The sequence below is a fragment of the Cellvibrio polysaccharolyticus genome (genome assembly GCF_015182315.1).
Lineage (GTDB): Bacteria > Pseudomonadota > Gammaproteobacteria > Pseudomonadales > Cellvibrionaceae > Cellvibrio > Cellvibrio polysaccharolyticus.
Genome location: NZ_PRDL01000001.1, coordinates 1,668,966 through 1,726,636 on the forward strand (window position 1 = coordinate 1,668,966; position 57,671 = coordinate 1,726,636).

The 57,671-nt window shown below is 52.0% G+C and carries 44 protein-coding genes and 1 tRNA gene (2 of these 45 cut by a window edge); 30 read left to right on the forward strand and 15 right to left on the reverse strand.

From position 1 onward, the window contains the following. The 3 genes from C4F51_RS07190 to C4F51_RS07200 form a co-directional block, all read left to right on the forward strand. Positions 1–50, forward strand: the final stretch of a protein-coding gene (locus C4F51_RS07190; protein WP_193908497.1) for an amino acid deaminase. The gene continues 1,180 nt to the left of window position 1, outside the view; only the last 50 of its 1,230 coding nucleotides appear in the window; its start codon lies off the left edge, out of view; its stop codon occupies positions 48–50. A 92-nt stretch (positions 51–142) separates the two neighbouring features. Further along, on the forward strand, positions 143–2,560 hold the full coding sequence (locus tag C4F51_RS07195; protein WP_193908499.1) for a beta-N-acetylhexosaminidase: 2,418 nt from the start codon (positions 143–145) through the stop codon (positions 2,558–2,560). A gap of 36 nt (positions 2,561–2,596) precedes the next feature. Then, positions 2,597–2,944 (forward strand): RidA family protein, encoded by a 348-nt coding sequence (locus C4F51_RS07200; RefSeq protein ID WP_193908500.1) that lies wholly within the window; start codon positions 2,597–2,599, stop codon positions 2,942–2,944. Between the two features lie 312 nt (positions 2,945–3,256). Here the strand turns inward: C4F51_RS07200 and C4F51_RS07205 are convergent, their stop codons facing one another. The 4 genes from C4F51_RS07205 to C4F51_RS07220 form a co-directional block, all read right to left on the reverse strand. Beyond that, the gene (locus tag C4F51_RS07205; protein ID WP_193908502.1) at positions 3,257–3,886 is read right to left on the reverse strand and encodes a hypothetical protein; all 630 of its coding nucleotides are present in this window, start codon (positions 3,884–3,886) and stop codon (positions 3,257–3,259) included. A gap of 15 nt (positions 3,887–3,901) precedes the next feature. Continuing rightward, on the reverse strand, positions 3,902–8,191 hold the full coding sequence (locus C4F51_RS07210) for an RCC1 domain-containing protein (RefSeq protein WP_193908504.1): 4,290 nt from the start codon (positions 8,189–8,191) through the stop codon (positions 3,902–3,904). 216 nt (positions 8,192–8,407) lie between these two features. Then, positions 8,408–10,438: a methionine--tRNA ligase gene (gene metG / locus C4F51_RS07215; protein ID WP_193908511.1), complete on the reverse strand. Its 2,031-nt coding sequence runs from the start codon at positions 10,436–10,438 to the stop codon at positions 8,408–8,410. Positions 10,439–10,557: 119 nt separating this feature from the next. Further along, entirely contained in the window at positions 10,558–11,151 is a 594-nt protein-coding gene (locus C4F51_RS07220) for a TetR/AcrR family transcriptional regulator (RefSeq protein ID WP_193908512.1), read from the reverse strand. Between the two features lie 304 nt (positions 11,152–11,455). Between C4F51_RS07220 and C4F51_RS07225 the strand changes: the two genes are divergently transcribed. Beyond that, on the forward strand, positions 11,456–12,583 hold the full coding sequence (locus C4F51_RS07225) for an efflux RND transporter periplasmic adaptor subunit (protein WP_193908513.1): 1,128 nt from the start codon (positions 11,456–11,458) through the stop codon (positions 12,581–12,583). Between the two features lie 80 nt (positions 12,584–12,663). Further along, the gene (locus tag C4F51_RS07230; RefSeq protein ID WP_193908515.1) at positions 12,664–15,744 is read left to right on the forward strand and encodes an efflux RND transporter permease subunit; all 3,081 of its coding nucleotides are present in this window, start codon (positions 12,664–12,666) and stop codon (positions 15,742–15,744) included. A gap of 284 nt (positions 15,745–16,028) precedes the next feature. On the opposite strand, the gene C4F51_RS07235 is transcribed toward C4F51_RS07230, so the two are convergent. Continuing rightward, positions 16,029–16,469, reverse strand: coding sequence for an NUDIX hydrolase (locus C4F51_RS07235; protein ID WP_193908517.1), 441 nt, complete (start codon positions 16,467–16,469; stop codon positions 16,029–16,031). A 48-nt stretch (positions 16,470–16,517) separates the two neighbouring features. Then, a complete protein-coding gene (locus C4F51_RS07240; protein WP_328701321.1) occupies positions 16,518–17,303 on the reverse strand; it encodes a pseudouridine synthase in 786 nt (261 codons plus the stop codon). Between the two features lie 199 nt (positions 17,304–17,502). On the opposite strand from C4F51_RS07240, the gene C4F51_RS07245 reads away from it, so the two are divergent. After that, positions 17,503–19,728 (forward strand): NADP-dependent isocitrate dehydrogenase, encoded by a 2,226-nt coding sequence (locus C4F51_RS07245; protein ID WP_193908519.1) that lies wholly within the window; start codon positions 17,503–17,505, stop codon positions 19,726–19,728. Between the two features lie 170 nt (positions 19,729–19,898). Here the strand turns inward: C4F51_RS07245 and cspD are convergent, their stop codons facing one another. Continuing rightward, on the reverse strand, positions 19,899–20,150 hold the full coding sequence (cspD, locus tag C4F51_RS07250; RefSeq protein WP_193908520.1) for a cold shock domain-containing protein CspD: 252 nt from the start codon (positions 20,148–20,150) through the stop codon (positions 19,899–19,901). 292 nt (positions 20,151–20,442) lie between these two features. On the opposite strand from cspD, the gene clpS reads away from it, so the two are divergent. Beyond that, positions 20,443–20,817, forward strand: coding sequence for an ATP-dependent Clp protease adapter ClpS (gene clpS / locus C4F51_RS07255; RefSeq protein ID WP_193912436.1), 375 nt, complete (start codon positions 20,443–20,445; stop codon positions 20,815–20,817). Between the two features lie 53 nt (positions 20,818–20,870). Then, positions 20,871–23,165 (forward strand): ATP-dependent Clp protease ATP-binding subunit ClpA, encoded by a 2,295-nt coding sequence (gene clpA / locus C4F51_RS07260; protein ID WP_193908522.1) that lies wholly within the window; start codon positions 20,871–20,873, stop codon positions 23,163–23,165. A gap of 91 nt (positions 23,166–23,256) precedes the next feature. Here the strand turns inward: clpA and infA are convergent, their stop codons facing one another. From infA to trxB, 4 genes are all read right to left on the reverse strand, one after another. Beyond that, positions 23,257–23,475, reverse strand: coding sequence for a translation initiation factor IF-1 (infA, locus tag C4F51_RS07265; RefSeq protein ID WP_193908524.1), 219 nt, complete (start codon positions 23,473–23,475; stop codon positions 23,257–23,259). Positions 23,476–23,658: 183 nt separating this feature from the next. Next, positions 23,659–24,366: an arginyltransferase gene (locus C4F51_RS07270; RefSeq protein WP_193908527.1), complete on the reverse strand. Its 708-nt coding sequence runs from the start codon at positions 24,364–24,366 to the stop codon at positions 23,659–23,661. Between the two features lie 127 nt (positions 24,367–24,493). Beyond that, entirely contained in the window at positions 24,494–25,201 is a 708-nt protein-coding gene (gene aat / locus C4F51_RS07275) for a leucyl/phenylalanyl-tRNA--protein transferase (RefSeq protein WP_193908529.1), read from the reverse strand. Positions 25,202–25,411: 210 nt separating this feature from the next. Further along, positions 25,412–26,356 (reverse strand): thioredoxin-disulfide reductase, encoded by a 945-nt coding sequence (gene trxB, locus C4F51_RS07280; protein WP_193908531.1) that lies wholly within the window; start codon positions 26,354–26,356, stop codon positions 25,412–25,414. A gap of 426 nt (positions 26,357–26,782) precedes the next feature. Here trxB and C4F51_RS07285 point away from each other — a divergent pair, with 426 nt between their 5' ends. The 7 genes from C4F51_RS07285 (at position 26,783) to C4F51_RS07315 (ending at position 35,137) form a co-directional block, all read left to right on the forward strand. Next, positions 26,783–29,095 carry a DNA translocase FtsK gene (locus C4F51_RS07285; protein ID WP_328701426.1) on the forward strand — a complete coding sequence of 771 codons (2,313 nt, stop codon included), beginning with the start codon at positions 26,783–26,785 and terminating at the stop codon, positions 29,093–29,095. 40 nt (positions 29,096–29,135) lie between these two features. Further along, positions 29,136–29,783 carry an outer membrane lipoprotein chaperone LolA gene (lolA, locus tag C4F51_RS07290; RefSeq protein ID WP_193908541.1) on the forward strand — a complete coding sequence of 216 codons (648 nt, stop codon included), beginning with the start codon at positions 29,136–29,138 and terminating at the stop codon, positions 29,781–29,783. Then, positions 29,783–31,126 carry a replication-associated recombination protein A gene (locus C4F51_RS07295; RefSeq protein WP_193908543.1) on the forward strand — a complete coding sequence of 448 codons (1,344 nt, stop codon included), beginning with the start codon at positions 29,783–29,785 and terminating at the stop codon, positions 31,124–31,126. Before lolA ends, C4F51_RS07295 begins: the two co-directional genes overlap by 1 nt. Beyond that, the gene (crcB, locus tag C4F51_RS07300) at positions 31,123–31,497 is read left to right on the forward strand and encodes a fluoride efflux transporter CrcB (RefSeq protein WP_193908545.1); all 375 of its coding nucleotides are present in this window, start codon (positions 31,123–31,125) and stop codon (positions 31,495–31,497) included. Before C4F51_RS07295 ends, crcB begins: the two co-directional genes overlap by 4 nt. A gap of 125 nt (positions 31,498–31,622) precedes the next feature. Then, positions 31,623–32,909 (forward strand): serine--tRNA ligase, encoded by a 1,287-nt coding sequence (gene serS, locus C4F51_RS07305; RefSeq protein WP_193908547.1) that lies wholly within the window; start codon positions 31,623–31,625, stop codon positions 32,907–32,909. A gap of 437 nt (positions 32,910–33,346) precedes the next feature. Further along, positions 33,347–34,747: a siroheme synthase CysG gene (cysG, locus tag C4F51_RS07310; RefSeq protein WP_193908549.1), complete on the forward strand. Its 1,401-nt coding sequence runs from the start codon at positions 33,347–33,349 to the stop codon at positions 34,745–34,747. A 141-nt stretch (positions 34,748–34,888) separates the two neighbouring features. Next, positions 34,889–35,137, forward strand: a complete 249-nt coding sequence (locus C4F51_RS07315) for a hypothetical protein (RefSeq protein WP_193908551.1) — start codon at positions 34,889–34,891, stop codon at positions 35,135–35,137. A gap of 3 nt (positions 35,138–35,140) precedes the next feature. Here C4F51_RS07315 and C4F51_RS07320 read toward each other — a convergent pair whose 3' ends face one another. Continuing rightward, entirely contained in the window at positions 35,141–36,247 is a 1,107-nt protein-coding gene (locus C4F51_RS07320) for a beta-N-acetylglucosaminidase domain-containing protein (RefSeq protein ID WP_193908553.1), read from the reverse strand. 21 nt (positions 36,248–36,268) lie between these two features. Between C4F51_RS07320 and C4F51_RS07325 the strand changes: the two genes are divergently transcribed. The 14 genes from C4F51_RS07325 (at position 36,269) to C4F51_RS07390 (ending at position 52,132) form a co-directional block, all read left to right on the forward strand. Next, complete coding sequence (locus tag C4F51_RS07325) at positions 36,269–36,607, forward strand: hypothetical protein (protein WP_193908555.1); 339 nt, start codon at positions 36,269–36,271, stop codon at positions 36,605–36,607. Between the two features lie 36 nt (positions 36,608–36,643). After that, positions 36,644–38,299 carry a glucose-6-phosphate isomerase gene (pgi, locus tag C4F51_RS07330; RefSeq protein ID WP_193908558.1) on the forward strand — a complete coding sequence of 552 codons (1,656 nt, stop codon included), beginning with the start codon at positions 36,644–36,646 and terminating at the stop codon, positions 38,297–38,299. Between the two features lie 318 nt (positions 38,300–38,617). Next, entirely contained in the window at positions 38,618–40,435 is a 1,818-nt protein-coding gene (gene edd, locus C4F51_RS07335; protein ID WP_193908559.1) for a phosphogluconate dehydratase, read from the forward strand. 163 nt (positions 40,436–40,598) lie between these two features. Next, positions 40,599–42,089: a glucose-6-phosphate dehydrogenase gene (zwf, locus tag C4F51_RS07340; RefSeq protein WP_193908561.1), complete on the forward strand. Its 1,491-nt coding sequence runs from the start codon at positions 40,599–40,601 to the stop codon at positions 42,087–42,089. Next, positions 42,079–42,789, forward strand: coding sequence for a 6-phosphogluconolactonase (pgl, locus tag C4F51_RS07345; protein WP_193908562.1), 711 nt, complete (start codon positions 42,079–42,081; stop codon positions 42,787–42,789). The genes zwf and pgl overlap by 11 nt, the downstream gene beginning before the upstream one ends. 32 nt (positions 42,790–42,821) lie before the next feature. Further along, entirely contained in the window at positions 42,822–43,454 is a 633-nt protein-coding gene (locus C4F51_RS07350) for a bifunctional 4-hydroxy-2-oxoglutarate aldolase/2-dehydro-3-deoxy-phosphogluconate aldolase (RefSeq protein WP_193908563.1), read from the forward strand. 58 nt (positions 43,455–43,512) lie between these two features. Next, positions 43,513–44,520: a type I glyceraldehyde-3-phosphate dehydrogenase gene (gene gap, locus C4F51_RS07355; RefSeq protein WP_193908569.1), complete on the forward strand. Its 1,008-nt coding sequence runs from the start codon at positions 43,513–43,515 to the stop codon at positions 44,518–44,520. A 20-nt stretch (positions 44,521–44,540) separates the two neighbouring features. Next, positions 44,541–45,983 carry a pyruvate kinase gene (pyk, locus tag C4F51_RS07360; protein ID WP_193908570.1) on the forward strand — a complete coding sequence of 481 codons (1,443 nt, stop codon included), beginning with the start codon at positions 44,541–44,543 and terminating at the stop codon, positions 45,981–45,983. Positions 45,984–46,074: 91 nt separating this feature from the next. Continuing rightward, positions 46,075–46,887, forward strand: coding sequence for a M23 family metallopeptidase (locus C4F51_RS07365; protein WP_193908571.1), 813 nt, complete (start codon positions 46,075–46,077; stop codon positions 46,885–46,887). Positions 46,888–47,034: 147 nt separating this feature from the next. Next, positions 47,035–47,226 (forward strand): Trm112 family protein, encoded by a 192-nt coding sequence (locus C4F51_RS07370; protein WP_193908572.1) that lies wholly within the window; start codon positions 47,035–47,037, stop codon positions 47,224–47,226. 31 nt (positions 47,227–47,257) lie between these two features. After that, complete coding sequence (gene alaS, locus C4F51_RS07375; protein WP_193908573.1) at positions 47,258–49,885, forward strand: alanine--tRNA ligase; 2,628 nt, start codon at positions 47,258–47,260, stop codon at positions 49,883–49,885. A gap of 232 nt (positions 49,886–50,117) precedes the next feature. Continuing rightward, positions 50,118–51,365 (forward strand): aspartate kinase, encoded by a 1,248-nt coding sequence (locus C4F51_RS07380; protein WP_193908575.1) that lies wholly within the window; start codon positions 50,118–50,120, stop codon positions 51,363–51,365. 211 nt (positions 51,366–51,576) lie between these two features. Beyond that, positions 51,577–51,765: a carbon storage regulator CsrA gene (csrA, locus tag C4F51_RS07385; protein ID WP_193908577.1), complete on the forward strand. Its 189-nt coding sequence runs from the start codon at positions 51,577–51,579 to the stop codon at positions 51,763–51,765. A gap of 275 nt (positions 51,766–52,040) precedes the next feature. After that, a tRNA-Ser gene (locus tag C4F51_RS07390) sits at positions 52,041–52,132 on the forward strand. Positions 52,133–52,670: 538 nt separating this feature from the next. On the opposite strand, the gene C4F51_RS07395 is transcribed toward C4F51_RS07390, so the two are convergent. The 3 genes from C4F51_RS07395 to C4F51_RS07405 form a co-directional block, all read right to left on the reverse strand. Beyond that, positions 52,671–55,523 (reverse strand): valine--tRNA ligase, encoded by a 2,853-nt coding sequence (locus C4F51_RS07395; RefSeq protein ID WP_193908586.1) that lies wholly within the window; start codon positions 55,521–55,523, stop codon positions 52,671–52,673. Positions 55,524–55,768: 245 nt separating this feature from the next. Continuing rightward, complete coding sequence (gene waaC, locus C4F51_RS07400) at positions 55,769–56,815, reverse strand: lipopolysaccharide heptosyltransferase I (protein WP_193908588.1); 1,047 nt, start codon at positions 56,813–56,815, stop codon at positions 55,769–55,771. Between the two features lie 76 nt (positions 56,816–56,891). Next, positions 56,892–57,287 (reverse strand): DUF6165 family protein, encoded by a 396-nt coding sequence (locus C4F51_RS07405; RefSeq protein WP_193908590.1) that lies wholly within the window; start codon positions 57,285–57,287, stop codon positions 56,892–56,894. Between the two features lie 239 nt (positions 57,288–57,526). Here C4F51_RS07405 and C4F51_RS07410 point away from each other — a divergent pair, with 239 nt between their 5' ends. After that, positions 57,527–57,671, forward strand: the beginning of a protein-coding gene (locus tag C4F51_RS07410) for an exo-rhamnogalacturonan lyase family protein (RefSeq protein WP_193908592.1). Its footprint extends 2,558 nt past the window's final position; the window shows 145 of its 2,703 coding nt (coding positions 1–145); its start codon is at positions 57,527–57,529; the stop codon falls past the right edge of the window.

Below are 57,671 nucleotides of genomic sequence, written 5' to 3' on the forward strand. Positions count from 1 at the left end.
TTTCTGACCGTTATGATGTGGTTGAAGAAATTGAAACTTTTTTTCAATAATTTTTTGCACACAGTTTTTTGAATAAAAAATTGTATAAAAATCGGCTTTGAAATCATGGTTGGCCGCGAGCCGGCATGAGCAGGAAATCACTATGAAACTGATGACATGGATCACCGCTTGTGTGCTCTGGTGCGGCGCAACCAGCGCCTCAGCGCTTGAAGACAAACTCTTGCCGTTAATGCCATGGCCTCAATCTGTTGAACAGCAGGAGGGCTTTTTTGCGTTGGATGCAGAATGGCATTATCAGGTTGAAGGTATTGCTTCGCTACGCATGGACAAAGCTTTGCAACGGTTTTCCGAGCGGGTTTCGCGTATTACCGGAAACCCATTTACCGTGCAGGCATTGCCATCATCCCGCCGTAAATCATCACCGCAACTGACCGTGCAGCTGGTATCCGACGATGCCGATAACAGGGTCACCTCACCGGGCATTGACGAATCCTACGCGCTTACCGTTACCACTACCGGCATTGTGCTTCACGCTGAGACGGTTCAGGGGGCGATGCACGGGCTGGAAACGCTGTCCCAACTGGTGCAGCAAAATAATGGTGGCTGGGGCATTCCGGCGGTGACCATTCAGGACGCCCCGCGGTTTATCTGGCGCGGCGCCTTGCTGGATGTGTCGCGGCATTTTATGTCGCTGGAGGCGTTGAAGCGCCAGATTGATGGCATGGCAGCGGCAAAGCTGAATATCTTTCACTGGCATATCACCGATGACCAGGGTTGGCGAATGGAATCCCGCCGCTATCCCCGTTTGCACCAGCAGGCATCCGGTGGGCAATATTTTACTCAGGAACAAATACGCGAGTTGGTGGCTTACGCCTGGGATCGTGGTATTCATGTGCTGCCGGAAATTGATATGCCGGGTCACGTCAGTGCGCTGGCCATCGCCTATCCCGAGCTGATGTCGGCTCCCGGCCCTTATGCGCCGGAAGATCGTTGGGGCGTGTTGAAGCCATTGCTGAACCCGGCGAATGATGAGGTGTATACCTTTATTGAAAATTTGTTGGGCGAGGTTAAAACACTTTTCCCGTTTGACTACATCCATATTGGCGGTGATGAAGTTGACCCTGAGCATTGGCAAAACAATACCGCCATTCGCGATTTTATGCAGCAAAAGCAACTGGCCGATACGCACGCCCTGCAGGCATATTTCAATCGCCGTGTGTCCGACATTCTTACCGGCTTGCAAAAAAAGATGATCGGTTGGGATGAAATTTTGCACCAGGATTTGCCGCGCGATATCGTTATTCAATCCTGGCAAGGGCAGGACGCGTTGGGCAATGCGGTAAACCAGGGCTTTCAGGGAATTCTCTCAACCGGCTTTTATCTCGATCAACCGCAAACGTCTGCTTACCATTATCGCAATGAACCGGTGCCGCAGGCCTTGATTCTGGATCAGAATATTCACCCCGGTGAAAACTGGCAAAGTTGGCAGTTTTTCTTGCCGCGCAAACGCGGGTCTGCCATCCAGGGTTCTTTCACGCTTATTGAAAGTGAAAAAGGCGAGTGGCGTGGCTACATGGATTTTGCCGGCAAAGCCCGCCGCGAATTAAAAAACCCGCGTTTTGTGCATGGCGTATTGCGCTTCGAGCTGGATACCTGGATGGGGCCCATCAGCTCGCGGTTATTGCTGCAAAACAAAACACTGGGCGGTGCCGTCATCGTTGGTAATGCTCCTTATGTGGCGTCCGGCAAACAAATCGCCGGTTCTACGCTGGATGCAACCACGCCGCCGGCGGGCATCTTGCCGGTGGTGGTTGAAGAAGAGCAGGTCGTCAATATTCTGGGGGGTGAGCTGGCGTTGTGGGCGGAAATGATTAATGAGTCAGTGCTCGATTTGCGTTTGTGGCCGCGCGGTTTTGTGGTTGGCGAGCGCTTATGGTCGGCGCAGGAAAAACGCGATGAAGATCATTTGTACCACCGCTTGAATAGAATTTCCGATTGGTCTGCTATCGCTATCGGTTTGCAGCATTTGCAACAACAGGAGCAGGGGTTGAAAAATCTCGGCATCGAAGAAATACAACCCACCCGGATCTTATCGCAAGCCATAGAGCAGGCGCAGTATTACCATCGCCATCATGAAAAATCGGCGCATGCCACTTACTCCCGTAAAGATCCGTTGAATCTTTTTGTAGATACGCTGCCGGCAGAAAGCCTGACCCTGTATCAACTGCAACGTGCCATTGATTACTGGCTGCCGCGCCGTGACGATGCGGAGGCACTGCGGGTGATTCGTAGTCTGCTGGAATCCTGGGTAGCCAATTACCCGGCAGTACTGGCAACCGCCGGTGAAAAACAGCCGCTGATAAAAGAGCTGGCACAACAGGTACAAATGGTAAGCCGTTTGGGTTTGCATTTGCTGGATCGTATTGCGCAACAACAGCCGCTCACCGAAGGCGAGGTGCGTGAAGCTCAGGCAATCCTTACCGACGCCATGCGCATGCGCGAGGAGGTGGTGGTGTCGGTGGCTTTCCCGGTGGAATCCCTGCTTGATGCAGCCAGGTAATCCGTTCATCATTCCGCCTTTTGCGAGAAGAGCCTTATGACCATTCAACGAATCAACCCGGAGCCGCGCTGGTCCGATGTCACTATCTACAAGGGCATCGCGCATTTTGTCGAGGTGCCGGAAGACACCAGAGTGGGTGCCGAAGGCCAAATCAAACAGGTATTAGCCTTGGCCGAACAGCGCCTTGCGCTAATGGGCAGCGATAAAACCCGTTTGCTCTCCACCACAATTTACCTCACCGACCGCCAAAACGTTGAAGTCATGAACCGTTTGTGGGAAGCCTGGCTGCCCGCAGGTTGTGCGCCTTCACGTGCTTGTGTAAAAGTTGAGTTGTTGAATCCGGATATGCTGATTGAAATGGCTTTCGTGGCGGTGTGTGAATAACTTTTTTACGGTTTAACGCATTGCGGTTATTTATCACGTGCCTTCGTCTGCAAACGATGGTGCACGTGAATTCCCCTGTTTTCAGATTGTTGTCCAACCCGATCTTTCCATTCTCTTTCCCTTGCGGTTCTTGCCACGATGATGGTTGCGGCAGGTTTTCATATGATCAATCTCAGTGTGATCAACGAGAAGAAAGAACAAACCCTGCCGTTTCTTATGAGCCTGCCAATTCGGCCTGTTGATTACGCCATGGTGATTGTCAATTTGATTTTGAAGAAGGAAGGTAAATTTTCCTGGGAAGTGGGGGGCCGGTCAATCAACCGAAACCCCCAGTTCGCGAAGGTATAAAGATGCCCTTATCATGCCACCTCGTTCAAAAACTGCGTTCATCGCGGGAGAGCGGGTTAGTTGCTCAATGCTTGCCAGCTGCGTGTCGTGAAATTGGCGATCCTTGAGAAATTCGTTCTTATCGTCCTCATTCCAGAGCACGGAATAGTAGTCCGTGCTCTCATGGTCTCTTTTTATCGCGCCAGTGAGTTGGCGTTGAAAATTGAGGCCGTAGGTATCACGCGGTTCACCTTTAAAAATCACTTCTTCAAAAGTGCTGCACCCTTGTGTCTCCGCCGCTGCCGTTACGTCGATCAAAGCATCCAGCCGCTTGAGGTTGCAGGGTAAATTTTCCAGCGACACCGGATGCCCCGCAGGTAGCTTCAGTTGGCGCAACTTCAGAAACTGATGCCAATTAACGCGCGACACAAACGGGTCTTCTGAAGCGGTTACCTGCAAACTTATAAGAGAGGATGGCTCAATTTGTGAGATGTCGATCTTGTTAAAGCCGCCGATATCCAGATGTTCCAGAGCCTCCAATTTGGGTAGACGGAACACAAATTCCGGGTCGTTTTCCTTATGAGAGCGAAGGCGCAGGTTTTTAAGCGCTGGCATCTTCCCGATAACCTCTCAAATTGGTGTGCGGCCGTATACCTCTACATCCAACTTCTCAACTTTCTCCAGATCCAGGGCGCGGTAACCGCGGCTTGCGGTGAACAGCTTTGGTAAGGCGTCATTATTATAAAGTTTGGCGGTCAGGCTGCTGTTGGTCTGGTTCATTGAGTCGCCAGTCACCGCTCTGGTTAACCGGAATTCTGCCGTGATGCGAGGTTTGAAATCGCGTTGTTCCCCGTACATCAGGCAGCGCAGCGTCAAGTTATCAGTAGCGGTGAGCAGGCTGTCATCCGGGCAAAGGCTGTTACCCATATCGAGAAATTTTACCTGCGCTCCAATAGGCGTTGATAAGTAGCTGGTGGTGAGATGAGTCACCGAGGGTAATTTCTCGAAAGCTTGTTTATCAAAGCAAGTCAGTTGCAGGTTGGTCAACTTTTCAAAGCCGTCTCCTTTGAACAATTCTTTTCCGCAATCGTAAATGTTGCCAGCACTCTTGCTCCGAAACTCTCGAAGATCAGCATAACAAGATGCCTGTAATGGCATGGGTGATCCCGCCAGTTCCAGGACTTCAATCGTTGTTGAAGCCGGGCATTCCTCATTGATGATCTTAAATAGCCTGGCCTTCTTCAACTTCGGAAAATACCTGAGTAGCGGAACGTCGCTATAGCCCTGGTGGATCAATTCTTCCAGGTCAGCAAATTTGTGTTCAAGGAGCGTTTCATTCGTGACTGGCAGCAGTAGTGAATGATCGAGATCCAGCTTTTGCAGCGATTGAATATCACTCAGGGCGTTAAGGGACACGCCGTTGCTCTTAATGTACATATGGCCAATATGGCTACCCGCCAATTGCAAGAGGTCAACATTTTCTCCGGTGAGGGATAGCTCTTCCAGCGGATTATCTGCCAACCAGGCCAGGTCAATATCCTCGCCTTGAAGAGACACACGCTTTAAGTTGGGCAGCGCCGCCAATAGCTGAAGCGAAGCGCTCTTTTCCAGAGGCAGCTTCACGGAGACAAGTTGTTGAAGCGCCTCTATACCCTCTAATTGGATAATCTGCCAGTCACAGGCGAGCGACTTGATATCCTCAAGCGTGGCTTTGGGGTTGAAGACGATTGCTTTCACCATTGCCAAGGAAACACATTTTCCGAGGTTCGGATCTCTAAAGCGGATACCCGTCAGTGGCTCGGTAAAAACGTTACTCCGGAATTGGATCGGTTGCTCTCCGATGGGAGATACGGTGTAGAGATTAAGACGGTTTTCAGGGAAATAGGTGGCGTCAATAAAAGAGTAGGCGTCGGTATCCCCTTCAGTAAATATCCTGATGAGATCCGTCAGATTGCCAGCAGCGGATACCCATTGATAGCTCCCGGGATCAAACACCAAATATTCAGATCCCGTAAAAATAATGACTTGTTTCGTGTCCAATTGGTAGGCGGAGAAATTTTCCGGTTGTGGGGCATCCTCGTCATCACAATAACGATAACAATAATCGAAATAAGGGTAGGGGCTGGTGCTGCGCAGTACATTTCCATCCGCGTCGTAATCAATAACCGACACATTTTCATTACCGGGATGGCCTGGTTCGTAAAAAAATACAAATGCGCGAAGGCTATCGTCAGTGAGGGTATAGAAAATTTTTCTGATATCGTGGGTTGATACCAGTTGTGCTATTTCTTCCGGTTGCAAGCTAAGCAGACGATGCTGTTGCAACCACTGTTCATCGGGTGCGGACGCAGTATAGGGCGTGAAGCGTTGCGTATCGGGTGCTGCCAGGTAGAGGTCTCCTTCGACCAGAACCGCATGCGAGAAGCTGCCATTGACGAGGCTGCGCGGCAAGATTTCATCACCCCAACCGGCCATCAGTCGGGCGGAAAGCGGAGAAAACCCATACCAGCCATTTTTGGCGGTGATGTGGCGCGGGTCCAGGGTTATTGGATTATCCCGGTTGGAGCTGCTTCGTAATTGCAATTGCAGCGCCGTACCGCCGTGAATGCTGCGTAGGGGAAATGCCGCCGTATCGACAGTAAGATGATAATGAACCTTGCCGCTAACGGTTTTTTCACTTTGCACTGCGACCACACCCGATGCGAGAGTATCTACAACATCCTGGCTCAACCCTGATTCAAGCAGAGCGTTGCTATCTTCAAGCGCGACCTTCAGCGGAGTGCCGGAGACGGTAAAGCCCACTTCCCAGTACGCTTGCTTGCCTCTTATGCGGGTCTGGCTGGTGTCAGCTGCGTCTATCAGTGCTACCTGCAAAGCCAGGCGTATGCCATCAATAGCTGCCTCGTTGTTGACTTCAAATTGCAGGTGGAGCACGCCGAACTCAATCCAGCCATCGAACTGGCCGACGATGGACGGCGCATCATGTTGCTCGTCTTCAGGTTGTTGTACTAAAGGTATCGGCCACTGGTATTGAATGTCTATCGGGGTGAGTGTTAATTGATGGTTATCAATGTTGTAGAAGTAACGTCCGGCGGTTTGAAGACGTTGACCGGATACTGAAACGAAATCAGCCGGTTTAAAGAGTTCCTCAATGTAACTTTCCGCATCACCGCCATCGTTTTTTGCGTAGTCGCTGTAGGTTAGCTGGATCTCGTAGGGGGCTATAAATTTGCCTTGATGTGTGTGAGGCCTTCCTGCATTGCAAGCCATGTAGGAATCTGTTTGCGAGTGCAGTCTGTCTCTGACAAACGACAGCGATGCAGCTCCGCAGGCGCTGCCTTGCCAGCCCTCGATAGGCCGGCTTATCCATGTTTCAGGATCAAACGAGGATAATTCGCCAAACGCGTATTCGCCATTCCCGGAATAAGAAAAGAGGAATTTATTTTGGTAGGTCAAAATTTGTGGGGAGCGGGCAGCGTTGGGCGTCGCGATGCGATAGGTCTTTTGCTTCTGCAAATCCAGTAGCAGAAACTCGGATGCGTAGTGGATTGTTGACTCGCCCGAACCCGTGGGAGTGAAGGCGATAAAACGCTCTGATTGCGTAATTTGGGGTGAAGAAATGCTCAGAGAACCGCTTTCATTCAAATAGTTGCCTACTGTTTTTTTGTCATTGATGGTGATGACAATACCCGCATCGCTTTGTTGAATTTGAACAGCGGCAGAAACATCGTTTGCATAAAAGCCATGGCGGGGATTGCTGCAATCCGTGTCCAGGTCAGCAGCCATGCGGTAAATTTGAGGGAGCACCACGTCTTCTGCCTTGGCCGACATCTTGTGCTCCACGATACAACCGGTGTCGGCAAGGTTAAGCAATTGCGACGACTGATCTTCATCTGGCAGCCGCACAAAGGTGGCTGACGGGTGGCCGTATTCTCTTTTCTTTTCCCAAAGTGCAGTGCCCCGCTGGTCGGGAAAAGTGATGCTAAGGCGGTTCGGATGCGGGGTTGGCTCAATGCGAATGTCGCGTGGTTGAAGCTGTTGGCCGGGCTTCACTGAATGATCAAGCTGCCCCAGATTATTCTCGCCCCGGCAGGCAACTTGCTCGTCCGAGGCGAGGCACAGGTGGTGGGCGCCAAGAGCTACCGCTTTGGCCCCCGTCAACATGACATGAAGTGAGCCTTCCGGCCAGCAAGTCAGATAATCCGGCTTGCTTAGACCGCAGCCATTTCCGTTCACATCCAGCGAAAAGGTAGTGGTTTTTAGCGGCCGGAAAACGTAATTTGAGTCGCCCAGGTACTGACATTGGGTACTGTATGCGCCTTGCGCGCAGATCTGCCCGTCACCTACGACAACTTTCTGCGGCTTGACGACAGTCAGAGCATGGGACAAGGGAGTCGGGTGTGGCAGAAGGTGAAGCGTGTTTTCTTCTGCAAAGCGGACACAGCTGACTTGCTCTGCACCGATTGCGCACAGAACGTCCTTGCCGATTGAAAAGTCGGTCAGATTGGATAATGCGAGTGACTCTTTCTGAAAGAATGTTTCCCGGATAGCACCCCAGCAAACCGGTCGCCCCTGGTCGAGGGCACAGGCACTGTCACCCCGGTGGCTGATAGCAATATGAACAGGATCAATCAGCGGCGGCGGAGTTAATGGTATTGAATCGGTACCGCCCCAACAGATAACCGCCTTTTGATCAATGGCACAGCTCAAGTTGCCACCGGCAGCGATGTACGTAGGGTGCCCAAGCTTCGGCGCTTGCGCCTGTCCAAAAGTATTGTCGCCCCAGCAATGCACCTCGTCGTTACGTAACAGACAGGTGTGGTAATACCCCGCTGCCAACTGCGGGAGAGAGTCTGACTCGGCATGAGCAGGCATGGTGACGCTTGGGTAGCAGAGAAGAAACAACAGTAATGCACGCATTAAAATTCCTTTTCGCGTGAAAGATTAAATAACACTCGTCTGAGGCGTGGGCCGCTCATAGTATGGCGGAGTGCTCGCATTCGATGCAGCTTTATGACGCCTGGAACTCAGGCAATATGAAAAATTTTATAATTATCATCGGCCATTTCAAGTGCCATGGCTGGCGGCAAAACGGCGCGAAATCCCGAACGCTCGGGGATTTCGCGCGGGATTGCTTTAAAGCACCCGTTGCCCCGGTTTTGCGCCGTCGTGGGGTTCCAGCAAGTAAATTTCCTTATCGCCCGGGCCGGCGGCCAGCACCATGCCTTCGCTGACGCCGAATTTCATTTTGCGGGGTTTGAGGTTGGCAACCATGACGGTGAGTTTGCCGACCAGTTGTTCCGGTTGATACGCACTTTTAATGCCTGAAAATACATTGCGGGTTTCGCTGCCGATATCCAGGGTCAAGCGCAACAATTTGTCGGAACCTTCGACATGTTCGGCATTAACAATTTTGGCAATGCGTAAATCCACTTTGGCGAAATCGTTGAAATCAATTTCTGCCGCAATCGGTTCTTCCTGGCTGGTTGCTTCCGATGGCGCCGCTGCTGCTGGTGCCAATGCCGCCAGTGCTTCTTTGCCGGCTTCAATCATCGCATCGACCTTGTCTTTTTCCACGCGTGACAGCAGCGGGGTGAAGGCATTAATGCTTTCGCCACCGCGGAAGGTCAGCGGTTGGCTCCATTGCAGGGTTTCACCGAGGAAGGCTTCGGCATCGGCAGTCAGCTGCGGCAGCACCGGCTTTAACCAGGTGAGCAGCGCACGGAACATATTGATGCCCAGTGTGCATACATCTTGCGTTTGTTGTTCCTGACCTGGTTGCTTCGCCAGCTTCCAGGGTTCCTGGGTAGCAATGTATTCGTTAGCGGCATCCGCCAGCGCCATAATTTCGCGGATCGCTTTACCAAAATCCCGCGCTTCGTAATGCGCGGCAATCGTTTCGCTGCTATCAACAAAACGCTGCCACAGCGCGCTGTCCGCTACGGTTGTGGAAAGCACACCGCCGGCATTGTTAATAAATTTGGCGGTGCGGCTGGCGATGTTGACTACCTTGCCCACCAGATCGCTGTTAACGCGCTGGATGAAATCGTCCAGATTCAAATCCAGATCATCCACATTGCTGGTCAGCTTGGCGGCAAAGTAATAGCGTAAATATTCCGGATTCAGGTGATCCAGATAAGTGCGGGCATTAATAAACGTGCCGCGCGACTTGCTCATCTTTTTGCCGTTCACGGTGAGAAAGCCGTGTACGCACAATTTGGTGGGGGTGCGCAATTTGGCGGAGTGCAACATGGCCGGCCAGAAGAGCGCATGGAAATTAACGATGTCCTTGCCGATAAAGTGATACACCTCGGCATCGGAATCCGGCTTCCAGTAATCTTCCCAATTAATGCCGTGACGGTCACCGTAGTTTTTCAAACTGGCGATGTAGCCGATGGGGGCGTCCAGCCATACATAAAAATATTTGCCCGGCTGATCGGGAATTTCAAAACCGAAGTAGGGTGCATCGCGGGAAATGTCCCATTCCTGCAAACCGGCATCCAGCCATTCAGCCATTTTGTTGGCAACTTCATCTTGCAAATGACCGGCACGGGTCCAGGTTTTCAGAAAGTCACTGAAGGCGGGCAAGGTAAAGAAAAAATGTTCAGAGTCTTTGGCAACCGGCGTCGCACCGGAAATTGCCGAGCGCGGGTCAATCAAATCGGTGGGCGAATAGGTAGCGCCGCAAGCTTCGCAGTTATCGCCATACTGATCAGGCGTTTTACATTTCGGGCAGGTGCCTTTGATGTAACGGTCGGCGAGGAAAAGATTTTTTTCGGGGTCGTAAGCCTGGGTGATAAAACGGCTGGCAATATGGCCGTTGTCACGCAAGCGCTTGTAAATCATGGTGGAGAGTTCGCGGTTTTCTTCACTGTGGGTAGAGTGATAGTTATCAAACGCGATACCAAAAGCGGCAAAGTCTTTTTCGTGCTCGGCTTTGACGTTGGCAATTTGCTGTTCCGGGGTCAGCCCCAGTTGCTCTGCTTTTAACATGATGGCGGTGCCGTGGGCATCGTCTGCACACACATAAATACAGTTGGCGCCGCGCAATTTTTGAAAGCGCACCCAGATATCGGTCTGGATATATTCCACCAGGTGGCCCAAATGGATCGAGCCATTGGCGTAGGGCAAAGCACTGGTAACAAGGATTTTTCTTTCCTGAGTCATAAGCATCCCGGGTTGGTACCGAAAGTTGAAAACGAAGGGAGGTCAGGCGTTGCCGATGCTGCTATCAAGCGGCTATTAAACGTGGGGCACTGCCATGAATGGGCGCTACTATAGCATTTTTACTGGCAGGGTTCAGCGGCCTTATCCAGCCCGGCCAGCCATTGGCGCATGCCGGTTACCTGCCGTTTGATGACCGCCGGGTCGCGGTAAGCGTGGGCGAGAAGTGCCGCACCTTGCAACATGCAAAGCAGTTGTTCCGCCAGTTTGCTGGCCATTTCAGCGGGGAAGTGCCGCAAAAACTGGGTCTGTAGCCATTGCTGGATCATCTCCAGAAGATGGCGTGGTTCCTGCTGCAAAGGTGCGTTGTCTTTTGCCAGCTCATTATTGAGCGTGCCAATCACGCAGCCCCAGCTTGCCAGCTCGGTGGCTGATTCTTCATAGGCTTGCAACGCTTTGCCGATAATTTCCTGATAATCGCCACTCTCATCAGCCCAGCCATTGAGCTGCTCGCCCAGTTCGGTTTCGATAATGGAGGTTGTGCCGCTGAGCAGGTTGGATTTGCTGGGGAAATAATAAGACAGGTGTCCTTTTAATACGCCAGCCTCTTCGGCGACATCGCTGATGGAGGTAGCAAAAAAACCTTTGCGGTGAAACAGCTTTCTGGCTGCCAATAAAATGCGACAGCGGGGTTGTTCGCTGCTGATATCTGTCATGACAATTCTCCGGACAACGGGTGCGCAACTACTGACAGGGCATGACAGTTGGCTATGGATAATGATTGGCGTCTGCCTGCATTTGGTCGCTCGTCAAATTCTACTTGGACGATCGACCAAAAACAAATAGTATACTTTTTCGTCAGGTGCGCCCCTGCCCGCAGGTCTCATCAGACCGCTATATCGGGTCAACACTTTATGACAATTGTGACTCTCCAAAGCTTGTCAGCCTATGTAACAATTTCAAAATTCGCGGCCAGTATTTGCCGTGCAGATTTTTCTTTATCCACTGGATGGTTGTTTTATGACTAGATTGAAATCCATCGGTATTGCGGTACTGATTTTGATGGTAATTTTGGCGATATTGGCTGCCATTAAAGGAGAGCAGATTTACCGTCTGGCGACAGGTGCCGAAGAGTTTTTTGCGGTACCGCCGGAATCGGTGAGCAGCTACAGAGTTGCCCGCCAGGCATGGCCGAATGAATTTACGGCGGTAGGTACCGTAGAGGCTCATGAAGGTATCACCATCAATGCTGAAGTTGCCGGCAAAGTGCAGCGCATTTTGTTTCAGTCCGGTGAGTTTGTAGAAGCAGGCACACTGCTGGTTGAGCAGGAATCCGGTAACGAAAAAGCCCAGCTTGATGCCGCCGAAGCACGGTCAAAGCTGGCTGACGCCAACTTCCAGCGGCTGAAGTCGCTGCGCGCGTCCAACACCATTTCCCAAAGTGAGTTGGATGCGGCTTCGCAACAATTGCAGTCCTCTCGCGCTGATACAGAAGATTTGAAAACGACCCTGAAAAAGAAACAGATCCGCGCCCCGTTCAGCGGTCGTCTCGGTATTCGTCAGGTCGATCTGGGTAAAGACCTGCAAGTCGGTTCACCAATTGTTTCCCTGCAAGCGACTGATCGTATTCGCGTCAACTTCCCGGTGCCGCAACAATGGTTGGTGCGTATGACCAATGGCCAGCCGGTTTCAGTGCGCGCCGGTGACGGTTCTGAGAAAACCTTTGACGGTGTGATTACCGCCATCGGTGCCGAGATCAATTCGGCTACCCGTAATGCCACCGTGCAGTCTTCCCTGGAAAATCCGGAAAACCGTTTGATTCCGGGTATGGCGGTTGAAACTATCGTGACCATATCAGACCCCATTGAATCGCTGGTGGTGCCGCTCACTGCTGTGATTCACGCACCTTATGGCGACACCGTATTTGTGATTGAAGACGATGCAGAAAAAGGCGGTTTGAAGGCGCGTCAGCAATTCGTAAAACTGGGTAAATCACGCGGCGATTTTATCCAGATTCTGGATGGCCTTACCGAGCAGGATGACGTAGTCAGCGCAGGCGCTTTCAAGCTCTACAACGGCCAGGCGATTGTGATATCCGACACCCCGGCACTGGACTATCAACTGCAACCCGAACCGGAAGACAGTTGATCATTTTCGTAAACCCGTACGGTGATCAATCACCATCAGGATTAACCGTGTTCAACAGGACACACACTGCGGAATAGTGTATGAATTTTACGGATATTTTTATCAGGCGACCGGTCGTCGCCATTGTGGTGAGCTTGCTGATTTTGCTGGCCGGTTTTCAGGCCGCCTCCAACCTGAGTGTGCGCCAATACCCGCGCAGCGATATCGCCGTGATCACCATCAACACCGTGTATGTCGGGGCTAACGCTGAACTGATTCGCGGCTTTGTTACCACGCCGATTGAGCGGGCAATTGCCTCCGCCGAAGGGATTGATTACATCGCTTCCGAAAGCACCATGAGCATGTCTACCGTTCGTGCGCATTTGCGTTTGAACTATGACCCGCTCAAAGCGATGACCGAGATTAGCGCCAAGGTTAATCAGGTGCGCAGTAATCTGCCGCCGGAAGCCGAAATTCCTTCCATCAGTATTGAAGGGCCGGATAGCCAGTTTGCCTCGGCTTACATTACGTTTAATTCCGATATTCTCGAACCCAACCAGATTACCGAGTTCCTTACCCGCTCGGTACAGCCGCGCCTTACCGCGGTGGCCGGTGTGCAAAAAGCCGATGTGCTCGGTGGCCGCACCTTTGCCATGCGTATCTGGTTAAAGCCGGAACAAATGGCAGCGCTGAATATTTCGCCGCTGCAAATTCGCCAGGCGTTGGCCAGCAACAACGTTCAGGCCGCCATCGGGCAAACGCGCGGCCATTACACCCAGGTTAACCTGAGTGCCGATACCGATTTACGCCGCGTTGATGACTTTAAACAACTGGTTATTCGCGATACCGGTGAAGGTGTGATTCGCCTGCAAGACGTTGCCGATGTTGTATTGGGCGCAGAAGACTACAACACCGAGGTAAATTACTCAGGCCAGACGGCAGTATTCATGGGCATCTGGGTAGCGCCCACAGCAAACTCGCTGGATGTAATGAGGGCTGTTACCCAGGAGATGGAGGCTATCAAAGCTGAATTGCCCACCGGTTTAAGCGGCGCCATCGCTTACGATGCAACGGAGTATATTGATGCGGCCATTCATGAAGTTATCCGTACCTTAACGGAAACCTTATTGATTATTGTAGTCGTTATTTTTCTGTTCCTCGGGTTCAGCCGTTCGGTATTGATTCCGGTTATTGCCATTCCCTTATCGCTGGTGGGCGCGCTATTTATTATGCAGGTATGCGGTTTCTCGCTAAACCTGTTAACGCTACTATCCATTGTGTTGAGCGTGGGGCTGGTCATCGATGATGCCATCGTAATGGTGGAAAATATCGAGCGTCATATTGAAGAAGGTAAAAAGCCTTTCGAAGCATCGATTATCGCCGCGCGCGAATTGGGCGGCCCGATCATCGCCATGACCGTCACCATGATTTCCGTGTATGTTCCTATCGGTATTATTGGTGGTTTGACGGGTACGCTATTCCGTGAATTTGCCATTACCCTGGCCGGCGCAGTAACTATTTCGGCGGTGGTTGCGCTTACGCTCTCGCCAATGCTGGGTTCACGTTTTTTGAAAGCCCACAAAAGCTACTCGGCACCACTCGCCAAACCGTTTGAACGCTTTCAGAATTTTTACAACCGAAAATTGAATGCAACGCTGGAAAATCGAGCCGGTGTGTATGTGCTCTGGGTTTGCATCGCCATGCTGGCAGCGGTGATGTACATGGGCTCCAACAAGGAGCTGGCACCGGTTGAAGATCAGGGTGTTATTTTTAACATTATCGACTCACCGGCAAACGCCACGGTAGATCAGTCGGCGTTTTATGGCCGCATGTTAAACAAAGCCATTATGGATCTGCCGCAAACCGACTTTACCTTCCAGGTAACTTTTCCTACCGGTGGTTTCGCCGGTATGGTGTTGAAACCCTGGGATCAACGCGACGACAGTATTTTCGATGTACTACCGGACGTAAAACGTGTGACCGGCGAGATCTCAGGCATCCGGGTTATTCCTATTACACCTGCGCCTTTGCCTGGCGGTGGTGATTTCCCGGTGGAGTTTGTGATTGCTTCCACCGATGAAAGCAGGGACATTTACGAAGTAGCGAAAAAACTCGAAAAAGTCATGCTGGATAGCGGCATGTTTCCTTTCGTGTTGCTGGACATGAAAGTTGACCAACCGGAGTACCGGCTGGCGATTGACCGTGAAAAAGTCGCTGACCTCGGGCTGGATTTGCAAACTGTTACTTATGATCTGGGTACTTTGCTGGGCGGCGGTTACGTCAATCGCTTCAATATGTCGGGTCAGAGTTACAAAGTCATTCCGCAAGTCAAACGCACTGGTCGTTTAACCCCGGATGATCTTGAAAAACTCTACATCACCGGCCCGGAAGGTCAGTTGATTCGCCTGGATCAAATCGCCAGTATTTCGCACAGCACCGTGCCGCGCTCCATCAACCGTATGCAGCAATTGAACGCGGTAAAAATCAGTGCCGTTACTATGCAGCCGCTGGGCACTGCACTGAACTTTATGGAAACCGAAGCGCGCAAAATTATGCCGCGCAGTTACAGCATTGATTACACTGGTGAATCCCGTCAGTTAATTCGGGAAGGTAATGCTTTCCTGCCAGCCTTCACATTGGCGTTGGCGATGATCTTCCTGGTGCTGGCCGCGCAGTACAACAGCTTCCGCGACCCTATTGTGATCCTCGCCGGTTCAGTGCCATTGGCGGTATTTGGTGCGCTGATTTTTACCTTCCTGAAAATGCCGGCACCCATGCCTCACTTTACCGACCACTTCACCACCACGTTGAATATCTATTCGCAGGTCGGGTTGGTAACGTTGATGGGGTTGATTGCACGTAACGGTATTCTGGTGGTGGAGTTTGCTAACCGGATGCAGTTACAAGGCATGAATAAAATTGATGCGGTGCGCGAAGCCTCTATTATCCGTTTGCGCCCGGTAATGATGACCAGCGTTTCGACTGTTGCCGGTCACGCGCCCTTGATTTTTGCCTCGGGCCCGGGTGCAGAAGCGCGTAACGCAATTGGTCTGGTACTGGTCTTCGGTATGGCAATTGGTACTATCTTTACGTTATTTATTCTGCCGTCGGTTTATGTGTTGCTGGCGAAAGATCACCAGAAAGATGCGCAGCGTCTTGCTGATCTGGAGGCGGGTGTTTAAAGCGAAGTACTGAAAGGTTCTCCAGTTAGTGAAGGTCTCAGGCGGGCACACTGTGAGTTTGGCGTCAGGATTTAGTGTTCCAAAACTGTTAGTCAGGGCGCCCGGCCAGGGATGACTCGTCAGAGCTACAGGGAATGTATTTATGCGTTTTTGGAACACTAAATCCTGATGACGAACGTACGGTTAATGATTGTCGCGCTAATAAAGCGTAAGTAACTCGACAATAAAAAAGGACAGCTCAGGCTGTCCTTTTTTATTCAAAGTACACTTTTTCCCCTACTTTATTAATTTCCCAGCAACGACAAATCAAATCGCTTGCCTGACAAATATTCATCAATCACTTCCAATGTCATCGGGCTCCGCAACTCCGGCAAGCGCGCTACAATTTCTTCCCGGCTCAACCATACTGCCTCAATAATTCCGTTATCCAGTGCTCTGTCCGGGTGTTGGGCAATCGCTGTTGCTGCGAAAGTAACACGCAGATAGGTAATGCCATTGGTCGGCGCTTCATAGAGCCGCACGCTGACCACCGCTTCGGGTTTTACATCCCAGCCGGTTTCCTCCAATGTCTCGCGGATAGCGGCTTCGATCAGCGTTTCGTTGGCTTCCAGGTGCCCGGCGGGCTGGTTGTAGACTTTTTTTCCTTCGGCTTCTTCATAAACCAGCAAAAAGCGCCCGTCGCGTTCAACAATGGTGGCAACGGTAACGTGGGGTGCCCAACTCATAAAATTCCTCAACGTAAAAATTGCAATGCAACAGGGTAGGGCAAGGCGCTATTTCGGGGAAGTGCGCGGTGCTTTTTTCTGAATGATCAGCGGCTTTTTCGCCGGCGCGGGTGCCGGCGTTTTTTTCGCAGCAGCGGGGCGTGGCGGCTTTTTAGGGCCGTCATTACGGCGTGCCTCGCCGCTGCGCGGTTTACCGGCAGGGCGTTGTGGTCGTGCGGCGGCGGCACCCTTGGGCAGGCTCAGGGTTTCTATCTGGTACTTGCCCGGTTCAATATCGTCAATGGTCCAGTTGCCGATGCGAACCCGCACCAGCCGCAGAGTAGGGTGGCCCACAGCGGCCGTCATGCGGCGCACCTGGCGGTTGCGGCCTTCGCTAATGGATATTTCCAGCCATTGGGTAGGGATGGTTTTGCGTTCGCGGATGGGCACTTCCCGCTCCCACAAACGCGGTGCCGGTATCAGACGCACTTTGGCGGGCAGGGTCATGCCATCATTCAGCTCAACGCCCTGGCCAAGCTTGCTCAGCGCATAGCTGGTGGGCGCACCTTCTACCTGTACCCAGTAGGTTTTTTCCATCTTGTTGGCCGGGTGGGCAATGTGGTGCTGCACCTGGCCGTCATCGGTCAGTAACAACAGCCCTTCAGAATCATGGTCGAGCCGGCCTGCCGGGTAAAAGCCGGGCAGCTTGATATAAGCGGACAAGGTTGGACGGTTTTCCTTGTCGGTAAATTGCGACAGGACGCCATAAGGTTTGTTAAAGAGAATAATTTTTGCCATTTTTCCAGTAAATTCAGTCGGTTGGGTAAAAGAAGCCACCATTACGCATTGTTTCACGAATGCGAAAACTTTACATCACTGTTATACTCCGCGCGGTTTCCCGAGCGTGTCCCGATGCGAAAACCATGATTTCGGGAGGTTTTCAGCTTGCGGAAGTATTTCTTGACCCCTCTGTCCCCAGGGTGCGTGCGGCACTGAGTTGGCGTGGCGCGCTTTGTATTGCTCTTTAGCATGCGTTAATGGAGTTAAAGTAAAAATGACCGATTCAAAAATTATCTACACCGAAACAGACGAAGCCCCCGCGTTAGCCACTCACTCCCTGCTCCCTATTGTTAAAGCTTTTACCCGCTCTTCAGGCATCCAGGTTGAGACGCGTGATATTTCCCTGTCGGGTCGTATTATTGCCAGTTTCCCGGAGCAACTGACGGCCGAGCAGCGTATTGGTGACCATCTGGCAGAGCTCGGTGAGCTGGCCAATCGTCCTGAAGCCAACATCATTAAATTGCCTAACATCAGTGCTTCTGTTCCGCAATTGAAAGCAGCGATCAAAGAGCTGCAAGCGCAGGGTTACAAGCTGCCGGATTACCCGGAAGAGCCGAAGAACGATGCCGAGAAAGAAGCCAAATCCCGCTACGACAAAATCAAAGGCAGCGCGGTAAACCCGGTACTGCGTGAAGGTAACTCTGACCGTCGTGCACCCCTGTCTGTCAAAAATTACGCTCGTAAAAACCCGCACAAAATGGGCGCCTGGGCGGCTGATTCAGCATCTCACGTTGCCAATATGACCCAAGGCGATTTCTACGGTAGCGAAAAATCGGTATTGATCTCCGAAGCCGGTTCGCTGCGTATTGAACTGGTGGGTAAAGACGGCACTAGCAAAGTACTGAAAGAAAAAACCGCTGTTCTGGCTGGCGAAATTGTTGATGCATCGGTATTGAGCAAAAATGCTCTGCGTACTTTTATTGCTGCTGAAATTGAAGATGCCAAGCAAAAAGGTGTGCTTTTTTCTGTGCACCTGAAAGCCACCATGATGAAAGTGTCTGACCCGATTATCTTCGGTCACGTTGTGTCTGTGTTCTACGCCGAGGCGTTGGCCAAGCACGAGAAGACCCTGAAAGATCTGGGTGTGGATCTGAATAACGGCCTTGGCGACCTTTACGCCAAAATCAAAACCCTGCCGGCTGACAAGCAAGCTGAAATTGAAGCTGACATCAAAGCGATTTACGCCACCCGTCCGGCGCTGGCTATGGTGAATTCTGACAAGGGTATTACCAACCTGCACGTGCCAAGCGATGTAATCGTTGATGCGTCCATGCCTGCGATGATTCGTGATTCCGGCAAAATGTGGAATACCGAAGGCAAGCTGCAAGACACCAAAGCCATTATCCCGGATCGTTGCTACGCCGGTGTTTATCAGACTGTGATTGAAGACTGTAAAAAGCACGGTGCGTTCAATCCGTCTACCATGGGTAGCGTGCCTAACGTTGGCCTGATGGCTCAGAAAGCAGAAGAATACGGTTCGCACGACAAGACTTTCGAAATTCCTTTCGATGGTAGCGTTCGTGTTGTTGATGCCAGCGGAAAAGTATTGCTCGAACAAACCGTTGAAGCGGGTGACATCTGGCGTGCCTGCCAGGTTAAAGACGCGCCGATTCAGGATTGGGTGAAGCTGGCCGTTAATCGTGCCCGTGCTTCTTCTACTCCGGCGGTATTCTGGCTGGACTCTGCCCGTGCTCACGACGCGCAGCTGATCAAAAAAGTAGAAACCTACCTGAAAGACCATGACACCAGCGGCCTGGAAATCTACATCAAGTCACCGGTGGAAGCGACTCAGTACACCCTGGATCGTATCCGCGAAGGTAAAGACACCATTTCCGTAACCGGTAACGTATTGCGCGACTATCTGACTGACCTGTTCCCGATCATGGAACTGGGCACCAGCGCCAAAATGTTGTCCATCGTGCCGTTGATGAATGGCGGTGGTTTGTTTGAAACCGGTGCTGGCGGTTCTGCGCCCAAGCACGTTCAGCAGTTTGTGGAAGAAGGCCATCTGCGTTGGGACTCTCTGGGTGAGTTCCTGGCTTTGTCTGAATCACTGGATCATTTGGGAGCTACGGCTGGCAATGCCAAAGCCAAAGTGTTCGCCAAAACCCTCGATCAGGCCAATGGCAAGTTCCTCGATACCAACAAATCACCAGGCCGCAAAGCCGGTGAGCTGGATAACCGTGGCAGCCATTTCTATCTGGCTGTTTACTGGGCAGAAGCGTTGGCAGCACAAAATGACGATGCCGAGCTGAAAGCCAAGTTCACCCCGGTGGCCAAAGTACTGACTGAAAATGAAGAGAAGATTGTTGGTGAGCTGAAAGCAGCTTCCGGCAAGCCGGTAGACATCGGCGGTTACTACCGTCCTGATGAAGCCTTGCTGGCGAAAGCCATGCGTCCAAGCGCTACGTTCAATGCAGCCCTGGCTGACATCAAGTAACCGATTTGAGTCGCATTAAAAAAACCGATCGTGAAAGCGATCGGTTTTTTTGTTTTTAAGGAATGTGTTTTGACGGGGATATAAATAGTTATATTTATATTTCTTTAAACTCTTATGTCCGGCATTGAAATCCTCCGGAGTGCTCCCCATCTCAGTGTTATGGAAAAGAATCAGGCAACCTCGGTTTTTTCGCGATAGCCATCCTGAAAATTATCCGATGATACGGGTGCGATGTTCACCGCATGTAGTCCTTTATCTCCCTGTGTGATCTCAAAAGAAACCGGCTGACCCGCCTTAAGGGTTTTGTAACCGTCCATATGAATAGCGGAGTAGTGTGCAAACAGGTCTTCTTCGCCCTCATCTGCAACGATGAAGCCATAACCCTTTGCATTGTTGAACCATTTGACAGTACCTGTAGGCATGATGAAATCCTTCTGCCTTGGTGTAAGAGCTGATGAAAGCACTCCCACACCTTTTCGTTATTATTTTCCAGAGAAAATCTCTGAGGTGAAGTTTGGGAATTTGAGTTGTAATGCGTATGGCAGGGTGCCATGGGATGAATTACAAACTCGTGCTGCCGGATATTTGAGCAGCATGGGATTTTTATCGGGAAATGACAGCCCTGTCAAGAGTTGCAGGGTTTCGATACGGGATTAGTGACCGGTTCGACAATAGGTTAGAATGGAAAAAATTTTCAGACACCAACGGCGCATTATGGGATATTCGGAAAAGTTTCAGCTAACCTTAGGAAAAGAAGATCATCTGGCCGACAGGGATTCGGACGGTGGACTGGCAACGCTTGAAGCTCGCCCGAAGCTCAAACGGCCTTCACTTTACAAGGTCATTATGTTGAATGATGACTACACACCAATGGAGTTTGTAGTAGAGATTCTTGAGAGTTTCTTTGCGATGTCACGCGAAAAAGCAACCGATACCATGTTGGCGGTGCATTATCAGGGCCGTGCAGTTTGTGGCATCTACAGTCGTGACGTAGCCGAAACCAAAGCAGCTCAGGTTAATCGCTACGCCAGGGAAAATGAGCATCCGCTGTTATGTGAGGTCGAAGTAATAGAGGATGAAGAAAGGTAAAAGGCGTTTCCTGCTCTTACCCGTTTAGTTGCCAGCCGCAAGAGGTGAACCCGATGTTAAGTAAAGATTTGGAAATTACCTTAAATCTCGCCTTTAAAGGTGCTCGCTCCAAACGCCACGAATTTATGACAGTGGAGCATTTGCTGTTGGCTCTGGTAGACAATGATTCAGCGGCAAACGTGCTGAAAGCCTGTGGTGCCGATCTGAATTCGTTGCGCAAGGAACTGGTGGAATTTGTTGACTCCACCACACCACTGATTCCCGAAGATGATTCCGAGCGTGAAACCCAGCCGACACTTGGCTTTCAGCGGGTTTTGCAGCGCGCGGTTTTCCATGTGCAGTCTTCCGGCAAGCAGGAAGTGACCGGTGCTAATGTGTTGGTCGCGATCTTCAGCGAGCAGGAAAGCCAGGCCGTTTATTATCTCAAGCAACAAAGTGTTGCCCGCATCGACGTGGTCAATTTTATTACCCACGGTATTCACAAGGTTTCCGGCCAGGCTGAACACGGCCACGAGCCGGGTCAATCTCACGAACAATCTGAAGAAGACGCTATTACCGGCGAATCCGGCGGGCAAACCGCGCTGGAAAGCTATGCCAGTAATCTGAACGAACTGGCCATGCAGGGTCGTATTGATCCGCTGGTGGGCCGTGAATTTGAAGTTGAACGCGTCTGCCAGATCCTGGCACGTCGCCGCAAAAACAACCCGCTGCTGGTGGGTGAGTCCGGGGTGGGTAAAACCGCTATTGCCGAAGGTCTGGCCAAACGCATTGTCGATGGCGAAGTGCCGGATGCGCTGGTAGATAGCGTTGTCTATTCACTCGATATGGGGGCTCTGCTGGCCGGCACCAAATACCGTGGCGACTTTGAAAAACGTTTCAAAGGGTTGCTGGGGGAGCTGAAAAAGCAGAAAAAATCGATTCTCTTTGTGGATGAAATTCACACCATTATCGGTGCTGGCGCGGCCTCCGGTGGCGTGATGGACGCATCCAATTTGCTCAAGCCGTTGCTGTCATCCGGTGAAATTCGCTGCATGGGCTCAACCACTTACCAGGAATACCGCGGCATTTTTGATAAGGACAGAGCCTTGTCCCGCCGTTTCCAGAAAGTGGATGTGGACGAGCCATCGGTAGAAGAAACCTATCAAATTCTGAAAGGTTTGAAGAGCCGCTTTGAGCAGCACCACAATTTACGTTACACCGACCCGGCTTTGCGGGCGGCGGCAGAACTGGCCGAGCGTTATATCACTGACCGCTTCCTGCCCGATAAAGCCATTGATGTGATTGACGAAGCGGGCGCTTACCAACAGTTGCAACCGGTCAGCAAGCGCAAGAAAACGATCGGTGTGGTGGATGTAGAAAACGTGGTTGCAAAAATCGCCCGCATTCCCCCGAAAAGCGTTTCTTCTTCGGACAAGGAACAGCTGCGCAAGCTGGATACCAATCTGAAGATGACCGTGTTTGGTCAGGATGAAGCCATTGTCACTCTGGCAACGGCGATCAAGCTGTCCCGTGCCGGTTTGAGCTCTGCAGACAAGCCTATCGGTTCCTTCCTGTTCGCCGGCCCGACCGGTGTCGGTAAAACCGAGGTGTGCCGTCAGCTGGCCAAATGCATGGGCGTTGATCTGGTGCGTTTTGATATGTCCGAATACATGGAGCGCCACACCGTATCGCGTTTGATTGGTGCGCCTCCGGGGTATGTCGGCTTTGATCAGGGTGGTTTGTTGACCGATGCCATTACCAAACAGCCGCATTGTGTGCTGTTGCTAGATGAGATCGAGAAAGCGCACCCGGAAGTGTTCAACCTGTTGTTGCAGGTAATGGATCACGGCACGCTGACCGATAACAACGGGCGCAAGGCCGATTTCCGCAACGTTATTTTGATCATGACCACCAACGCCGGTGCCGAACTGATGAGCCGCCCTTCCATCGGGTTTACCCATCAGGATCATGCTACCGACGGTATGGAAGCGATCAAAAAGATGTTTACGCCGGAGTTCCGTAACCGTCTGGACGCCATTGTGCAATTTGCACCACTGACCCTGTCGGTCATCAAGACCGTGGTCGACAAGTTCCTGATGGAGCTGCAAACCCAGCTGGACGAGAAGCGTGTAACGCTTGAGATCAGCGAGGAAGCGCGTGAGTGGTTGGCAATTAACGGTTACGACGAAAAAATGGGTGCCCGTCCGATGGCAAGGCTGATTCAGGAAAAACTTAAAAAGCCCATGGCAGAGGAAATTCTGTTTGGCTCGCTGTCCAACGGTGGCGGTACTGTGTCGGTAGATGTTGATCCTTACAAGGACCAGCTTTCCATCGAAATCAGCACCCGGCAATCCTTGCAGCCGGCATAAACCGAACCAACAACAAAAGCCGCTTTAGCGGCTTTTGTTGTTTATGGAATAAGGAAAACCTGATTCCCGGGCAATGCCGGGGCTGACAGGATCAGCGTGCGCGGTAAGTAATGCGACCTTTGCTCAGGTCGTAGGGGGTCATTTCTACTTTTACTTTGTCGCCCGTCAGAATGCGGATGTAGTTTTTGCGCATTTTTCCGGAGATGTGAGCAGTAACAATGTGGCCGTTTTCCAGCTTCACACGAAAGGTGGTATTTGGCAGGGTATCAACTACTTCGCCTTCGAATTCAATATTGTCTTCTTTTGCCATGCGGCAGCGTCCTCGTTTCCTGATCGGATAGGATAAAAAATAGGTGCGAATTGTGCCTGAGTTTGTAGCCATAGCCAAGCGAAATGCATGGAAAAGCCTTTAATTTGGTAAGGTCATGGCAGAAAGCGCGTCAGATTGGCAAAACCGGGCGAATTTTTCCGGAAAACGGTGATGTCTCCAACACTATCGCAAAAGCACCCAGCGGCGGTTTACCAGTAATTCAATAGCGCGGTATTGAATTTTGTACTGCATTTTCTGGCAACCCTTCACCCAATAGCCCAGATAAACGTAGGGCAGGGCGGCCTGCTTCGCCTGTTCAATCTGGCTGAGAATGGAAAAAACACCCAGGCTGCGCTTCTCCAGTTCAGGCTCGAAGAAGGTATAGACTGCCGATAAGCCATCTTCCAGTCGATCACAGACCGCGACGCCAATCAAACGCTGTTCAAGACGAAATTCCAGGTAATGGCTCACCCCCCATTCGCTGGTTAAAAAGGCGTTATATTGCGCTTCCGAGGGCGGATACATATCGCCATCGCGATGGCGCAACTGGATGTAGCGCTCATAAAGGCGGTAGTGTTCCTCAGTGCGGATGGAAGTAACTGTATGGCACGTAATATCCTGGTTGCGTTGCCAACAGCGGCGCTGGCTGCGGTTGGGGGCAAAGCCCATCACCGGAATGCGGCAGGAAATACAGGCCTGACAAGCGCTGCAGTGGGGGCGGTAGAGATGGGCGCCGGAGCGACGAAAGCCCATGCGGGACAGCTCGCTGTAAACCTGGCTGTTAATTTCGGCCTCCGGATCGACAAATACGGTGGTTGCCTCCCGGTTTTCGAGATAACTGCATGGGTGTGGCTGAGTAGCGAAAAGACGCAAGTGGGAAAGGTCGGTCATATCAATACCAGCGTACTGCCAACTCCTGCATATCAGTGCAAAACTTCAAACTCTTCCCCGAAAACGGTGTGGGGCTAATTCAGTGTAACAGGCGCTGGCCGAATCATCCAAAATCCGCGGCCAGGCTTTAATTGCCGCACATTTCCTGCGCCCGCCAGTGACCTTGTGGCGCAAGAGACGCTTGGGGTACATAGGTCTGCAGCAGTTTCTGAAAGTCCCTGCGGGGAATTTCCATGGCGCCAAGGCTTAACAAATGGTCGTTCACTACCTGACAATCAACCACGGCAAATTGCCACTGCGCCAGCTGTGACATCAGCGTTGCAAAAGCAATTTTCGATGCATTGCTAACCCGGCTGAACATGGATTCGCCAAAAAATACCTGTCCCAGTGCAATGCCGTACAAACCGCCTGCCAGTTGATCATCCTGCCAAACTTCTACCGAGTGGGCATGCCCCTGGTGATGCAGCCGCGTGTAGGCCTCAATAATGTCGTCGCTGATCCAGGTGGCCGGGCGCTCCGGCGTGGCTGCAGCACATTCGCGCATAACGGCTGAAAATTGCTGATCAAAAGTAATACGAAAATGATTTTTGCGTAATAGTTTGCGCAAACTTTGCGAGGGTTGAAATTCGGCCGGAAAAATGACCGTGCGCGGGTCCGGGCTCCACCAAAGAACCGGTTCGCCAGGATTGTACCAGGGGAAAATACCGCGATGGTAAGCCGCCAGCAAACGTTGGCTGGAAAGGTCGCCACCGGCAGCCAGCAGACCATCGGGCTCGGTCAAGGCCATCTCGACAGGCGGGAATAACAAATTGTCAGGTGAAAGCCACGGAATCATGCGCAAACAGGCGTAGTGATGAATAGCATCGAAGCTTATCAGGGATTGATTTTGGTCGTGAAAGATTTTTTCAGAAGCGGAAACAGTTCGTAATAACCCGGCCTTCGGCAAGGTAGTATTTCGAAAAGGTAAGGGTTGGTGTCAAGCAGATAAAAATAACAGACAGAAATAAGGTCGATAACCTTGCGATTATCGACCCGGTGTAGCCTGTTAATTATCCAGATATTTCTCGGCGTCCAGCGCGGCCATACAGCCGGCACCGGCAGAGGTAATTGCCTGGCGGTAAATATGATCGGCTACGTCGCCAGCGGCAAAAACGCCCGGAACATTGGTAGATGTAGCACCGCCTTCCAGACCGCTTTTGATTTTGATGTAGCCATCTTTCATATCCAGCTGGCCTTCAAAAATATCGGTGTTGGGCTTGTGGCCGATAGCGATGAACACACCGGCAACGTCGATCGCTTGCTCTGTGCCATCGGTGGTGCTTTTCAGGCGCAAGCCGGTAACACCGCTGTCATCACCCAGTACTTCTTCCAGTTGATGATTCCAGATCACTTTAATGTTGCCGCTTTCTACTTTGGCAAACAATTTGTCTTGCAAAATTTTCTCGGACTTCAGTTTGTCGCGACGGTGAATCAACGTTACTTCGGCGGCAATGTTGGACAAATAGAGCGCTTCTTCAACCGCAGTATTACCACCGCCCACCACGGCAACTTTCTGGTCGCGGTAGAAGAAACCGTCACAGGTCGCACAGGCGCTTACGCCCTTGCCCATAAAGTTTTCTTCGGATGGCAAACCGAGGTATTGTGCGGATGCACCGGTTGCAATAATCAGCGCGTCACAGGTGTAGGTATTGGTGCCGATCAATTTGAACGGACGCTCGGTAAGGCGTGTTTCATGAATGTGATCGAACAGGATTTCAGTATTGAAACGCTCGGCGTGTTGCTGCATTTGCACCATCAGATCCGGACCCTGCAAATCATGTACGCCGCCCGGCCAGTTTTCCACTTCGGTGGTGGTGGTCAATTGACCGCCTTGCTGCATACCGGTAATAACAACCGGCTTCAAATTGGCGCGCGCTGCGTAAATGGCGGCGGTGTAACCGGCAGGGCCGGAACCGAGAATAATCAAACGATGGTGTTGAACGTCGCTCATATCGATAATCCTTAAACACATGAAATTAAAAGGGTCAGGCTTTCGATACCGAAAACAGGCTGTACCTGGCCGCGCTGAATTTTCCGGCATAATAAGTGAATAGTGAGAGCTGCGCAAAATTGTATGCGGCTATACATCACATTGGGGAAAGCTATAGGGACAAGTTTCTACACGACACCGGGCAAATATAGGATACTGTATCCTCTTGCAGCACCAGTAATGGCAAAACCTCTGACAGCCATTACAATAGGTCTTTTATCTCAACCGGCAGGTTATTCTGTGGATCGGGTGACTGCAACCCGCCATATCCGCAGTAAACTGTCCGGAAATACCCCAAGCACTGAGCGCTTGCGGGTGTGTTAACTCAGGATAAGCGTTTTGAAATCAAGTAATGCCCAAGTCTCCCGCCGCAAAGCCGCCCCCCAGGTGAATGAGCCCGGCCCTCTGGTACGGATATTACGGGAAGGTTTACTGATCGGTCTGGCGGTCATCTGCCTGTATTTGTTGCTGGCCATGTTCAGCTATGACGTTGCCGACCCCGGCTGGTCGCGCACCGGTGACAATCATCAGATTCACAATCTGGGTGGTCCTTTTGGCGCCTGGCTGTCAGACATTTTCTTTTCTTTATTCGGCTATCTCGCCTATTTATTTCCGGTTTTGCTGGCCTGGCGCACCTGGCGGTTATTCCGTGACCGCGCACACCGTGACGATATTGACTGGCTGTTAATTGCTCTGCGCAGCGTCGGCTTGATTCTGGTGATGGTGGCAGGCACCGGTCTGGCGGCCATGCATTACAGCGGCGGTGAATCGGTATTGCCTTACTCCAATGGCGGGTTGATGGGCGGTGCCATTTCCGATCTGGTGGATGGCGCTTTCAGCTACATCGGTGGCACCTTGATGCTGCTGGCCATTTTCCTGTTTGGTTTGACCATTTTTACCGACCTCTCCTGGTTTGCGGTGATGGACGAGCTGGGCCGCCTGGTGTTGTTGGGGCTGGAAAAAGCGCAGGCAAAACTCTTGTCTTACCGCCGTGAAAAACATGAATTGAAACTGGCCGAAGAAGCGCAGCAACACCGCCGTGAGGTGGCTGCCCGCCATGTAAAAGAAGAGGCCAAGCGTATTCCGCCGGTAATTACCGAGCCACCGAAAAAAGCCACGCCCAGCCCACGGGTGCAGAAAGAACGGCAGGTTTCCATTTTTGAAACTATTGACCCGGCGGTGGTGGGCGATTTGCCTGCACTGAGTTTGCTCGACCCGGCTGATAGAAAAAGTGACAAAGGTTATTCCAGAGAGTCGCTGGAAGCGATGTCCAAGTTGCTTGAAATCAAATTGAAAGATTTTGGTATTGATATCGAAGTGGTTTCGGTGCAGCCCGGGCCGGTAGTTACCCGCTTTGAAATCCAGCCGGCGCCTGGCATTAAGGCCAGCCGTATTTCCGGCTTGGCCAAAGACCTGGCGCGTTCGCTGGCGGTAGTCAGTGTGCGTGTGGTTGAGGTTATTCCGGGCAAATCGGTCATGGGGATCGAAATTCCCAATGCGCACCGCGAAATTGTCCGTCTGAGCCAGGTCATCTCTTCTGAAGTTTATGAAAATGCCAAGTCGCCGTTGACCATGGCGCTCGGCCATGACATCGCCGGTGAGCCGATTGTGGCTGATCTGGCGCGGATGCCGCACTTGCTGGTGGCGGGTACTACCGGTTCCGGTAAATCGGTGGGCGTTAACGTCATGTTGCTGAGCCTGCTCTACAAATCATCCCCCAAAGAAGTGCGGTTGATGCTGGTAGACCCGAAAATGCTTGAGCTTTCCGTGTACGAAGGTATTCCGCATTTGTTGACGCCGGTTATTACCGACATGAAAGATGCCGCCAACGGCTTGCGTTGGTGTGTGGGCGAGATGGAGCGCCGCTACAAATTGATGGCGGCATTGGGAGTGCGTAACCTCGCCGGTTTCAATCGCAAAATTGAAGATGCCGAAAAAGCCGGGCAGCCCATTGCTGACCCGACCTTCAAACCCGAAGATCATTACGAAGCCGGTGAAGACGTTGCTACCGCACCGAATCTCTCCACACTGCCAGCCATTGTGGTCGTGATCGACGAATTTGCTGACATGATGATGATTGTTGGCAAGAAAGTGGAACAACTGATTGCCCGTATTGCCCAAAAGGCGAGGGCAGCGGGTATCCATTTGATTCTTGCCACCCAGCGTCCGTCGGTAGATGTTATTACCGGTTTGATCAAGGCAAACGTACCTACCCGTATGGCGTTTCAGGTTTCTTCCAAAATTGACTCGCGTACCATCCTCGACCAGGGCGGTGCCGAGCAATTGCTGGGGCATGGTGACATGCTTTATTTGCCACCGGGCACCAGTGTGCCGGTGCGGGTGCATGGCGCTTTTGTTGACGACCACGAAGTGCACAAGGTGGTGGCTGACTGGAAACGCCGTGGCGAGCCGGATTACATTGACGGCATTACCGATGAAAGCAACAACAGCATTCCTGTACCCGGTATGGCCAGTGAAGGTGGCGAAGACGGCGATAATGAATCCGACGCGCTTTACGACGAAGCTGTAGCCTTTGTGATTGAATCCCGCAAAGCATCCATATCGTCGGTGCAGCGCAAATTGAGAATCGGCTACAACCGGGCGGCACGCCTGATTGAAACCATGGAATCTGCCGGCGTAGTATCTGCTGCCGGCCATAATGGCAACCGTGAAGTACTGGTGCCAGGTGGGCGATCCTGATCGCCCGATTACAAAACAACCTGAACAGGATGAAACATCCATGATTAAAAAACTTGCCGGTTTATTGCTGTTGTTGCCGGTATTGGCGATCAGCAGTGTGGCAATCGCGTCAGATCAGCAAAGTGCAGCGGAGCTGCGCAAATTGCTGGATCAGACCACCACGCTGAAAGGTGAGTTCGTGCAAACCCTGTTTGACGGGCAGGGCAAGGTGCAGGAAGAAAGCTCCGGTGATTTTGTGCTCAAGCGCCCGGGTAAATTTTACTGGAATACCAGGCAGCCTTATGAGCAGTTGCTGGTGTCCGATCAGGAAAGCATTTGGTTATACGACCCGGATCTGGAGCAAGTTACCGTGCGCTCGGCGCAGGATGATCTGCAACAAACACCGGCCTTATTGCTCAGTGAAGACGTGAACACCTTGCGTGAACATTTCGCGATCACTCAGCAGGCGGTGGATGCCAGTCGTGAAGAGTTTTTGTTAACGCCAACGCGCAAAGACGGTTTATTCCAGACGTTGACGCTGGTTTTTACCGGTGAAGCGAAGGCGCGCAAACTCAGTGAATTTCATATTCTTGACAACCTCGGCCAGCTGACCCGTTTTGTCTTCCAGAAATCGGTAGCTAACGAAACCGTGAGCGATTCCATTTTCCAATTCACACCGCCCGATGGTGTTGATGTACTTTACGATTAATGACTGACGACCTCTTCGGCAGCAAGGCTGTCGGCTATCAACCCCTGGCGGCGCGCATGCGGCCACGGAATCTTGATGAATATATCGGGCAGGAACATTTGCTTGGCCCCGGCAAGCCGCTGCGTGAAGCGGTGGCCCGGGGCCAACTGCATTCGATGATCCTGTGGGGGCCGCCAGGCGTGGGCAAAACCTCGCTGGCCCGTTTATTTGCCGACCAGGCAGACGCCCGTTTTGAAAGTCTTTCTGCAGTTCTCTCCGGTGTAAAAGAAATTCGTGCTGCGGTATTGGCGGCTGAGCAGGCGCGCGGCCGTAATGGTCGTAAAACCATTTTGTTTGTCGATGAAGTCCATCGCTTTAACAAATCCCAGCAGGACGCTTTTTTACCTTTTGTGGAAGACGGCACGTTTATTTTTATTGGTGCCACCACCGAAAACCCCTCCTTTGAATTGAACAACGCCTTGCTCTCGCGGTGTCGTGTTTACGTGCTTCGCGGCCTCACCAATGAGCATCTGGTGGATGTGTTGCAGCAGGCGCTGGATGACCACGAGCGTGGTATTACCGGTTCGGTGGGTGCTGCTGCCGATATCCTGCAAACTCTCGCCAGTGCCGCCGATGGCGATGCGCGAAAAGCACTGAACTTGTTGGAAATTGCTGTTGATCTGGCTGATGAGCAAGACGGCAAGCTGGTGATTAATGAAAGTGTGCTGGCCGAAGTGCTGAGCAGCGATGTGCGCCGTTTTGATAAAGGCGGCGACCTGTTTTACGAGCAAATTTCGGCTTTGCATAAATCGGTGCGCGGCTCCTCGGCCGATGGTGCGCTCTACTGGTTGGCAAGAATGCTGGACGGCGGTTGCGATCCTCTGTACATCGCCCGTCGCGTGGTGCGTATGGCCAGCGAAGACATCGGCAATGCCGATCCGCGAGCCTTGACGCTGTGTTTGAATGCCTGGGATGTACAGGAGCGACTGGGTAGCCCGGAAGGTGAACTGGCCATTGCCCAGGCCGTGGCTTACCTGGCGGCAGCGCCGAAAAGCAATGCGGTTTACAGCGCTTTTAATCAAATACGGGCTGATGTACGTGTGCAACCGGCCTATGACGTGCCTATGCATTTGCGCAACGCGCCCACCAAATTAATGAAAAGCATGGATTACGGGGCAGAATACCGCTACGCCCATGATGAGCCGGGCGGTTATGCCGCCGGGGAAAATTACCTGCCGGAAGACATTGCAGATAAGCGTTACTACTTTCCGGTTGATCGCGGGCTTGAATTGAAAATGCGTGAAAAATTCGCGCACCTGCAACATCTGGATCAACAAAGTCCCTGGCGGCGTTACCGCAAATGAGTTGGCTTGCTGTCGCGTTGGGCGGGGCTGCCGGTTCGCTGTTGCGCTATGCCATTGGCCTCGGTTTTCCTTTTGCCGGTCATCGTTTTCCCTGGTCAACCTTTGCTATTAATGTCGCTGGCAGTTTTTTAATCGGGTTGGCCTGGGTGCTGATTGTTGAAAAAGCGGCCGGGTGGCCGGAAGCGCGTTTGTGGGTTATGACCGGCTTTTTAGGCGGTTTTACCACCTTCTCCAGCTTTTCGCTGGAAGCTCTCCTACTCTGGCAAAACGGCCATGCGTCTTTGGCGCTGGGTTATTTGCTGGGCAGTTTACTGGCGGGCATGATGGCCATTGTGCTGGCGGTCTGGCTGGCCCGGCAGCTGTGGCTGTAAGTGGCTTGACGGTTGTAATGCCGGAATAGTCAGGCTATTGTGCACCACCGGATTTTTTAGTGCTTTCACGACAATTGCCGTGAGCGACCCTTCGATAATTTTTACCGTTAAAGTGTATTCAGATCATGCTCGATTCAAAAGCCCTCCGAAATAACCCTGAAGTGGTTGCCGCCGCGCTGGCAAAGCGTGGCTATGTACTGGATGTAGCGCGCATCAAATCCCTTGAGGAAGAACGCAAGGCGATCCAGATTCGCACCGAAAACCTGCAGCAGGAACGCAACTCCCGCGCTAAAAGTATTGGTCAGGCCAAAGCGCGTGGTGAAGACATTGCGCCTTTGTTGCAGCAGGTTGATCAGCTGAAAAGCGACCTTACCGAAGCCGAAGCTGCGCTGGAAAATATTCAGGGCGTATTCAATGAACTGCTGGCCGGTATTCCCAATATTCCCGCCGACGATGTGCCTGAAGGTCGCGACGAAAACGACAACGTGGAAGTCCGCCGCTGGGGCACACCCCGTGAGTTCGATTTTCCTTTGCTGGATCACGTGGATCTGGGTGAAAAGCTGGGCGGTCTGGATTTTGATACCGCCAGTAAAATTACCAGTGCGCGCTTTGCGGTATTGCGCAAAGGCGTTGCCCGTTTGCACCGTGCGCTGGCGCAATTCATGCTGGACACCCACACCGGCGAACACGGTTATGAAGAAGCCAACGTCCCCTTTATTGTGAACGGCAGTTCGCTGTTCGGCACCGGCCAGTTGCCCAAGTTTGAAGAAGATTTATTCAAACTGACGGACGAGCGCAATTTCTATTTGATTCCTACCGCAGAAGTGCCGCTCACCAACCTGGTGCGCGATGCCTTGCTGGAAAGCGCTGTGGAATTACCCTTGAGCTTCGTGGCGCACACGCCCTGTTTCCGCAGTGAGGCGGGCAGCCATGGTCGCGATACCCGCGGCCTGATTCGTCAGCACCAGTTTGAGAAAGTTGAGCTGGTACACATTGTTCGTCCGGAAGAGTCGAACGCAACCCTGGAGTCGCTGACCGGTCACGCTGAAGCCATTTTGCAAAAACTCGGTTTGCCGTACCGCACCGTTTTATTGTGTGGCGGCGACATGGGCTTTTCGGCGATTAAAACCTACGACATCGAGGTTTGGGTGCCGTCGCAAGACAAATACCGCGAAATTTCATCTTGCAGTAATACCGGTGATTTCCAGGCGCGTCGTTTGATGGCCCGCTATCGCAACCCGGAAACCGGCAAGCCGGAGCTGGTACACACCTTGAACGGGTCCGGTCTGGCGGTGGGCAGAACCCTGTTGGCAGTGCTGGAAAACTACCAGCAAGCTGATGGCAGCGTGACCATTCCGGAAGTATTGCGTCCTTATATGGGCGGTCTGGAACGCCTGGATCCTGTGGCGTAACAAGCACTTTCAAAAAGCCGAAGTAGATACTACTTCGGCTCAGGTTGTTAACAAAGTGCCTAATTTTTCCGGCCTGTACGGCAAGTGCCATTCTGTCCGTTTGTCATTAGGATGTTTGTTCCAAAAACGCATGAATACGTCCCTGTAGCTCTGACGAGTCATCCCTGACTCGACAGTTTTGGAACAAACATCCTAACGCCAAACTCGCATTGTGCCGGTATGGGGTTTGTCAGCAGCCTGAGCCGAAGTAGTATCTACTTCGACTTTTGACAAAGCTCCTTACTTTTTGGCGCTGTCCATAAGTGCCATTCTGTACGTTTTTCGTCAGGATGGCACTCATCTGCTCCATCGAAAACCGGGAGCGCTTGCTGGCAATTAACTTGTTTTCCATCTCAGGCTGTCTCATTGTCACGTCTTTACGCGAGTGTTTTTGACCTATGGATTATTTCCCCATCTTTCTCGATTTGAAACAACAGCGCTGCCTGCTGATAGGTGGTGGGGAAGTGGCCAGTCGAAAAGGGCGAATGTTGTCCAAAGCCGGTGCCGTGCTGCGGGTTGTCGCTCATGATGTTTCGCCGGAACTGGTTGAGTTGGTGAATGCCTCGGGTGGTGAAATCGCATTGCGCGATTACCGCAATGAAGACATCGACGGTTGTGTGCTGGTGATTGCCGCCACCGACGACGAAGCGCTGAACGCCCGCGTGTCTGCCGATGCGCGGGCGCGTTTTATTCCGGTCAATGTGGTGGATGACCCGGCGAAATGTTCTTACATTACCCCGGCGATTGTCGACCGTTCGCCCTTGGTGATTGCTATTTCCAGTGGCGGTGAGGCGCCTGTGCTGGCGCGGTTGGTGCGAGCAAAGTTGGAAACCCTGATTCCTGCAGCCTATGGTCGACTGGCCGGTTTGGCAAGCCATTGGCGCGAGCGGGTCAAGCAGCGTTTTGAATCCGGCGATCAGCGCCGCCGCTTTTGGGAAAAAATTCTCCAGGGGCCGGCTGCCGAAATGGCGTTGAGCGGTCGCCTGGATGCCGCCGGCGCGCTGCTGGAAAAAACGCTTTACGAAGATGCTGGCGACCTCAATAGCGGGGAAGTTTATCTGGTCGGTGGCGGGCCGGGTGATCCGGAGCTGCTTACCTTGAAAGCGCTACGCCTGATGCAGCAAGCCGATGTAGTGCTTTATGACCGGCTGGTTTCCGATGCGGTGATGGAACTGGTGCGACGGGATGCCGAACGTATTTATGTGGGCAAGCGCCGCCATGAACACAGCATGCCGCAGGAAAACATCAACCAGTTGCTGGTTACTCTGGCGCAACAAGGTAAGCGGGTTTTGCGGCTGAAAGGCGGCGATCCGTTTATTTTTGGTCGCGGCGGGGAAGAAATCGAGCTGCTCTCTGAAAACCACATTCCCTTTCAGGTGGTGCCCGGCATTACTGCTGCGTCCGGTTGTTCTGCTTATGCCGGTATTCCTTTAACGCACCGCGATTATGCGCAGTCTGTTCGCTTTGTTACTGGTCATCTGAAGTCTGACAATCCCAATTTGCACTGGCCGGAGTTGGCAGAAAAAAGCCAGACACTGGTGTTCTATATGGGCTTGCCCGGTCTGGCGGATATTTGCCAAACGCTGATTCGCCATGGCCGAGAGCCGTCAACACCGGTAGCACTGGTAGAGAAGGGCACCCTGCCGGAACAGCGGGTGTTGGTGGGTGATCTGACCACCATTGTGGACATCGTTGCTCGGCAGGAAGTCAGGGCGCCCACCTTGTTTATTGTGGGAGATGTCGTGCGCTTGCACAGCAAGCTGAACTGGTTTGCTCCGGAATCACAAAGCGTAAGTTAAGGCCTTAACTGATAGCTTCATCACAAAAGCGGCAACTTCTGGTTATGAAATAACCGCATTGGCCGATACATCATGAGTAAGGGTGTCAAAACCTTATCCGTTCGTGGCGCGAGTGCTGCGAAACCATGATGGAGTGATGCAATGACCTATCTCGGCCCTATATCCACCTTACCGCCTTCTGCGACCTTGCCGCCGCCAACCAATCCCGGTGCGCGACCACAAACCACTGCCATCGAGCGCAGTGCTGATGCTACTCATGGTCAGCCAGCCTTTGTTGAGCGTCGACGCGGCCAGCGCCGTCGCCAGCAACAATCCCCCATGCTCGACACCCGCCAGGGGCGGGATCGTCGTAAAGCCTCTACGCCGCCGATTATTGATATCGAGGTTTAAGGCTTATTCTGTCAGGCAAGCCGGGTCGAACACATACTCATCATTGAGCCAGCCGCAGATTTCTTCAGCACCTTGCTCTGGCCAGCTCTCGGCAATTTGCCGGTATTTGCGTTGCAGCGCTTTTTTATCCGCGTCGCTTAGCCCTTTAAGCCCTTGCTGCTGGAATTTTTCCGCGTCGTTTATCAGTGCCGTTGCGAAATCGGTAGGGTACAACTCCCGGCAGGATTGAATAAATGTCTGTTCCGGGTTGTATTGCCGTGGTTGCCGAAATGCCTGGGGCACGCTGAACAAGGCTGTCCGGGATAACATTGGCTGATTCATCGGATTGGCGCAGTAACCGCTAATCAGTTCCGGCAACCGGGCGTGGCCGGCAGGAACGGCGCCCAGATGCAAAAAACCGGATTTTACGGCACCGTCATTGACAGGGTAGTTGTCCCATAAAAAGGGTTTTCGGCCGAAGGCGGCGCTAATCTCCAGCAGTGAATCCTCCGGGTACGCTAGCGAACACACCTTGGGACCCGTCCAGAAAAACTCAATGCGGCGGTCAATGCCGCGTCCCAAATCCTGCCAGTAGTTGTCGGGCATGGCGCCAAACACTTTTTCAAGCACCGGATCGGTGGAATAGTAGGTGGGGCAGAAAATAAACTGTTTGGCGTTACTCAGTTCGGCGATGGTTTCTACCCAGCGGATTTGTTGCTCTGCCAGTTGTGGCCAGTCGCCGCGCATGTCATCAAACAGAATGCAAAGAATATCCGGCGACAGCTCGTTCAGCTCTGCCAATTTGTTGCGCAAGTGCTGACGGTTCTGGCTGATTGGCGCTTGATAAATGTCCAGCGGCGTTAATCCAATACCAAAGCGCAAGTCGAGGTTGCGGTGATGTTCGCGCAGGGTTTCCAGCGGGCGACGAATCTCGGCCGGCCAGGCGCTCTGCCATTGGCGGCGTAAATAAACGTCATCTTTTGGCGCATAAATGTAAAAGTCATAGCCATTGCTGGCGAGAAAATCGGCCATTTGGCGCCGTTCCTGCCAGCTCCAGCTGCGCCCAAAGAAGCCTTCAATAATGCCGGGCGGCGGTATTGTTGAGGGTGCGGAATCCGGGGATTTGATCATGCTGCTATCGTCAGTTTGCGTATGTTGAATCGGGGGCATTACTTTAGCGGCTTTTTCGCCGTAGATGATAATTTTTCCACGGCGATTCAGGGGCTTCGCTCGCCGTTGCGAATTGACACAGCAAGGGCATCTGCCTATGATAGCCGCCTTTTTGAGCCGCAAAAAAAATATGCCGTTCCAGCAACCGACGGCACCTCTGAACTGGTCATTTTTCGACACGCAAACCTGAGCTATCAGGCCGTTTCAAACGATGTAAATGACTTTTTCGTGCAATGTGTTCAACAGTACCGTACAGCAGGGCGAAGATCCTTCGGCGGTGATGTTGTCAAAGCAGTTGAGACGACAGGAATCAACCTATGAAGACTTATTGTTCTGCGTATTACTACGGGGTGCTCAATGGCTAACCGTACCGATCTGAAATCCTGGCAAAATCTTGCCAAACACGCCGAAACCCTGAAAAGCCGCCATATCAGGGATCTCTTTAAAGAAGACGATTCCCGCTTTGAAAAATTCTCCATCGAACTGCCGCACCTGCTGTTCGATTTCTCCAAGAACCTGATTACCGACGAAACCAAAGCCGCCTTGCTGGCATTGGCCCGTGAAGTTGACGTTGAAGGCTGGCGCAGCAAAATGTTTGCCGCCGAGCACATCAACCACACCGAAGACCGCGCTGTCATGCACGTTGCCCTGCGCGATCGCTCGGACAAGCCGATTGTGATTGACGGCGAAGATGCTCGCCCGGCCGTAGCCGCCGAGCTGGAGCGGATGCGCAAGCTGTCTGAAAAACTGCGCTCCGGTGGTTGGGTCGGTTTTACCGGCAAGCAAATTACTGACATCGTCAGCATCGGTATTGGCGGTTCCAACCTGGGTCCGCTGATGGTGACCGAAGCTTTGTCCGCTTACAGCGACAAGCGTTTCAACATGCATTACGTTTCCAACGTTGATGGCGTACAAATCGCTGACGTGCTGGAAAAATTGAACCCGGAAACCACGTTGTTTGTGATTTCCTCAAAAACCTTCACCACCCTTGAAACCATGACCAACGCCCGCACTGCCGAGCAGTGGTTCCTCAAGGCGGCAGGTGATCGCAGCGCTATTGCGGCACACTTTGTTGCGGTATCTACCAACCGCAAGCTGGTAACCGAATTCGGCATTGCTGAAGAAAATATCTTCGACATGTGGGATTGGGTTGGCGGTCGCTTTTCCCTGTGGTCTGCGATTGGCTTGCCGATTGTGTTGTCTCTCGGTTATGAGCAATTTGAAGCCCTGTTGCAGGGTGCCTATGAGATGGATCAACACTTCCAGAATGCCCCGCTGGAGCAAAATGCACCGGTGTTGATGGCGCTGGTGGGTGTCTGGAACAGCAACTTCCTCGGTTATTCCGCTCAGGCGCTGTTGCCTTACGATCAGTGCTTGCACCGTTTCCCGGCTTACATGCAGCAGGCCGAGATGGAAAGTAACGGCAAATCGGTCAACTGGGCCGGTGAGCGCCTGAACTACCGCAGTGTGCCCCTGATCTGGGGTGAAGTGGGTATCAATGGTCAGCATGCGTTCTATCAAATGCTGCACCAGGGTACCGATATTATTCCGGCAGACTTTATTGGTTCGGTCGAGAGCAACATTGATGTTCCCGGTCACCACGATGCACTGATGGCCAACTTCTTTGCCCAGACCCAGGCGTTGATGCAAGGTAGTGACGAGCAGCAGGTTCGCGCCGAACTGACCGCCAAAGGCTTGTCTGAAGAGCGTATCGCGGCACTGATTCCGCAGAAAGTTCATCGCGGTAACCGTCCTACCAACACCTTGTTGTTGCAAAAGGTTGATGCCCGTACCCTGGGTGCTCTGATTGCGCTCTATGAACACAAAATTTTTGTTCAGGGCATTATCTGGGAAATCTATTCGTTTGATCAGTGGGGTGTTGAACTGGGCAAAGTATTGGCTACCGGTATCCAGCGCGAATTGGCGCCGGAAGCGGCGGTCGGTACCGGCCATGATGCTTCAACCCGTAATCTGTTAAACTTTTACAAAAAAGCACGAAGTAAACAGCAGTAATCTCGGCTGTTGGGAGTGAGAGAGCACCGGGACGATTCGAAGGCAATGTATCTTCGAGTGCCCGGTAGCAAAAAATCGCCAAGAAACAGGTTCTATCTGGCGTTCAGTTACCGGTTTGGCATATTGGCTTGCAGAAATTAACCGTTTGTAAGGGTTTTGCAGGCGCCATGAAACCGGTTTAGCAGTTGTTGTCCCCGGAGAAGAAAAGGGATGCAACTCTGTAATTGACCGCTTTTTGTTCCTTCTTATTGCAGCGTTCGGGGTCGCTACCTGCCGCTGCGTTCCGTGGCAGCCCAAAAAACGAGAAATGGTATCCAAATGACCGACCCCAGACTTGTTGAAATTACTGATCGGATTATCGAAAGAAGCCGTGCAACCCGTGCGGCCTATCTGGAAAAAGTCGCACGGATGCAAAGCAAAGGCCCGGCGCGCAAGCGTTTGGCTTGTGGCAACCTGGCACACGGTTTTGCCGCCTGCGGCCCATCCGACAAAGAAGCTTTGGCAGAAGGTGATGCACCTAATCTGGGTGTGGTATCCGCTTACAACGAAATGTTGTCAGCGCATGTGCCTTACGGCACTTACATGGAGCCGATTCGTCAGGCTGCCCACGAAGCGGGTATGACCGCGCAGTTTGCCGGTGGTGTTCCGGCCATGTGCGACGGTGTTACGCAAGGGCGTGACGGCATGGATCTGTCGCTGTTCAGCCGCGATGTTATTGCCATGTCTACCGCAATCGCCCTGTCGCATGACATGTTTGACGGCGTTATGTGCCTCGGCGTGTGTGACAAAATTGTTCCGGGTTTGTTGATTGGTGCGCTGTCATTCGGTCAATTGCCCACCATTTTTATTCCCGCTGGCCCGATGACGCCGGGCTTGCCGAATGCTGAAAAAGTTCGCGTTCGTCAGTTGTTTGCTGAAGGCAAAGTAGGGCGCAAGGAGCTGCTGGCGGCAGAAAGTGCTTCCTATCACAGCGCCGGTACCTGTACTTTCTACGGCACCGCCAACAGCAACCAGATGTTGATGGAAATCATGGGGCTGCATTTACCGGGCAGCTCATTTGTTAACCCGGAAACCCAGTTGCGGGAAGTGCTGACGCGCGAAGCAGTAAAGCAGCTGGCCAAAATTACCACCGCGGGCGGTAACTACACCTCGCTGGCCGATATCGTTGATGAAAAAGTGATTGTCAACGGCGTCATCGGTTTGATGGCAACCGGTGGTTCTACCAACCACGCCATCCATATTATGGCGATTGCCCGCGCTGCCGGCGTAAATTTGAATTGGCAGGATCTTTCAGACTTGTCTGATATAATCCCGCTGATGTGTCGCATTTATCCTAATGGTCTTGCCGACATTAACCGTTTCCAGGCGGTGGGTGGTATGGGTTATCTTATGCGCGAACTGCGCAAGGTCGGCCTGCTGCACGATGATGTTAAAACCGTGATGGGCGAGGGCGGTTTGACGCCTTACACCAAAGAGCCTTTCCTGGATAACGGTGAGCTGGTGTGGCGTGATGCCCCCGCTGAAAGTCTGGACGACGCGGTATTGCGCCCGGCGCACGCACCATTCAGCCCCGAAGGTGGCATGAAATTATTGAAAGGCAACCTGGGTCGTTCGGTGATCAAGGTTTCTGCGGTAAAACCGCAATATCGCAAAATAAAAGCACCTGCGGTGGTTTTTGAAACCCAGGAAGATCTGCAAGCAGCTTTCAAGCGTGGTGAGCTGGATAAGGACTTGATCGCTGTGGTTCGCTTCCAGGGGCCAAAAGCCTGTGGTATGCCTGAGCTGCATAAATTGACCCCGTCTCTGGGTGTTCTCCAGGATCGTGGCTTCAAGGTGGCGCTGGTAACAGACGGACGTATGTCCGGTGCATCCGGCAAGGTGCCGGCGGCCATTCACCTGACACCCGAAGCGCTGGATAATGGCCCGATCGGTTTGATCCGTGACGGTGACATGATTGAATTGGATGCTGAAAACGGCAGTTTGGTGTTACTGGTCAGCGATGAAGAGCTGCAAGGTCGCCAGCACGCTGCTGTAGATTTATCAGCCAGCCATCAAGGTATGGGGCGCGAGCTGTTCGCACCGTTCCGCGCCTCTGTTGGCCAGGCTGAAGAAGGAGCAACGGTTTTTAATTGGTAATGGTTTCGCTGAACCCGCCGCTGGCGGGTTTTGATGAAGAGGGATAACCCGGTGCGGTGTTTATACACGAATATTGACCGGGTACATCCGACTGACATCATCAAGGTAATAGAATACTCAGTGAGACAGATTGATCGGGATAGCGACTACAGGATAACCCCTCATGCTCGAAGCTTTTGATTTTGTAATTTTTGGTGGTGCCGGTGATCTTGCATTGCGCAAATTGGTACCGGCTTTTTACCGCGCCTACCGCAATGGCGAATTGCCCAAAGGCACTCGCATCATTCCAACCTGTCGTAATACCGATGTTGTTCGCGACTACAAAAACAAGGTTCGTGAAGCCGCGCAAAAGCATTTGCGTGCGGATGAATTTGTCGATGCAGACTGGCAAGCATTTGAAGAATATATTTTCCCGATCTTTCTCGACATTGCCAAAAAAGACGAGAAGTGGGACGAAATGGGTGCTCTGCTGAACGGCAGCGGCAATGCCCAGCGCGTTTTCTATCTCTCTACTCCGCCTTCTGTTTTCAGCGTATGCAGTAAGCATTTGTCCGAAACCGGTTTGATCACGCCGACCTCACGTGTGGTTGTCGAAAAACCGCTGGGTTATGACTCAGCCAGTGCTGAAGAAATCAACAGCCAGATTGCCGAATATTTTGACGAAAGCTGTATTTTCCGTATTGACCATTACCTCGGTAAGGAAACGGTACAAAACCTGCTGGCGCTGCGCTTTGCCAATGGTATGTTCGAGCACCTGTGGGATGCCAAGACCATTGATCATGTGCAAATTACCATTGCCGAAACCGTGGGTCTGGAAGGTCGTGCCAGTTTCTATAATGACGCCGGTGCAATGCGCGATATGGTGCAAAACCATATTCTGCAATTATTGTGTCTGGTGGCGATGGAATCTCCAAACCGCCTGACCGCTGATCGTGTTCGTGCAGAAAAATTGAAAGTATTGGAAAACCTGCGTCCGTTGACCGGCAACAGCGTGAAAATCAATACCGTTCGCGGTCAGTTTGCGGCCGGCGAAATCAATGGCAAGCCGGTACCTGCTTACCAGGAAGAGTTGGGCTCAACCAGCTCGACCGAAACCTACGTTGCTATTCGTGCGCACATCGACAATTCCCGTTGGGCCAACGTGCCGTTTTATCTGCGCACCGGCAAGCGTATGAAGCAGCGTTTTGCTGAAATTGTTATTCAATACAAAGATGTTGCTCACCGTGTGTATCCGGAAGCCGCCGGAAAAACAGTTCCCAACCGTCTGGTTATCCGTTTGCAGCCGGAAGAGAACATCAAGATCGTAATGACTACCCGCAATTTGGAAAAACAGGAAACCGAACTGCGTCCGGTAGTACTGAATTTCAACTTTGCTGATACCTACAAAGACTTCCAGAGCGATGCTTACAAGCGTTTGATGCTGGATGCTGCCAAGAACGATGCCAGCCTGTTTATTCACCGTGCCGAAGTAGCGGCGGCGTGGGGCTGGGTTGATCCGATTATTGAAGCCTGGGCGCGCCCTGAAAATAACCCGCACTTCTACCGTGCCGGTGGCTGGGGCCCGCAAGCGGCTGATGAACTGATTCAGTCTGATGGCCGCAACTGGTTTGTAGTTGATGAGCTGGCCGCAGAAGGTGATTCGGATGATCGTTGAGAGATTATTCAAAAGCCGTGAAGAAATGATCGCGGCAGTGCGCGAAGATTGTCTTACTGCTTTGCAGCAAGCCATTGAAGAGCGCGGTGAAGCAACCTTTCTGTTATCCGGTGGCAGTTCGCCAGAGCCGGTTTACAAAAGTTTGAGCGAAGTTGATATCGACTGGTCTTCTGTTTACGTGGGACTGGTCGACGAGCGCTGGGTTGATTTCAACCACGATAAAAGCAATGAAGCGTTTATCGCCCGCACCTTGCTGCAAAACAAAGCGGCCAGTGCCAATCTGATCGGTATGAAAAATTCTGCAGAAACTGCTGCAGAAGGTTTGGCCGATTGCGAAAGTGCTTATCAGCAATTGGCGCAACCGTTTGATGTCACAATTTTGGGAATGGGGCCGGATGGCCACACCGCTTCTTTCTTTCCGCATGCGCATGGTCTGGAAGCGGCGTTGAATCCCGAATCAAAAAAACTCTGTGCCGCGATTATCGCCAAACAAAGCGAAGTGACCGGTACGGCAACAGAGCGTATGACATTAACGCTCAACGGTTTGCTGCAGTCCCGTCATCTGATGTTGTTGATTACGGGCGAAGAAAAGTTGAAGGTTTTCCGTGAAGCCCAGGCGGGCAACGACGTTGCTGCAGTTCCGGTTCGCGCTGTTATTCAGCAGGAGCAGGTTCCGCTGATTGTTTATTGGGCTCCGTGATTTATTTTTCACAAGATAATGAGGGTTACAAAGTGGGTTTAGCCGTTAACGAAATTGTCAAAGTAGCACCCGTAATACCCGTAATGGTCGTAGAGAGAATTGAAGATGCTGTGCCGCTGGCTCGCGCACTCTACAACGGTGGTTTGAAAGTATTGGAAATCACCCTGCGTACGCCGTGTGCGCTGGATGCGATCACCGCAATGGTTGAAGCACTGCCTGCCGATGCGGTCATTGGCGCTGGCACCATCATCACGCCTCAGGATCTTGAAAAAGCGGTTAAAGCCGGTTCTACCTTTCTGGTAAGCCCGGGCACCACACCGGCACTGATTGAAGCGGCAAAAGCCTCTTCAATTCCTTTGTTGCCGGGTGTCGCTACACCGACCGAAGCGATGCGTTTGCTGGTAGAAGGTTTTACTCACCAGAAATTTTTCCCGGCTGAAGCCGCTGGTGGTATTCCGATGCTGAAGTCTATTGGTGGTCCCTTGCCACAAATTACTTTCTGCCCGACTGGCGGTATTGATTTGGCCAAAGCGCCCAGCTACCTCGCACTGCCCAACGTGGCCTGCGTGGGTGGAACCTGGATGGCGCCGAAAGAATTGATGAAGGCAGGCAAGTGGGACGAGATTGAAAAGCTCGCTCGTGAAGCTGCAAGTTTGCCACGTTAATTAATTTGTTTTTAAAGCCCGCCTCCGGCGGGCTAACCTTTTTTTACAGGAGATGAGAATGACCATCAGAGTAGCAATTAACGGTTACGGACGTATTGGCCGCAACGTATTACGCGCTTTATACGAATCCGGCAAGCGTGAAAAAATTCAGATCGTTGGTATTAACGATTTGGGTGATGCGCAGCTGAATGCCCACCTGACCAAATACGACTCTACTCACGGTATGTTTGCCGGTGATGTTTCTGTTGATGGCGACAAAATGATTGTGAACGGTGATGAAATTCGCATCACTGCGGAGCGCAATCCGGAAAACCTGCCGTGGGGCGAATTGAAGGTTGATGTTGTGTACGAATGTACCGGTATCTTCACTTCAAAAGAAAAAGCGTCTGCCCACATTAAAGCCGGTGCGAAAAAAGTCATTATTTCTGCGCCGGGTACCGACGTGGATGCAACCGTAGTATTCGGTGTAAACGACACCGTACTGAAAGCGAGCGATACTGTTATCTCCAACGCTTCCTGTACTACCAACTGTCTGGCGCCGATTGCCAAAGTATTGAACGACAACTTCGGTATCGTTCAGGGTTCCATGACCACCATTCACGCTTACACCAACGACCAGGTGCTGTCTGACGTATTCCACAAAGACATCTACCGTGCGCGTTCTGCTACCCAGTCCATGATTCCTACCACTACCGGTGCTGCCAAAGCAGTAGGCCTGGTATTGCCGGAATTGAAAGGCAAACTGGACGGTATTTCTGTTCGCGTTCCTACCATCAACGTATCTCTGGTTGACCTGAACGTACTGGTAGAAAAAGACGTTTCTGTAGAAGCGGTGAACGCTGCCATGAAAAAAGCGGCCGAGCAGGAAATGCCGGGCGTACTGGCTTATGTTGACGTGCCGTTGGTGTCGGTTGACTTCAACCACAACGCTCACTCTTCCAACTACGACTCACTGCAGACCAAAGTGTACGGCAAGTGGGTAAAAGTTCTGTCCTGGTATGACAACGAGTGGGGCTTCTCCAACCGTATGCTGGACAACACCATCGCTTTGATTGAAGCCAAATAATTAAGGGAACGGATAACAACATGTTAAGACGTACCAAAATCGTCAGTACTTTAGGTCCGGCATCGGAATCCTATGAAGTATTGGAGAATCTGATTCTTGCCGGTGTGAACGTCGTTCGTTTGAACTTTTCTCACGGTTCACCGGAAGATCACCGTCGTCGTGCCGAAATGGTGCGTGAAATCTCCAAAAAGCACGGCTTGTTTGTTGCTGTTCTGGGTGATTTGCAAGGGCCAAAAATTCGTATCGCACGTTTTGCCCAAGGGAAAATTTATCTCAACATTGGTGATAAATTTGTTCTCGATGCATCTCTCGAGCGTGACGCCGGTAATCAGCAACAGGTCGGTATCGACTACAAAGAGCTGCCAACCGATTGTAAAACCGGTGACATGCTGTTGCTGGATGACGGCCGTGTAGTACTTCAGGTGGAAAGCATTGAAGGCACTCGCATCAACACCATTACCCGTGTTGCCGGCCCACTGTCCAACAACAAAGGCATCAACCGTCAGGGCGGTGGTCTCACTGCACCGGCGTTGACTGAAAAAGATCTGGCTGACATCAAAACCGCAGCCGAGATTGACGTAGACTACCTGGCGGTATCTTTTCCGCGTAGCGCTGCCGATATGAACCAGGCGCGCGCTTTGCTGGAAGCGGCCGGTGGTCGTGCCGGTCTGGTTTCCAAAATCGAGCGTGCGGAAGCGGTTGCTGACGACGAGACGCTGGACGAAATCATCCGTGCCAGTGACGCTGTCATGGTTGCTCGTGGTGACCTCGGTGTGGAAATCGGTGATGCGGCATTGATCGGTGTACAGAAGCGTATTATCGAACGCTCACGTGCCCTGAACAAAGTGGTTATTACCGCTACCCAGATGATGGAATCCATGATCAACAGCCCGCTGCCGACTCGTGCAGAGGTGTTTGATGTGGCCAACGCCGTACTGGATGGTACCGATGCCGTTATGCTGTCTGCAGAAACTGCAGCCGGTAGCTTCCCGGTGCAAACCGTTGAAGCGATGGTGCGTATCATCAAGGGTGCCGAACAACATCCGACAGCGAGCTTCAGTCGCTATCGGATGGATGAGAAGTTCTCTTCGATTGCGGAAACCATTGCTCTGGCAGTGATGTACACCGCAAACCACCTCGGTGGTGTTAAAGCGATTATTGCTTTGACCGAGTCCGGCAGCACGCCGTTGCTGATGTCCCGTGTGGGTTCGCAATTGCCTATTTTTGCGTTCTCCCGTCACTTCAGCACCCAGAGCAAAGTGGCTTTGTACCGCGGTGTTCAACCGGTTCCGTTTGATACCACCAGCGTTCCTGGCGCTGAAGACTATCTGCGTGCCATTGATATCCTCAAGCAAAACGGTGTGCTGGTAGACGGCGATCTGGTGATCCTGTCCAGCGGTGATACCAACCTGCTTGGCGGTACCAACACATTGAAGATTTTGCGCGTTGGTGACAAAATCTGATTATCGACTTTGTGTTGATAAAAAACGGCAGCCTGGCTGCCGTTTTTTTTGCGCGCAAAATTTGTAGTTAAACCACCCCGGAGATAATGACATGAAAATCGTGATAGCAGGATTCATGGCCTTGCTGGCTTGCGGTGCGCAGGCATTGGAAATTCGTGATCAATGGCAACAGGGTGCAACCATTCGCGGCCAGGTTGAACCAGGTAGCAAAGTGGAATTTCTCGGCCGCGATGTACGGGTCGCCAAAGGCGGCCAATTTGTGGTGGGTGTCGGTCGCGATTTTCCGTCGAAAGCAGAGCTGACGGTGGTCGCACCTGGCGGCGAGCGCAAAGTGCACACCTTTAATGTTGCTGCCCGCAAATACAATATTCAGGAAATTACCGGGGTTCCGCAAAGTACGGTAACGCCGTCACCGGAGCAGGTGGAGCGCAGCCGCCGCGAAGCGGAGCTGGTTTCTGCCGCCCGTAAAAAAGATCTGGCTACGCCCTGGTTTACCTCGGATTTTGCCTGGCCGGTAGTGGGCCGTATCAGTGGCGTTTACGGCAGTCAGCGGGTTTATAACGGCCAGCCAGGCAACCCGCATTTCGGCATCGACATTGCCGCACCGACCGGTACCAAAGTGCTGGCACCAACCGCCGGGTTGGTAACCCTGGTGCATGCCGATATGTTTTTCTCCGGCGGTACGCTGATTGTTGACCACGGTCATGGTTTGTCTTCCACCTTTATTCACCTCAGCAAAATTCTGGTGAAAGAGGGCGATCAGATCACCAAAGGGCAGGTGATTGCAGAAGTGGGAGCAACCGGTCGTGCTACCGGGCCACACCTGGACTGGCGCATCAACTGGTTTGATCAGCGCCTCGATCCCTCTCTGGTCGTTGGCCCCATGCCCAAATCGGCCAAGTAACTATTGCTCCATCAGTGGTGCTTTACCTACCGCTGATGCCAGTGAATAACCGGGGGTAAAGACTGTTGGCAGCCCAGGAGACAGCATGGGCGGCTCAGTGTAAGATATCGCCCCTTCAATATGACCTCGGATCAGGGAATACCTGCCATGATCGACAAAAAATTGCTCAGCATTCTTGTATGTCCTGTCAGCCACGCACCCCTCGAGTATCGTGAAGCACAACAGGAGCTGGTGTGTTACGCCAGCGGTCTGGCTTACCCGGTTCGCGATGGCATTCCGGTGATGCTGGAAAGCGAAGCCCGACAAATAACGCTGGCTGAAAAAGAGCAGCAACACTGATTTTAGTTTTGGTAACCGTGACGGACCCTTTATGAAGAGCGCAGAAATACGCGACGCCTACCTGAAGTTTTTTGAGAGCAAAGGCCACACCATTGTGCCCAGCAGCTCCCTGATTCCTGGCAATGACCCGACTTTGTTATTTACCAACGCCGGTATGGTGCAGTTCAAGGATGTTTTCCTTGGTGCTGATAAACGCCCTTACACCCGTGCGGTCAGTTCGCAGCGTTGCGTGCGTGCCGGTGGCAAGCATAACGATTTGGAAAACGTGGGTTACACCGCCCGTCACCACACATTCTTTGAAATGCTGGGTAACTTCAGCTTTGGCGATTACTTCAAGCGCGATGCGATCCTTTACGCCTGGGAGTTTTTAACCTCGAAAGACTGGTTGAACATTCCTGGCGAAAAACTCTGGGTAACGGTTTACGCCTCGGACGATGAAGCCTACGACATCTGGCAAAAAGAAGTGGGTGTGCCTGCCGACCGCATTATTCGTATCGGTGACAACAAAGGCGCGCCTTACGCGTCGGATAACTTCTGGGCGATGGGTGACACAGGTCCGTGCGGCCCTTGCACCGAAATTTTCTACGATCACGGTGCCGATATCTGGGGTGGCCCACCTGGCTCGCCGGAAGAAGACGGCGACCGTTATATCGAAATCTGGAACAACGTGTTCATGCAGTTCAACCGCACGCCAGACGGTGTACTGCACAACCTCCCTGCGCCATCCGTGGATACCGGTATGGGGCTGGAACGTATTTCTGCCGTGATGCAGCACGTTCATTCCAACTATGAAATTGATTTGTTCCAGCATTTGTTGGCCGCTGCTGCTGAAGCCACCGGCACCCAGGACACTGAAAACAAATCCCTGCGTGTTATCGCCGACCATATTCGCTCCTGTGCCTTCCTGGTCAGTGACGGCGTGACGCCATCCAATGAAGGTCGCGGTTATGTACTGCGCCGTATCATTCGTCGTGCTATTCGCCACGGTAATCAGCTGGGCCAGAAAAAACCGTTCTTCCATACGCTGGTAAAAGCTCTCGCTGAAGTGATGGGTGAAGCCTACCCGGAGCTGGTAAAAAACCGTGCCCATATCGAGCGCGTATTGCTGCAGGAAGAAGAGCAATTCGAGAAAACCCTCGATAAAGGCATGCTGGTGCTGGAAGAAGCGCTGGCGAAACTGCAAGGCAAGGTGATTCCCGGTCAGGTTGCTTTTACCTTGCATGATACCTATGGTTTCCCGCTGGATTTGACCAATGACATCGCCCGCGAGCGCGATTTGACCATTGATAACGAAGGTTACGAAAAAGCCATGGACGAGCAGCGCAACCGTGCGCGCGCTGCGGGTGCCTTCAAGGTGGATTACACCGCTGCCGGGCTGGATTTCTCGGCCACCGAGTTCCTCGGTTACAACTCGCTCGCCGAAACCGGAAAGATTATTGCGCTGCTTAAAGGCGGTGCCGGTGTTGATCGTCTCAACGAAGGTGACGAGGGCGTGGTGGTTCTGGATCGCTCCCCTTTCTACGCCGAATCCGGTGGTCAGGTGGGCGATACCGGTTATTTCACGACCGGTTACAGCCGTTTTGAAGTACGTGACTGCCACAAGCAAAACGGTGTGCACCTGCATATTGTTCACGGCCTGAAAGGCTCGCTGAGTGTCGGCGATGTGGTCAATGCTGATGTTGATAGTGGTCTGCGTCAGGCGACCATTCTTAATCACTCGGCTACACATTTACTTCACGCTGCCTTGCGTAAAATCCTTGGCGAACACGTTGCCCAGAAAGGTTCTCTGGTGGATTCAGAGCGTCTGCGTTTTGACTTCTCCCATTTTGAAGCGATTACTGCCGAGCAACTGAAAAGTATTGAAAGCCTGGTGAATGATCACATCCGGGCCAACAGCCCGATCATTACCGAAGATTGCAGCATGGACGAAGCCAAGGTGAAGGGTGCCATGGCCTTGTTTGGCGAAAAATACGGTGATCGTGTGCGCGTGTTGACGATGGGCCACGGCTTCTCCATTGAGCTGTGTGGCGGTACGCACGCCTCCCGCACCGGTGATATCGGTTTGTTCCGCATCGTGTCGGAATCGGGTGTAGCGGCCGGTGTACGCCGTATTGAAGCGATTACCGGCAAAAAAGCGCTGGGTCTATTCGATAACCTCGACAATTTGCTGGATCACGCTGTTCGCGCCCTGAAAACCACGCGCGAGAATCTGCCGGAAAAACTGGAATTACTGGTACAGCAAAACAAAAAACTGGAAAAAGACCTGGCGACGCTGAAAACCCGTCTGGCAACTGCCGGTAGTGGTGACGTATTAAGCCAGGCGAAAAAAGTCGGTGATGTCAGTGTGCTGGCCATCAACCTTGAAGGTGCCGATGCCAAATCACTGCGCGATTCGGTTGATCAGTTCAAAAACAAACTGGGCTCTGCTGTGGTGTTACTGGCTGCGGTAGAAGATGGCAAGGTTTCGCTGGTTGCCGGTGTTACCCAGGACATTACCAGCCGTTTCAAAGCGGGCGACCTGATGCGTCATGTTGCCGAGCAGCTTGAAGGCAAGGGCGGTGGCCGTCCGGATATGGCGCAAGGTGGTGGCACCCGCGTTGATCTGTTGGACGAGGCGCTGGCGTCTGTATTGCCGTGGGTAGAGCAGCAGGGCAGTTAATCGGCCTGGTTTTAATGCGATTTGGTTGTGCTACAAATAGCTGTTTATCGCCGAAATGGCAGTAATTTTGCGTAATTAAGTAATAAACGTGAAAGAACAGCTGTTTTCGGCAATCAAACCCCGGTTCCGGTTAACTTTTGCTTCAAAGTGTTGTTTAATTAGCCGCCGTTTTTTGTGACGCAGTTGTTAAATAGCGCCATTTATTCAAATATCAGTGAGGGATAGGCCCGCAATGAGCTTATTTGTGCAGAAGTACGGTGGAACCTCTGTAGGTTCTATTGAACGTATCGAAGGCGTCGCCGATAGAGTTGCCTCATTTCGTGCCCAAGGGCACGATCTGGTGGTGGTATTGTCTGCGATGAGTGGTGAAACCAACCGTTTGATTGGTTTGGCCCAACAAATTCAGGAGACTCCGGATCCGCGTGAGATGGACGTGCTGGTATCTACCGGCGAGCAGGTAACCATTGCGTTACTGAGTATGGCGTTGAAAAAACGCGGTATTGATGCTCGTTCCTACACCGGTGGTCAGGTTCGTATTCTTACCGATAACTCCCACACCAAAGCCCGTATTCAGGCGATTGATGACGCCAACATGCGTGCTGATCTGGCTGCTGGCCGTGTGGTTGTAGTGGCCGGTTTCCAGGGTGTAGACGAGCACGGCAACATTACTACGCTGGGGCGTGGTGGCTCGGATACCACCGGTGTTGCGCTGGCTGCCGCCTTGAAAGCCGACGAATGTCAGATTTATACCGACGTGGATGGTGTGTATACCACCGATCCGCGTGTGGTTGAGCGCGCTCGCCGCCTCGACAAAATTACCTTTGAAGAAATGCTGGAAATGGCCAGTCTGGGCTCCAAGGTACTGCAAATTCGCTCGGTTGAATTCGCAGGCAAATACAACGTTCCTTTACGTGTATTGTCCAGCTTCAAAGAAGGCCAAGGCACTCTGATCACCCTCGATGAGGAAAATAACACCATGGAACAACCTATCGTTTCCGGAATTGCGTTTAACCGCGATGAAGCTAAAGTAACTGTTGCCGGTATTCCGGATACTCCCGGCGTAGCCGCTAAAATTCTGGCTCCGGTGGGCGCTGCCAATATCGAAGTGGACGTTATTGTTCAAAACGTATCGGCAGACAACACCACGGATCTGACTTTCACCGTTAACAAGGGTGATATGAAGAAAGCCGTTGGCGTGCTCGAAAGCGTTGGTAAAGATCTGGGCGCTCGCGAAATCCGTAGCGACGACAAAGTTGCCAAAGTTTCTATCGTTGGTGTTGGCATGCGTTCACACGCGGGTGTTGCTTCCCGTATGTTCACCGCTCTGGCTGCTGACGGTATCAATATTCAAATGATCACCACATCCGAGATCAAAATCTCTGTGATCATTGAAGAGCGTTTTCTGGAACTGGCAGTGCGCACCTTGCACACTGCCTTCGGCTTGGATGCTGAACCGACCGAGAGTCACACAAAAGGCTAATGAATGACCCGGAGCACATCCGGGTTTTCAATATCAGCAGATAAGTGTGTACCACGTCGAAAAATGTTTGGGGGATTCTTCCCTTTCGTGAAAAGTAGTCAATACTTTATAGCAAGGGTTTACCGTGCCCTGGTCATGAATAGGGGTTGATTTTTGAGCAGCATGATACAGGTTTAAAACTGCTCTACAGGATGAGTTAAGGAGATTAGAGATGTTAATTTTGACCCGTCGTATTGGCGAAACCTTGATGGTTGGTGACGAAGTAACTGTCACCGTATTAGGCGTTAAGGGGAATCAGGTACGTATTGGTGTTAACGCACCAAAAGACATTGCAGTACACCGCGAAGAGATTTATCAGCGTATTCAACGTGAGAAGCAAAATCAGGACGACCAGGATTAATTAGCCGTCACTGATTGACTGTTCTGCTCGCGGCGATCATTCGCCGCGCAGTGAGAACAAAAAACCAACAAAAATAATAGCCGTACCTTTTTCGTCTCTGTTGTTATCCTGTTTTGTTCTGCCCAACACCTGTATCACTAAAAAATTTACTAATAAATTGCTTACAAGTCTTTGATTTTTTATGAAATATGGTATTATGCCGCACCTGACGAGATGAGACGTTATTGCCAAGGCAGTACAATCAGAAAGTCAGTGATTTGTTAAATCAAATCATAGGTGAGGTGGCCGAGTGGCCGAAGGCGCTCCCCTGCTAAGGGAGTATACCCTTTAAACGGTATCGAGGGTTCGACTCCCTCCCTCACCGCCATTATTACAAAACCCCGATCAGGAAACTGTTCGGGGTTTTTTATTACCTGTCATTTTCTTCTGCCCGCTATTTTCATTGCGCTCCTTTTTCGAATACAGCGCAGAGCTATAAGGTGCCTCATAGCCCGTTTAGTGTAGTCGCGGCACAGAGAAGGGATGTGCGGGCAAGCGGCTATCAGCGGCTCTGATAAGGCGTCTCGGTAATGCGCTGAATGTTATTCAGGCGTTCAGGTGGCGCTTCAACCTTGGATGGGTAGGGCGCATTGAAGAAAGGTTGTAAATGCGTCTGATCGAGGAATGCGGAGTCGCTTAAAGGGGATCCGTTGTGCGGTATCTTGCCGTTGGCGGAGTGTGGCAAGCGAGTCTTTCTATTGACCGTGCTGGGCGGTAAATCCTGAAGGCAAAACCAAAGGGTTGCTGAATAAAAAAAGCCCGCTGCGTTGCCAAAAACTGACAAGACAGCGGGCTGTTATTACTTTTATAAAAACACCTCAAGAGCAGAGGTGTCCGGGTCTAAAGAACAATCCCGTTAAAGAAATTTACAGTGACTGAATTTTCTGGATTTGCTCGCGCAGTTTTTCCAGTGATGCTTTATTTTCGGTAAGGATGCCGCGTTCTTTCTCTACCACGTCGGCTGGCGCCTTATCGACGAAAGCAGCGTTGGACAATTTACCTTCCAGCTTCTGAATATTCTGTTCCAGTTTGCCGGCTTCTTTGGTCAAGCGCGCGATTTCTGCGTCTTTATCAATAAAGCCTGCCATCGGAATCAGAATTTCCATTTGGCCTACCAGCGCGGTGGCTGACATAGGTTCTTCATCGCCCGCATTCAGCACGGTGATGCTTTCCAGTGATGCCAGTTTTTTCAGGAATTGCTGATAGTTGTTAATACGAACAATATCGTTGGCATCGCCATTTTTTACCAGTACGGTCAAATCTTTGGCTGGAGAAATATTCATCTCGCCGCGAATGTTACGCACGCCAAGAATAACCGCTTGCAGCCAGGCAACATCGTTCAACGCGTCCTGATCAATCTTGCTGTCATCGGCTACCGGGTATTTCGCCAGCATAATAGTATCGCCGCTAGCACCGGCCAGCGGTTTGATTTTCTGCCAGATTTCTTCGGTAATAAACGGCATCAGCGGATGTGCCAGACGCAGAATCGCTTCCAATACGCGAATCAATGTACGGCGGGTGCCGACCTTGAGTGCCTCGCTGGCCGTTTTGTCCCACAGTACCGGTTTGGACAGTTCCAGATACCAGTCGCAGTATTCGTTCCACACAAATTCGTAAATAGCTTGCGCGGCAAGATCCAGCCGATAGGTGAGTAGCGCTTCGGTAACGGTTTTCTCAGCTTGTTGCAGCTTGCTGATAATCCAGCGGTCGGCCACCGACAGTTCGAAAGCAGAACCGTTCTGGCCGCAATCCTGCTCTTCGCACTGCATTAATACGTAACGGGTTGCGTTCCAGATTTTGTTACAGAAATTCCGATAGCCTTCAACGCGACCCATATCGAATTTGATATCGCGACCGGTAGATGCCAGCGAGCAGAAAGTGAAACGCAAGGCATCGGTACCGTAAGCCTGAATGCCTTCCGGAAATTCCTTGCGGGTTTGCTTTTCAATTTTTGCGGCGTCTTTCGGGTTCATCAAACCGAAGGTGCGTTTTTGCACCAGGGTTTCCAAATCAATACCGTCGATAATATCCAGCGGGTCGAGCACGTTGCCTTTGGACTTGGACATTTTCTGTCCCTGACCATCGCGCACCAGACCGTGTACATAAACAGTTTCAAACGGAATGGCGGCATTGCCGTTGTTATCTTTCACCAAATGCATGGTGAGCATAATCATCCGGGCAACCCAGAAGAAAATAATATCGAAGCCGGTTACCAATACATTGGTCGGATGGAATTTTTTCAAAAATTCATTTTGTTCCGGCCAGCCCAGGGTTGAGAAGGTCCAGAGCCCTGACGAGAACCAGGTATCGAGTACGTCTTCATCCTGGCGCAGCGATACGTCGTTACCCAGTTGATGCTTCTCGCGTACTTCGGCTTCATTACGGCCTACGTAAACATTACCGGCATTGTCGTACCAGGCCGGAATGCGGTGACCCCACCACAGCTGACGGCTGATGCACCAGTCCTGAATGTCGCGCATCCAGGAGAAGTACATGTTTTCATATTGCTTTGGCACGAACTGAATGCGGCCATCTTCAACAGCGGCAATAGCCGGTTCGGCCAGCGGCTTGGTGCTGACGTACCATTGGTCGGTCAACCAGGGTTCAACCACCACACCGGAGCGATCACCGCGTGGGACTTTTAAGGCGTGGTCATCAATTTTTTCCAGCAGATCGCCCGTTTCAAAAGCAGCAACAATCAATTTACGCGCTTCGTAACGATCAAGGTTGGCGTACTCTGCTGGCAGCGTGCGGTCCAGCTCGCTATTGACGGAGCCATCCAGATTGAACACCTGGGCTTCGGCAAGAATGGCAGCATTTTTGTCGAGCACGTTGATCAACGGCAGGTTGTGACGCTTGCCGACTTCGTAGTCGTTAAAGTCGTGCGCCGGGGTAATTTTTACGCAGCCGGTACCGAATTCGCGATCGACATAATCGTCAGCCACGATAGGAATGCGGCGGCCTACCAGCGGCAGGTCAATGAATTTTCCGATCAGGGCTTTGTAGCGTTCGTCTTCCGGGTGCACCGCCACGGCGCTGTCGCCCAGCATGGTTTCCGGACGTGTAGTAGCAACGACCAGGTAATTTTTACCGTCGGCAGTCGTTGCACCGTCAGCCAGCGGGTAGCGCAAATTCCACAGGAAGCCTTTTTCATCGTGATTTTCCACTTCCAGATCGGAAATGGCGGTGTGCAGTTTCGGATCCCAGTTAACCAGGCGCTTGCCGCGGTAGATCAAACCATCTTCGTGCAGGCGAACAAAGGCTTCCTGTACGGCGGTAGACAAACCCTCGTCCATGGTAAAGCGCTCGCGGCTCCAATCCACCGATGAACCCAGGCGACGAATCTGGCGAGTGATGGTGCCACCGGATTCGGCTTTCCATTCCCACACTTTGTTAAGGAAGGCGTCGCGGCCCAGGTCGTGACGGGTTACTCCTTCTGCGCCCAAACGGCGCTCAACCACCATTTGGGTAGCGATACCGGCATGGTCGGTACCCATTTGCCACAGGGTGTCTTTTCCGGACATGCGCTGGAAGCGAATCAAGGCGTCCATCACCGCGTTGTTGAAACCGTGGCCCATGTGCAGGCTACCGGTAACGTTGGGTGGTGGAATCACGATGCAGTAGGGATCACCCTCGCCAGAGGGTTTGAAATAACCCTTTTCTTCCCAGGTTTGATACCACTGTTTTTCGATGGAGTGAGGCTGGTAGGTTTTTTCCATGGAGTTGTCGGACCCTGAAAGGTTGCCGCGTCAAACAGCAAAAAAATAAAAGAAAATCAATGCCTGAACGCTTGATAAAGAAAGGCAGGAATTATACAGATTCCGACCGGCTGCGCCTAATCTTGCAGGCGGTAGCCGGTCAGTAAATCAGAAGTTGCAGATAGCGGTAGACAGGAATGTCAGGTAGACAGTAATTACATCCGGGTAGAAGTTATACCTGGAGAGAAATTATACCTGGACAGCAATTACAAACAGGCAGGCACTACCGGTGCCAGCTTTTGTTGCAGCAGTTGCCACACGCGGGTGGCGGCAATGCCGGTCATACAGGGCGGGGTGTCGGTGCTGTTTTCCGGCAGAAAACGGCAGCTGCGCTTGTGGCAGGGCATGCAATCCAGCACCGGTTGCATCAACACGTTACTGGTGTGCTCGCCAATCAAACCCACTTTGGTGGGCGAGGTGGCACCATAAAGTGCCAGCGTCGGAGTTTCCAGCGCGCCGGCAAGGTGCGAAAAGCCGGTATCCAGACCAATAACACCGGCAGCTTCAACCAGCATGCCGGCGATGGTGGTGATGGATAGTCGACCATCCGGACGGGTGGCAGCGGGACAGGCGCTGATAATTTCGTCAGCAATGGCGCGTTCGCTGTCACTGCCCCAAATAATTTCTACCGCAAAACCGGCGGCGGTTACGGTGTTGGCCAACTCAATCCAATGCGCAGTGGCCCAGAGTTTGGTCACCCAGCTGGTGCCAATAATGAAAATCAGCTTGGCCGGGTTTTTGGCGATGTGGGCAAAATTCTGGTTAATACCAAAGTTGATCGCCGCATCCGGTTGATAATCAAACACGCTGGCCAGCAAACGGCGACTGCGTTCAACCGCGTGCTGTTCTTTGCTAACGGCAAAGGTGCGTTTGTAGAAGATATTTGAAACGGGCTCGCGAGCGGAATTGCGGTCGTAACCGGCGCGCACTTTGCTATTTGCACAACGCGCCACCAGGGCACTTTTCAGCAAACCTTGAGCATCCACCACCAAATCATATTGCTCTGCGCGCACGTCTTTGCGCCAGGTTTTGAATTCCTGCCAGGCGGCTTTATCCCGCTTTTTTACCCATTGCCGCAAACGGATGGGAATAACCCGGCGAATGGCCGGATGCCAGGCGGCAATTTCTGCAAAACTTTCTTCCACCACCCAATCAATAATCACATCCGGGCGGTGTTTGCGTAAGTCGGTAATGGCAGGGAATGTATGAAAAATATCACCCATGGATGACATTTTAACCAACAGAATTTTCATCAAATACCGGGCCGCATGTGCAGAAAATCAACATGCCCGATCGTGAATAATCGGGCGGGTAGCTGTTACAACAGAATTACTGGTAATCCTTGTAGGATTTTTCTTCGATCAACTCCGAGCCAAACGCCAGGTTGATGTCTTTTTTGGTGGTAGCGCGTTTGTCGTTGGTGACGTAAACAGCGCGTGCCAATTCAATAAATTTGGGGCCAAAATCTTTGGCAAATTCGCAATCGCGAATATCGTCTTCAATCACCCACAATTCCTGGTTGATAGACTTCAGGGTTTGTTTCAGTGGCGCCAGGCGGGTTTTACCTTCGGCGTCGAGCAGGGTTTCTACTTTTGCATTGAGCACGTTCAGTTCGTGGCGAACGTTTTTCAACTTTTCTGCATCGGAAATATTGTCAGATTTGATTTCCAGAATGGTGATCTTGTCAATCAATTCGCCGAGGGAGATAGGGGCTTCGATAAGCATGAGAATGTCCTGTGTGGGTAATGGGGGCAATATTACCAAACTTACCGCCTCTTTCACCAATGCAACCCTGGTTGACGCTTAAGATCCGGCAGGGTTGTGCAATAAGCCACAATGTTCAAATTTAATCATTTTTACTCATATTTGGTCATGCAGGGTGAATTCTGTGATAAGTTTGCCCGTTCACAGCGGTTTGTCGGCATCCTGAACCGTTCATTTCGGGCAACAATAAGAGAGCTCTTATGAATCGACGTGACTTTTTGATCAAAACGGCCCTGGCCGCATCCATTCCTGCCGCTATGTCGGCTTCCGGACAAAGTTTTCCTGCGCTGGCATCGGCTGGCCACACCACGGCAGTAGCGCGCCAGCCCGGCCAATTGAGTTGGC

What these genes read in the sequence shown, in the direction of transcription:
- C4F51_RS07195 (WP_193908499.1), top strand. Translation starts at nt 143, where the DNA reads ATGAAACTGATGACATGGATCACCGCTTGTGTGCTCTGGTGCGGCGCA.
- C4F51_RS07200 (WP_193908500.1), top strand. Translation starts at nt 2,597, where the DNA reads ATGACCATTCAACGAATCAACCCGGAGCCGCGCTGGTCCGATGTCACT.
- C4F51_RS07205 (WP_193908502.1), bottom strand. Translation starts at nt 3,886, where the DNA reads ATGCCAGCGCTTAAAAACCTGCGCCTTCGCTCTCATAAGGAAAACGAC.
- C4F51_RS07210 (WP_193908504.1), bottom strand. Translation starts at nt 8,191, where the DNA reads ATGCGTGCATTACTGTTGTTTCTTCTCTGCTACCCAAGCGTCACCATG.
- metG (WP_193908511.1), bottom strand. Translation starts at nt 10,438, where the DNA reads ATGACTCAGGAAAGAAAAATCCTTGTTACCAGTGCTTTGCCCTACGCC.
- C4F51_RS07220 (WP_193908512.1), bottom strand. Translation starts at nt 11,151, where the DNA reads ATGACAGATATCAGCAGCGAACAACCCCGCTGTCGCATTTTATTGGCA.
- C4F51_RS07225 (WP_193908513.1), top strand. Translation starts at nt 11,456, where the DNA reads ATGACTAGATTGAAATCCATCGGTATTGCGGTACTGATTTTGATGGTA.
- C4F51_RS07230 (WP_193908515.1), top strand. Translation starts at nt 12,664, where the DNA reads ATGAATTTTACGGATATTTTTATCAGGCGACCGGTCGTCGCCATTGTG.
- C4F51_RS07235 (WP_193908517.1), bottom strand. Translation starts at nt 16,469, where the DNA reads ATGAGTTGGGCACCCCACGTTACCGTTGCCACCATTGTTGAACGCGAC.
- C4F51_RS07245 (WP_193908519.1), top strand. Translation starts at nt 17,503, where the DNA reads ATGACCGATTCAAAAATTATCTACACCGAAACAGACGAAGCCCCCGCG.
- cspD (WP_193908520.1), bottom strand. Translation starts at nt 20,150, where the DNA reads ATGCCTACAGGTACTGTCAAATGGTTCAACAATGCAAAGGGTTATGGC.
- clpS (WP_193912436.1), top strand. Translation starts at nt 20,443, where the DNA reads ATGGGATATTCGGAAAAGTTTCAGCTAACCTTAGGAAAAGAAGATCAT.
- clpA (WP_193908522.1), top strand. Translation starts at nt 20,871, where the DNA reads ATGTTAAGTAAAGATTTGGAAATTACCTTAAATCTCGCCTTTAAAGGT.
- infA (WP_193908524.1), bottom strand. Translation starts at nt 23,475, where the DNA reads ATGGCAAAAGAAGACAATATTGAATTCGAAGGCGAAGTAGTTGATACC.
- C4F51_RS07270 (WP_193908527.1), bottom strand. Translation starts at nt 24,366, where the DNA reads ATGACCGACCTTTCCCACTTGCGTCTTTTCGCTACTCAGCCACACCCA.
- aat (WP_193908529.1), bottom strand. Translation starts at nt 25,201, where the DNA reads ATGATTCCGTGGCTTTCACCTGACAATTTGTTATTCCCGCCTGTCGAG.
- trxB (WP_193908531.1), bottom strand. Translation starts at nt 26,356, where the DNA reads ATGAGCGACGTTCAACACCATCGTTTGATTATTCTCGGTTCCGGCCCT.
- lolA (WP_193908541.1), top strand. Translation starts at nt 29,136, where the DNA reads ATGATTAAAAAACTTGCCGGTTTATTGCTGTTGTTGCCGGTATTGGCG.
- C4F51_RS07295 (WP_193908543.1), top strand. Translation starts at nt 29,783, where the DNA reads ATGACTGACGACCTCTTCGGCAGCAAGGCTGTCGGCTATCAACCCCTG.
- crcB (WP_193908545.1), top strand. Translation starts at nt 31,123, where the DNA reads ATGAGTTGGCTTGCTGTCGCGTTGGGCGGGGCTGCCGGTTCGCTGTTG.
- serS (WP_193908547.1), top strand. Translation starts at nt 31,623, where the DNA reads ATGCTCGATTCAAAAGCCCTCCGAAATAACCCTGAAGTGGTTGCCGCC.
- cysG (WP_193908549.1), top strand. Translation starts at nt 33,347, where the DNA reads ATGGATTATTTCCCCATCTTTCTCGATTTGAAACAACAGCGCTGCCTG.
- C4F51_RS07315 (WP_193908551.1), top strand. Translation starts at nt 34,889, where the DNA reads ATGACCTATCTCGGCCCTATATCCACCTTACCGCCTTCTGCGACCTTG.
- C4F51_RS07320 (WP_193908553.1), bottom strand. Translation starts at nt 36,247, where the DNA reads ATGATCAAATCCCCGGATTCCGCACCCTCAACAATACCGCCGCCCGGC.
- C4F51_RS07325 (WP_193908555.1), top strand. Translation starts at nt 36,269, where the DNA reads ATGTTGAATCGGGGGCATTACTTTAGCGGCTTTTTCGCCGTAGATGAT.
- pgi (WP_193908558.1), top strand. Translation starts at nt 36,644, where the DNA reads ATGGCTAACCGTACCGATCTGAAATCCTGGCAAAATCTTGCCAAACAC.
- edd (WP_193908559.1), top strand. Translation starts at nt 38,618, where the DNA reads ATGACCGACCCCAGACTTGTTGAAATTACTGATCGGATTATCGAAAGA.
- zwf (WP_193908561.1), top strand. Translation starts at nt 40,599, where the DNA reads ATGCTCGAAGCTTTTGATTTTGTAATTTTTGGTGGTGCCGGTGATCTT.
- pgl (WP_193908562.1), top strand. Translation starts at nt 42,079, where the DNA reads ATGATCGTTGAGAGATTATTCAAAAGCCGTGAAGAAATGATCGCGGCA.
- gap (WP_193908569.1), top strand. Translation starts at nt 43,513, where the DNA reads ATGACCATCAGAGTAGCAATTAACGGTTACGGACGTATTGGCCGCAAC.
- pyk (WP_193908570.1), top strand. Translation starts at nt 44,541, where the DNA reads ATGTTAAGACGTACCAAAATCGTCAGTACTTTAGGTCCGGCATCGGAA.
- C4F51_RS07365 (WP_193908571.1), top strand. Translation starts at nt 46,075, where the DNA reads ATGAAAATCGTGATAGCAGGATTCATGGCCTTGCTGGCTTGCGGTGCG.
- C4F51_RS07370 (WP_193908572.1), top strand. Translation starts at nt 47,035, where the DNA reads ATGATCGACAAAAAATTGCTCAGCATTCTTGTATGTCCTGTCAGCCAC.
- alaS (WP_193908573.1), top strand. Translation starts at nt 47,258, where the DNA reads ATGAAGAGCGCAGAAATACGCGACGCCTACCTGAAGTTTTTTGAGAGC.
- C4F51_RS07380 (WP_193908575.1), top strand. Translation starts at nt 50,118, where the DNA reads ATGAGCTTATTTGTGCAGAAGTACGGTGGAACCTCTGTAGGTTCTATT.
- csrA (WP_193908577.1), top strand. Translation starts at nt 51,577, where the DNA reads ATGTTAATTTTGACCCGTCGTATTGGCGAAACCTTGATGGTTGGTGAC.
- C4F51_RS07395 (WP_193908586.1), bottom strand. Translation starts at nt 55,523, where the DNA reads ATGGAAAAAACCTACCAGCCTCACTCCATCGAAAAACAGTGGTATCAA.
- waaC (WP_193908588.1), bottom strand. Translation starts at nt 56,815, where the DNA reads ATGAAAATTCTGTTGGTTAAAATGTCATCCATGGGTGATATTTTTCAT.
- C4F51_RS07405 (WP_193908590.1), bottom strand. Translation starts at nt 57,287, where the DNA reads ATGCTTATCGAAGCCCCTATCTCCCTCGGCGAATTGATTGACAAGATC.